The 45741-nt window shown below is 72.0% G+C and carries 44 protein-coding genes and 1 pseudogene (1 of these 45 cut by a window edge); 25 read left to right on the top strand and 20 right to left on the bottom strand.

The window, feature by feature from the left end; genetic code table 11:
- Together RH864_RS14950 and RH864_RS14955 are read right to left on the bottom strand one after the other, a co-directional pair.
- On the bottom strand, window positions 1-670 hold the 5' portion of the coding sequence (locus RH864_RS14950; RefSeq protein ID WP_310518364.1) for an SDR family NAD(P)-dependent oxidoreductase. Its footprint begins 35 nt before the window's first position; the window shows 670 of its 705 coding nt (coding positions 1-670); the start codon lies at window positions 668-670; its stop codon lies beyond the left edge, outside the window.
- A complete protein-coding gene (locus tag RH864_RS14955) occupies window positions 663-2096 on the bottom strand; it encodes a DUF6421 family protein (RefSeq protein ID WP_396129988.1) in 1434 nt (477 codons plus the stop codon). The genes RH864_RS14950 and RH864_RS14955 overlap by 8 nt, the downstream gene beginning before the upstream one ends.
- A 262-nt stretch (window positions 2097-2358) precedes the next feature.
- On the opposite strand from RH864_RS14955, the gene RH864_RS14960 reads away from it, so the two are divergent.
- Window positions 2359-2907, top strand: a complete 549-nt coding sequence (locus tag RH864_RS14960; protein WP_310518366.1) for a hypothetical protein — start codon at window positions 2359-2361, stop codon at window positions 2905-2907.
- A gap of 112 nt (window positions 2908-3019) precedes the next feature.
- On the opposite strand, the gene acs is transcribed toward RH864_RS14960, so the two are convergent.
- From acs to RH864_RS15005, 9 genes are all read right to left on the bottom strand, one after another.
- Window positions 3020-5092: an acetate--CoA ligase gene (gene acs / locus RH864_RS14965; RefSeq protein WP_310518367.1), complete on the bottom strand. Its 2073-nt coding sequence runs from the start codon at window positions 5090-5092 to the stop codon at window positions 3020-3022.
- Between the two features lie 263 nt (window positions 5093-5355).
- Window positions 5356-6378 carry an ABC transporter permease gene (locus RH864_RS14970; protein WP_396129987.1) on the bottom strand — a complete coding sequence of 341 codons (1023 nt, stop codon included), beginning with the start codon at window positions 6376-6378 and terminating at the stop codon, window positions 5356-5358.
- 24 nt (window positions 6379-6402) lie between these two features.
- A complete protein-coding gene (locus tag RH864_RS14975; RefSeq protein WP_310518368.1) occupies window positions 6403-7437 on the bottom strand; it encodes an aliphatic sulfonate ABC transporter substrate-binding protein in 1035 nt (344 codons plus the stop codon).
- Window positions 7438-7535: 98 nt separating this feature from the next.
- Complete coding sequence (locus RH864_RS14980) at window positions 7536-8420, bottom strand: ABC transporter ATP-binding protein (protein WP_310518369.1); 885 nt, start codon at window positions 8418-8420, stop codon at window positions 7536-7538.
- A 157-nt stretch (window positions 8421-8577) separates the two neighbouring features.
- Window positions 8578-9393: an alpha/beta fold hydrolase gene (locus RH864_RS14985; RefSeq protein WP_310518370.1), complete on the bottom strand. Its 816-nt coding sequence runs from the start codon at window positions 9391-9393 to the stop codon at window positions 8578-8580.
- A 41-nt stretch (window positions 9394-9434) separates the two neighbouring features.
- Entirely contained in the window at window positions 9435-10124 is a 690-nt protein-coding gene (locus tag RH864_RS14990; protein WP_310518371.1) for a hypothetical protein, read from the bottom strand.
- Entirely contained in the window at window positions 10121-11530 is a 1410-nt protein-coding gene (locus tag RH864_RS14995; RefSeq protein WP_310518372.1) for a serine/threonine-protein kinase, read from the bottom strand. The genes RH864_RS14990 and RH864_RS14995 overlap by 4 nt, the downstream gene beginning before the upstream one ends.
- A 46-nt stretch (window positions 11531-11576) precedes the next feature.
- Window positions 11577-12422, bottom strand: coding sequence for an exodeoxyribonuclease III (locus RH864_RS15000; protein WP_310518373.1), 846 nt, complete (start codon window positions 12420-12422; stop codon window positions 11577-11579).
- A 36-nt stretch (window positions 12423-12458) separates the two neighbouring features.
- Complete coding sequence (locus RH864_RS15005; protein WP_310518374.1) at window positions 12459-12986, bottom strand: DUF6328 family protein; 528 nt, start codon at window positions 12984-12986, stop codon at window positions 12459-12461.
- A gap of 104 nt (window positions 12987-13090) precedes the next feature.
- Between RH864_RS15005 and cofE the strand changes: the two genes are divergently transcribed.
- The 7 genes from cofE to RH864_RS15040 all read left to right on the top strand — a co-directional run bounded on the left by cofE (window position 13091) and on the right by RH864_RS15040 (window position 20529).
- Window positions 13091-13882: a coenzyme F420-0:L-glutamate ligase gene (gene cofE / locus RH864_RS15010; protein WP_310518375.1), complete on the top strand. Its 792-nt coding sequence runs from the start codon at window positions 13091-13093 to the stop codon at window positions 13880-13882.
- Between the two features lie 126 nt (window positions 13883-14008).
- Entirely contained in the window at window positions 14009-15007 is a 999-nt protein-coding gene (locus RH864_RS15015) for a TIGR03557 family F420-dependent LLM class oxidoreductase (RefSeq protein WP_310518376.1), read from the top strand.
- Window positions 15008-15084: 77 nt separating this feature from the next.
- Entirely contained in the window at window positions 15085-15918 is an 834-nt protein-coding gene (locus tag RH864_RS15020) for a 2-phospho-L-lactate guanylyltransferase (RefSeq protein WP_310518377.1), read from the top strand.
- A gap of 191 nt (window positions 15919-16109) precedes the next feature.
- Window positions 16110-17132, top strand: a complete 1023-nt coding sequence (gene fgd, locus RH864_RS15025) for a glucose-6-phosphate dehydrogenase (coenzyme-F420) (RefSeq protein ID WP_310518378.1) — start codon at window positions 16110-16112, stop codon at window positions 17130-17132.
- 175 nt (window positions 17133-17307) lie between these two features.
- On the top strand, window positions 17308-18552 hold the full coding sequence (locus tag RH864_RS15030; protein ID WP_310518379.1) for a LolA family protein: 1245 nt from the start codon (window positions 17308-17310) through the stop codon (window positions 18550-18552).
- A 26-nt stretch (window positions 18553-18578) separates the two neighbouring features.
- The gene (locus RH864_RS15035; protein WP_396129989.1) at window positions 18579-19580 is read left to right on the top strand and encodes an ABC transporter ATP-binding protein; all 1002 of its coding nucleotides are present in this window, start codon (window positions 18579-18581) and stop codon (window positions 19578-19580) included.
- 139 nt (window positions 19581-19719) lie between these two features.
- Window positions 19720-20529 (top strand): ABC transporter permease, encoded by an 810-nt coding sequence (locus RH864_RS15040; RefSeq protein WP_310518381.1) that lies wholly within the window; start codon window positions 19720-19722, stop codon window positions 20527-20529.
- A gap of 154 nt (window positions 20530-20683) precedes the next feature.
- Here RH864_RS15040 and RH864_RS15045 read toward each other — a convergent pair whose 3' ends face one another.
- From RH864_RS15045 to cofD, 7 genes are all read right to left on the bottom strand, one after another.
- On the bottom strand, window positions 20684-21052 hold the full coding sequence (locus tag RH864_RS15045; RefSeq protein ID WP_310518382.1) for a hypothetical protein: 369 nt from the start codon (window positions 21050-21052) through the stop codon (window positions 20684-20686).
- Between the two features lie 53 nt (window positions 21053-21105).
- Window positions 21106-21585, bottom strand: a complete 480-nt coding sequence (locus RH864_RS15050; protein ID WP_310518383.1) for a nucleoside/nucleotide kinase family protein — start codon at window positions 21583-21585, stop codon at window positions 21106-21108.
- Between the two features lie 54 nt (window positions 21586-21639).
- Window positions 21640-22050: a hypothetical protein gene (locus tag RH864_RS15055; RefSeq protein WP_310518384.1), complete on the bottom strand. Its 411-nt coding sequence runs from the start codon at window positions 22048-22050 to the stop codon at window positions 21640-21642.
- Window positions 22047-22916, bottom strand: coding sequence for an ABC transporter ATP-binding protein (locus RH864_RS15060; protein WP_310518385.1), 870 nt, complete (start codon window positions 22914-22916; stop codon window positions 22047-22049). The genes RH864_RS15055 and RH864_RS15060 overlap by 4 nt, the downstream gene beginning before the upstream one ends.
- Window positions 22913-24007: a putative F420-0 ABC transporter permease subunit gene (locus tag RH864_RS15065; RefSeq protein WP_396129990.1), complete on the bottom strand. Its 1095-nt coding sequence runs from the start codon at window positions 24005-24007 to the stop codon at window positions 22913-22915. Before RH864_RS15065 ends, RH864_RS15060 begins: the two co-directional genes overlap by 4 nt.
- Before the next feature lie 119 nt (window positions 24008-24126).
- Complete coding sequence (locus RH864_RS15070) at window positions 24127-25161, bottom strand: putative F420-0 ABC transporter substrate-binding protein (protein WP_310518386.1); 1035 nt, start codon at window positions 25159-25161, stop codon at window positions 24127-24129.
- Between the two features lie 108 nt (window positions 25162-25269).
- Window positions 25270-26298 carry a 2-phospho-L-lactate transferase gene (gene cofD, locus RH864_RS15075; RefSeq protein WP_310518387.1) on the bottom strand — a complete coding sequence of 343 codons (1029 nt, stop codon included), beginning with the start codon at window positions 26296-26298 and terminating at the stop codon, window positions 25270-25272.
- 114 nt (window positions 26299-26412) lie between these two features.
- On the opposite strand from cofD, the gene RH864_RS15080 reads away from it, so the two are divergent.
- From RH864_RS15080 to RH864_RS15130, 11 genes are all read left to right on the top strand, one after another.
- Window positions 26413-27081, top strand: a complete 669-nt coding sequence (locus tag RH864_RS15080; RefSeq protein ID WP_310518388.1) for a DUF433 domain-containing protein — start codon at window positions 26413-26415, stop codon at window positions 27079-27081.
- Between the two features lie 3 nt (window positions 27082-27084).
- The gene (locus RH864_RS15085) at window positions 27085-27492 is read left to right on the top strand and encodes a PIN-like domain-containing protein (protein WP_310518389.1); all 408 of its coding nucleotides are present in this window, start codon (window positions 27085-27087) and stop codon (window positions 27490-27492) included.
- Window positions 27493-27613: 121 nt separating this feature from the next.
- The gene (locus RH864_RS15090; RefSeq protein WP_310518390.1) at window positions 27614-28462 is read left to right on the top strand and encodes a nitrilase-related carbon-nitrogen hydrolase; all 849 of its coding nucleotides are present in this window, start codon (window positions 27614-27616) and stop codon (window positions 28460-28462) included.
- Between the two features lie 89 nt (window positions 28463-28551).
- Complete coding sequence (gene hydA, locus RH864_RS15095) at window positions 28552-29985, top strand: dihydropyrimidinase (protein WP_310518391.1); 1434 nt, start codon at window positions 28552-28554, stop codon at window positions 29983-29985.
- Between the two features lie 40 nt (window positions 29986-30025).
- Complete coding sequence (locus RH864_RS15100; RefSeq protein ID WP_310518392.1) at window positions 30026-31042, top strand: TIGR03842 family LLM class F420-dependent oxidoreductase; 1017 nt, start codon at window positions 30026-30028, stop codon at window positions 31040-31042.
- A gap of 2 nt (window positions 31043-31044) precedes the next feature.
- On the top strand, window positions 31045-31923 hold the full coding sequence (locus RH864_RS15105) for an ABC transporter permease (protein ID WP_310518393.1): 879 nt from the start codon (window positions 31045-31047) through the stop codon (window positions 31921-31923).
- On the top strand, window positions 31920-32768 hold the full coding sequence (locus RH864_RS15110) for an ABC transporter ATP-binding protein (protein ID WP_310518394.1): 849 nt from the start codon (window positions 31920-31922) through the stop codon (window positions 32766-32768). Before RH864_RS15105 ends, RH864_RS15110 begins: the two co-directional genes overlap by 4 nt.
- Window positions 32768-33640, top strand: coding sequence for an ABC transporter permease (locus RH864_RS15115; RefSeq protein WP_310518395.1), 873 nt, complete (start codon window positions 32768-32770; stop codon window positions 33638-33640). Before RH864_RS15110 ends, RH864_RS15115 begins: the two co-directional genes overlap by 1 nt.
- A gap of 11 nt (window positions 33641-33651) precedes the next feature.
- A complete protein-coding gene (locus RH864_RS15120; RefSeq protein ID WP_310518396.1) occupies window positions 33652-34806 on the top strand; it encodes an ABC transporter substrate-binding protein in 1155 nt (384 codons plus the stop codon).
- 2 nt (window positions 34807-34808) lie between these two features.
- Entirely contained in the window at window positions 34809-36137 is a 1329-nt protein-coding gene (locus RH864_RS15125; RefSeq protein ID WP_310518397.1) for an aspartate aminotransferase family protein, read from the top strand.
- Between the two features lie 3 nt (window positions 36138-36140).
- Window positions 36141-37676: a CoA-acylating methylmalonate-semialdehyde dehydrogenase gene (locus RH864_RS15130; protein WP_310518398.1), complete on the top strand. Its 1536-nt coding sequence runs from the start codon at window positions 36141-36143 to the stop codon at window positions 37674-37676.
- A 78-nt stretch (window positions 37677-37754) separates the two neighbouring features.
- On the opposite strand, the gene RH864_RS15135 is transcribed toward RH864_RS15130, so the two are convergent.
- Both RH864_RS15135 and RH864_RS15140 read right to left on the bottom strand, forming a co-directional pair.
- Complete coding sequence (locus RH864_RS15135) at window positions 37755-38246, bottom strand: CinA family protein (protein ID WP_310518399.1); 492 nt, start codon at window positions 38244-38246, stop codon at window positions 37755-37757.
- A gap of 173 nt (window positions 38247-38419) precedes the next feature.
- On the bottom strand, window positions 38420-39340 hold the full coding sequence (locus RH864_RS15140) for a LysR family transcriptional regulator (protein ID WP_310518400.1): 921 nt from the start codon (window positions 39338-39340) through the stop codon (window positions 38420-38422).
- Window positions 39341-39478: 138 nt separating this feature from the next.
- Here RH864_RS15140 and RH864_RS15145 point away from each other — a divergent pair, with 138 nt between their 5' ends.
- The 6 genes and pseudogenes from RH864_RS15145 to RH864_RS15170 all read left to right on the top strand — a co-directional run.
- Window positions 39479-39613 (top strand): hypothetical protein, encoded by a 135-nt coding sequence (locus RH864_RS15145; RefSeq protein WP_310518401.1) that lies wholly within the window; start codon window positions 39479-39481, stop codon window positions 39611-39613.
- A gap of 186 nt (window positions 39614-39799) precedes the next feature.
- Window positions 39800-40540 (top strand): Type 1 glutamine amidotransferase-like domain-containing protein, encoded by a 741-nt coding sequence (locus RH864_RS15150; protein WP_310518402.1) that lies wholly within the window; start codon window positions 39800-39802, stop codon window positions 40538-40540.
- A complete protein-coding gene (locus RH864_RS15155) occupies window positions 40537-41895 on the top strand; it encodes an anaerobic C4-dicarboxylate transporter family protein (protein ID WP_310518403.1) in 1359 nt (452 codons plus the stop codon). The genes RH864_RS15150 and RH864_RS15155 overlap by 4 nt, the downstream gene beginning before the upstream one ends.
- 28 nt (window positions 41896-41923) lie before the next feature.
- Complete coding sequence (locus RH864_RS15160; RefSeq protein WP_310518404.1) at window positions 41924-43294, top strand: threonine/serine exporter family protein; 1371 nt, start codon at window positions 41924-41926, stop codon at window positions 43292-43294.
- A gap of 55 nt (window positions 43295-43349) precedes the next feature.
- The gene (gene pyrE / locus RH864_RS15165) at window positions 43350-43919 is read left to right on the top strand and encodes an orotate phosphoribosyltransferase (protein WP_310518405.1); all 570 of its coding nucleotides are present in this window, start codon (window positions 43350-43352) and stop codon (window positions 43917-43919) included.
- A pseudogene (locus RH864_RS15170) lies at window positions 43919-45741 on the top strand (hypothetical protein); the annotation flags it as partial. The gene pyrE and the pseudogene RH864_RS15170, both read left to right, overlap by 1 nt.

Consider the following 45741-nt stretch of genomic DNA (forward strand, 5'->3'; position numbering starts at 1 on the left):
TCGCCGCGTTCAGCGCACGTGCGTCGAGGCTCGCGTCCCAGAGCGAGACGACGGATGCTCCGAGTCGATCCTCGAGGCCCGCGAGCGAGCCGACCCGGTAGGTCACGGCCGCGGCCGGGGCATCCGCCTTCGTGAAGCCGTGCGCGAGCGAGCGCATCCAGGACTCGGTCGCGGCCTTGACCGCCGTGTAGTTGGCGCTGCCCGCGCTCGGCCGCGCGACGGTCGTGGACGAGACCGCGGCGATGCGCCCGGCGGGCGAGCCGACGAGGTCGCCCCAGAACGCGCGGCTCACGTGCCGGAGCGCCGTGAACGACCGCTCGAGCATCCGGTAGTCCGCCTCGGACTGGTCGGGGATGCCGCCGCCGCCGCGCCAGCCGCCCACGAGGTGCACGACGCCGTCGAGCCGGCCCGCGCGAGCGTGCACGCGCTCGGCGAGCTCGCGCACCCCGTCGTCGTCGGCGAGGTCGGCGACCTCGCCGACGGCTCCCGGGACCTCGGTCTCGAGCGCACGCACCCGGGTCTCGTCGCGGCCCGCGACGATCACCCGCGCGCCGCCGAGCGCGAGCGCGCGGGCGACCGCGAGGCCGGACGGGCTCGTCGCTCCCGCGACGAGCACCGCCCGGCCGGTGAGGCCCGCGCCGGGCCCGGGCGCGCCGGATGCCTCAGCCATCCGTCTTCGCGGTGATGCCGACCGTGGACTCGATGACCGGTCGCAGCTTCTTGTCGAGCGCCTCGTAGAACATCGACAGCGGGAACTCGTCGTCGAGCACGAGGTCGGTGTACCCCTTGGGTGGCCCCGCGAGCACCTCGCGCGGCAGCCCCTCGGCCCAGACCGACGCGGGATTCGGCGTGAGCACACCGCGCACGAGCTCGTACGCGGCGAGCCAGTGCGCGGTCTTTGGCCGGTCGATCGACTTCCAGTACAGCTCGTCGATCGCGTCGCCGAGGGCGACGACCGCGTCGGGCACGGCGGCCCAGTCGAAGCTCAGCGAGACGTCCGTCCACTCGAGCACGTGCCGCTGGTGCAGCCACGCGAACAGCAGCTGGCCGCCGAGCCCGTCGTAGTTGCGCACGCGTGAGCCCGTGACCGCGAACCGGAAGATCCGGTCGAAGATCACCGCGTACTGGACGAGCCTCGCGTGCTCGGCGAGCTGCGCGTCGATGGGCGACAGTGACTCGCCCGCGTCGACGCGCGTGGCCAGCCCGCGCTCGATCTTGACCGACTCGCGGAACGCCGTGAGGTCGCAGCGCAGCTCCTCGAGCGAGTACAGGAAGAACGGCATGCGCTGCTTGATCATGAACGGATCGAACGGCAGGTCCCCGCGCATGTGCGTGCGGTCGTGGATGAGGTCCCACATGACGAACGTGCGTTCGGCGAGGTCGTGATCGTCGAGCAGTCGCGCGGCGCCGGCGGGAAGCTCGAGCTTCGTGATCTCCGACGCCGCCCGCACGACGCGCCGGTAGCGCGCCGCCTCCCGGTCCTGGAAGATCGCGCCCCATGTGAACGGCGGGATCTCGCGCATCGCGACCGTCTCGGGGAACAGCACGGCCGAGTTCGTGTCGTAGCCGGGCGTGAAGTCCACGAGCCGCAGGCTCACGAAGAGCCGGTTGCCGTAGTCGCCCGCCTCGAGCGCGGCGATGAACTCGGGCCAGATCGTCTCGACGACGAGCGCCTCGACGTGCCGGTCGGGCGAGCCGTTCTGGGTCGTCATCGGGAAGACCACCAGATGGCGGAGCCCGTCGACGCGATGCCGCTGCGGCTGGAACGCCACGAGCGAGTCGAGGAAGTCGGGCACGCCGAAGCCCTCGGCCGCCCAGCGACGGAAGTCGAGCACCGACGCCTCGAGGTACTCCGCGTCGAGCGGGAATCGCGGCGCGAGCGCGGCGATCGCGGTCACGATCGTCTCGACCAGCGCGGATGCCTCGGGGTGAGCGGATGTCTCGGGGACCGAGCCGTCCTTGGCCTGCAACGCCTGCAGTCGCGTCGCCGCCTCCTTGAGCCGCCGCCAGGCGGGGTCGTGCTCGACGTCGTGGGCGAGCGCGAGCACGCCGGTCTCGTCTTCGAGGACCTCGGGTTCGCCAACGATCGCGGCCATGCTGGTCTGTGACATCGGAACCTCCGTCCTCGGGGTCGGGCTGATATACGGCGGAAATCGACCGTTCCTCCCAGGCTAGGAGCGAAACCGTGGCGAATGGTTGTCGCTCGGCGCGGGAATCGTGCGTGCACGCAGGATTTCGCCGCGATTCTCGCCGCCCAGCGCAACCCAGGACTAGAGGGGATGCAGAGCGAAGGCATAGCTTGGTCATAGGCCGCGTCCGTACGGTCGCAGCACACCACCAACGAAACGAGGCCGTTCCATGTCCGCATCACGTCCGTCCGCCGCTGTGAAGCTGCTCCTGCCCGTCGTCGCGCTCGTCATCTCGCTCATCGCCGCCGTGATCGGCGCGCTCTGGACCTCGTCGGCGAACTCGACGCTCTCAGCCGCGCTCACGAGCCAGACCGGGACGGCCGCCGACGTGTACGGCAGCCAGTCGCTCATCGTGGTGTCATCGGCGCTGCTCTCGGCGGGCATCATCGGTGTCGTCGTGTCGCTCGCCGCGCTCGGCATCCTGATCGGGCTCGGCGCGTTCGCACGCCCCGACACCGAGCCCGCGGCGGATGCGTTCGCCGATGACGCCGAGTACGGCGAGTACGAGCGCGCCGAGGAGGCCGTGCCCGCCGGCGCCGTGCCCGCGGCTGCGGCACCCGCCGCGCAGGCGGCCGCACCGGTCGCGGCGACCCCCGCGACGCCCGCCCGCCCGGCCGACGAGCCCCTCATCGAGACCTCGGCCAACGACGCGCCCGACGTGCCCGCGACCCCGACCGAGGCGCCGACGACCTCCGAGGAGGCGGACCGCCGCCCCTGACGCCCCGCCCCGTTGGTCGAGTAGCGACCGACGAAGGAGGGAGCGTATCGAGACCCGGTGGTTGCGCGCAGAGTTCAGCTCGGCAGGGTCTCGATACGCTCGCTGGCGCTCGCTACTCGACCGGCGGGCGGCCCGCGAGCACCTGCGCGATGCGCTCGGGCACGGTCGCGTCCTGCAGTGACGTCGTGTCGCCGAGCGGGCGGCCCTCGGCGAGGTCGACGAGCAGGCGCCGCATGATCTTGCCCGATCTCGTCTTCGGCAGCTCGGCGACGAACACGAGGTCGCGCGGCTTCGCGATCGGCCCGATGGCCGTGGCGACGTGCGCGCGCAGCGCGGCGGCCCGGGCGGATGCCTCGGGCGAGGCATCCGCCCGCTCGCCGGCGCCGTCGCGCCCGACGACGAACGCCGCGATCGCCTCGCCGGTCGTGGCGTCCGAGACGCCGACGACGCCGGCCTCGGCGACGTCGGGGTGCGCGACCAGCGCCGACTCGATCTCGATGGTCGAGAGCCGGTGGCCTGACACGTTGATGACGTCGTCGACGCGACCGAGCAGCCAGATGTCGCCGTCGGCGTCGAGCCGCGCGCCGTCACCCGAGAAGAACGAGCCGCGGTGCGCGAAGCGCGCCCAGTACGAGTCGCGGTAGCGGTCGGGGTCGCCCCACACGGTGCGGGCCATGCCGGGCCAGGTGCCGTCGATCACGAGGTATCCGCCCTGGCCGCGCGCGACCTCGTCGCCGTGTTCGTCGACGACGCGCGTCGTGAGGCCTGGCAGGGCGCCCAGTGAGGATCCGGGCTTCAGCGTCGACACTCCGGGCAACGGGGCCATGACGCCCGCGCCGGTCTCGGACTGCCACCACGTGTCGACGATGGGCGCGCGGCCTCCGCCGATCTGCTCGTGGAACCAGACCCAGGCCGCAGGGTTGATCGCCTCTCCGACCGAGCCGAGCAGGCGGATGCTCGAACGGTCGAGGCCCTCGGGCAGCCCGTCGGGGAACCAGCTCATGAACGACCTGATCAGGGTCGGCGCCGTGTAGTAGGTCGTGACGCGGGACCGCTCGATGATCTCGAAGTGCCGGCCGGCATGGGGCGTGTTCGGGGTGCCCTCGTAGATCACGCTCGTGACGCCGTTGAGCAGCGGCCCGTAGAGCTCGTACGTGTGCGCGGTGACCCACGCGAGGTCGGCGGTGCACCAGTAGACGTCGTCGGGCTTGACGTCGAACACGGCCCACTGCGTGTACGCCGCGTGCGTGAGGTAGCCGCCCGTGGTGTGCACGAGCCCCTTCGGCTTCCCGGTCGTCCCCGAGGTGTAGATGATGAACAGCGGCGTCTCGGCGTCGAAGTACTCGGGCTCGTGGGTGTCGGGCTGCCGGTCGACGAGCTCGTGCCACCAGACGTCGCGGCCTTCGGTCCAGGGCAGGTCGGGCGTCTCGTCGCCCGTGCGCCGGATCACGAGCACATGCTCGATCGACGGCACGCCCTCGACCGCGGCATCCGCCGCCGCCTTGACCGGCACCGCCGCGCCGCGCCGGAACTGCCCGTCGGTCGTCACGAGAAGCTTCGCGCGGGTGTCCTCGACACGGAACCGCAGCGCCTCGGCCGAGAACCCGCCGAACACGAGCGAGTGGATGGCGCCGAGGCGTGCGATCGCGAGCGTCACGATCACCGTCTCGGCGAGGACCGGCAGGTAGACGACCACCCGGTCGCCCTTCGTCACGCCGAGCTCGGTCAGCGCGTTCGCGGCCTTCGCGACCTCGCGCTCCAGCTCGGCGTAGGTGAGCGTGCGCCGGTCGCCGCGCTCGCCCTCGAAGAAGAACGCGACCTTGTCGCCGAGGCCGGCCGCGACGTGCCGGTCGACGCAGTTCACCGCGGCGTTGAGCTTTCCGCCCGCGAACCACGTCGCGCCCACGTCGCCGCCCGCCGGTCCCGCTGGTCGAGTCGCGGGCGACGAAGTCGGATGCGTATCGAGACCCCCCGCCCCCGTCGCCGGATGCACCCACGTGTGCGCCGTGTGCCACCGCTCGGCCCAGTCGAGCCGTTCGGCCTGCTGCTCCCAGAACCCGACCGGGTCGGCCGCGGCCGCCTCGTACAGCTCGGCGGCGAGCTCGGGCGTCACGTTCGCGCGCGCCGCGAACTCCGCGGGCGCGGGGAAGCGCCGCTGCTCGTCGAGCAGGGTGTCGATCGTCATGAGTCGGGTTCCTTCGCCGTCCGGCTCGCGGCGCCGTCGGCGCGAAGCATCCGTCACCCCGACGCTAGGCGACCCGCCGCTCGCGCGCTGGCCCGCACGTCACGCTCGGTAACGCTTCCCTCGCCGCACTCGCTCCCGAGGGGTCGGCTCGCGAGGGGTCGGCTCGCGAGGGGTCGGCTCGCGAGCGGTCGCAGATGGCGGGTGTCTTGCGACAGGACCCGCCATCCGCGACTTCTCGAGGCCGCGTGGGGACGTCGGCCGCGCTACGCCCAGCGCTTGACGGCCCAGCGCTCGAACAGGCCGATGAGCGCGTCGGAGAGCTTGCCGAGCACCGCGAGCGTGATGATCGCGAGGAAGATGCGGTCGATGCGGCCGTTCTGGCCCGAGTCGTTGAGCAGGAAGCCGAGGCCCATGGAGCTCGCGATGAGCTCCGCGGCCACGAGGAACAGCCAGGCCTGCGCGAGCGCGAGTCGCAGCGCCGATACCACCGACGGCACGACCGCGGGCAGCTGCACCGCGCCGAACAGCCGGAACCCGCGCAGCCCGAACGCCCGGCCCGCCTCGAGCAGCTGCCGGTCGACGTGCCGCAGCGACGACGCCACGATCGTGTAGACGGGGAAGAACGCGCCGATCGCGATCAGGATGACCTTCGAGTCCTCGCCGATGCCGAACCACAGGATGAGGAGTGGCACCCACGCGAGCGACGGCACCGCACGGATCCCGCCGAGGGTCGGGGAGAGCAGGATGTCGCCGAGCTTCGAGAGCCCGACGACCGCGCCCACGGCGAGCCCGATCACGGCGCCGAACGCGAAGCCGAGGAACACGCGCTGGGTCGAGATCGCGACGTAGAGGCCGAGCAGCCCGCGTTCGGCGAGGTCGACCGCCGCGAGCCACACCATCTCGGGGCTCGGCAGCATCGACAGCGCCACGAGGCCGCTCGTCGACACGAACTGCCACGTCGCGAGCAGCGCGAGCGGGATCAGCGCGCCGCCCACGATCCGGAACCAGCGCCGGTTCACGAGGCGGGTGCGGTTCGCGGGCACGGATGCCTCGGGCGATCCGGATGCCCCGGGCCGCGGCTCGCTCGGCCGCCGGTCGACACCCGACGAGCCCTGCCAGCCGGCGGCGGCGGCGCCCAGGCCGTCCTGCGTCACGGGCGCGGCGAACTGCCCGTCGACCGACGTCGCTGCCCCGTCAGCCGGTCGAGTAGCGCGCGACGAAGGAGCACGCGTATCGAGACCCGCGTCCGCGTCCGAGACATCCGTCCGCCCCGAGGCATCCGTCATCGCTCTGTCCTTCCCTGGAGCCGCTTACTCGAAGCGGCTCGGGTCCGCCTGCGTGACGAACTCGTCGTTGATGAGCGTGTCGAGCGCCTGGTCGACCTGCTGCTGGGTGGCGACATCGCCGAGCTCGACGAAGATCGGGCCGATCTTCTCGAGCACCGCGACCTGCGCGTCGCCCGGCACCGGGTCGACGTCGAGGTTCGAGCGCTCGTCGATGACCTTGGTCGCGACCGCGAGGTCGAGGCCGGCGACGTCGGCGAGGATCTGCGCGGTCTCCTCGAGGTTCGCCTGCGCCCACGCGCGGGCCTGCTCGTACGCGTCGACGACGGCCTGCGCGACCTCGGGCTTGCCTTCGAGGAAGTCCTCGCGCGCGTTCAGGAAGCCGTAGCTGTTGAAGTCGACGTCGCGGTAGAACAGCGTCGCGCCCGCCTCTTCGGCCCCGGCCATGATCGGGTCGAGGCCCGACCAGGCGTCGACCGAGCCGTTCTGCAGCGCGGCCCAGCCGTCGGCGTGCTGCAGGTTCTGCACGACGATGTCCTCGGGCGAGAGCCCTTCGGCCTCGAGCGACTGCAACAGGAAGAAGTACGGGTCGGTGCCCTTGGTCGCGGCGACCTGCTTGCCCTTCAGGTCTTCGACCGAGCCGATCTCGGAGCCGGGAGCCGCGACGAGCGCGGCCCACTCGGGCTGCGAGTAGATGTCGATGACCTGGATCGGCGAGCCGTTCGAGCGTGCGAGCAGCGCGGCCGAGCCAGCCGTCGAGCCCACCTCGACGGCGCCGGCGCGCAGCGCCTCGTTCGCCTTGTTCGAGCCGGCCGACTGCACCCAGGTGACCTCGAGGCCCGCGTCTTCGAGCCAGCCCTGGTCCTTGATGATGAGGCTCAGCGGGTTGTAGGTCGCGTAGTCGATCGCGAGCGTCTGGCCCTCGAGCGAGACGGCCTCGCCTGCGGCGCTCGGCTCGGGTGCGGCGTTGCTGCCCTCGCCGGCGACGCAGCCGGTGAGGAGCAGGGCGCTTGCGGCGGCCGCGCCGATCAGCGCGGTGCGGAGGGTCGTGGTGCGGGTCATGCGTGGCTCCTCTGGTGCGGGTGTGGGTCGCAGGTCGGTGAGGTGGTGCTGGCTGTGTGGTGCTTGGCTGTGTGGTGCGGGTCTGGCTGTGCGGTCGGTCAGTAGGGGAAGGCCGGGATGGTCGTCGTCGAGGGGATGCCTCGCGCGGACCCGTGCCGGTCGATGCCGAGTCCGTCGAGGAGCCGGCCGCGGAGCTCGGCGAGCTCCGCGGATCCGCGGTCGCGCGGGCGCGTGCCCGGGACGACGACGGTCTGCTGGATGATCGCGCCGGGCTGTGCGGGCGCGGCGTCGTCGCGCGGGCTCGGCTCCTCGGCGCCGAGCAGGATGATGCGGTCGGCGAGCTGCAGCGCCTCGTCGACGTCGTGCGTGACGAGCAGCACGGTCGTGGGTTCCGCGGCGTGCACGTCGAGCAGCAGGTCCTGCATCTTCAGGCGGGTGAGGGCGTCGAGCGCGCCGAACGGCTCGTCGAGGAGCAGCACCGAGGGGTTCCTGGCGAGGGCGCGCGCGAGCGAGGCGCGCTGCGCCATGCCGCCCGAGATCTCGCGCGGCCGGTGCCCGGCGAAGTCGGCGAGACCGACGAGCTCGAGCAGCCGGTCGACGTGCTCGCGGCCGGCCTGCCGTGCGGCGCCGCGCGGCAGGCCGAGCGCGACGTTCTGCGCGACCGAGCGCCACGGCAGGAGGCGGGGCTCCTGGAACCCGACCGCGCAGCGCGTGTCGAAGGGCTTCACGTCGGCGCCGCCGATCGCGACCCGGCCCGAGGTCTGGTGGTCGAGCCCGCCGGCGATGCGCAGCAGGGTCGACTTGCCGCATCCGCTCGGCCCGAGGATCGCGAGGATCTCGCCGGCCTCGACCACGAGGTCGAGGCCGCGGAGCACCGGGCGCGCACCGTCCGCGGTCGGGAACGCGCGGCCGAGGCCCGTGAACTCGACCGGCAGCGCGGCGCCGCCCGGGGCCGGGCGCGGCGTGGTCGAGGTCGTGGTCATGTTCGCTCCGGGGCAAGTCGGCGCAGGTCGGGGGACGTGCCCGACGGTACCGAGGCTCGCGACGCGTGTCAGCCCGGCGCGACCCATGGCGTAACACAGCCGCCGACGCGCGGCGGCACACCCCCGCGTCCCTCGCCCGCGAACCAGCGGGCGGAGCTCAGAGCCCGCGCTCGTTGAGCCAGTCGAGCAGCACGTGCGTGAACTCGCCCGGGTGTTCCACGTTCGGCAGGTGCGCGGCGTCTTGGAAGCAGAAGCCCGTCGCGTCGGGCAAGGCGTCGAGCAGATGTGCGTACTGGGCACGGGCGGGGCTGAGGTCGTACTCGCCGACCATGACGAGCGCGGGCACGCCCAGCTCGGCGAGCCGGTCGTTCGCGGCGGGCTGCAGCGGCTCGGGCGTGCCGACTCCCGCAGGCTGCGAGGCGTTGGGTGCCGCGAGCTCGTGGGCGAACGCGACGAAGTCCGGGTCGAGGTCGGTCTCGAGGCGCAGCGAACCGGCCGCCCACAGCGCGGTCTCGAGGCGTGTGAGCGCGTGCCGGTCGCCCGACTCCGCCGCGGCGTCGAGCGCGTCGAAGCGGCGATGCTCCTCCTCGGTCAGGGAGGAGGCCGCGAACCCGCTGGGCCCGCCGCCGACGAGCACGACGCCGTCGACCCGGTCGGGTGACTCGAATGCGAGGTCGAGCGCGATCGTCGCACCGCGGCCCGCGCCGACGAGCGTCGCCGACGGCACCGCGAGGTGATCCATGACCGCGCGCACGTCCGCCCGATTGGAGTACGGCACGTCCTCATGCGTCGACGCGCCGAAGCCGCGCAGGTCGAGCCGCACGACGCGATGGCCCGCCGCGAGCGCCGCGATCTGCGGCTCCCACATGCGCATTGTCGCGACGCCCGAGTGCAGCAGGACGAGCGCGGGCGCCGACACCGGACCCTGGGCGTCGTAGGCGAGTTCGGCACCGGGCACGGCGAGCATGGGCATGGTTCGAGCGTAGGCGGCCGTGCTGAGAGCTGACCCGCCGCTCACTCGTCGTCCCCGTCGGACCCGCCGCGATTGCCGTTGCCGTTGTTCCCGTTGTTCCCGTTCCCGTTGTTGCCGGGGCCGCTGCGGTCGCGGTCGTTGTCGCGCTCGGCGCGCCGGGCCGCTTCCTCGGCTGCCGCTTCCTCGGCGGCGGCCTGCTCGGCCGCGACCCGCGCGGCCTCCGCGGCGGCGGCCTGCTGCGCGGCCTCGGCCGCTTCGCGTGCGGCCTGTTCAGCAGCCTGCTGCGCCTGAATCTGCGCGTCGAGGTCGGCGCGCACCGTCGCGATCGCACCGGTGATCCGCGCCTCGCGCGCGTCGCCGAGCGTGCCGGCTTCGGATGCCTCGGCCACCGCGGTCTCGAGCAGCGCGAGCTCGGCCGTCGCGCCCGCGAAGTCACCCGCGAGCGAGCGTTCGGCGATCGCGGCGACCTGCTCGCGGAACGCGGCGGCGTCTTCCGCGCCGAGGTCGGGCTGGGCGACGCACCCGGTGAGGGCGAGACCGGAGACGAGCGCGACCGCGACGAGGCCACGGGCCGCTCGTCGCCGCGCCGGTGCGCGTGTGGTCCCGGCGGCGAGCCCGGGAGCGCCTCGGCCGGTGACCGCGGCGCGCGGTGCGGATGTGCTCGCCGTCCGCCCGGTCACCGCGGGCGCAGCGCGTTCCGCGGCGGCTTCCGGCGCACGTCGTCGCATCATGGCGTCACCGCCTCCTCCAGCTCTTCGAGATGCACACCGAGCTCGCCCGGCACGCTCGGGATCGGCGCGGGCGTCGGCTCGGGCTCGCCGCCCCCGGTCGTCGAGAGCAGCATCGGCAGCGTGATCGCCACCATCACCACCAGCGCCGCAACGGCGCCCACCGGGATGAGCCACGCCGGCCGCCGACGGTGGCCACGCGTCCCCGTCCCCGCCTTCGTGCCCGTCGGCTCCCCGAGCCGCATCGTCGGGGCGTCGCCGTGTTCGTCGAGCTCCTCGGCCGCGAGCATCCCGGTCTCGGCGTCACGCCCGTGTGCGCGCTGAGCGCCATTGAACAGTCCGGTCGGCTCGGGCATCAGCCCCGTCGCCTCGGAGCGGACCGTGCGCTGATCGGCTGCCCGCTCGGCGTCGACCTGCGGGTTCGTCCCGCCCGAGGCATCCGCCCGCTCGCGCATCTCGCCCGTCGCTGCGCCACCTACGCCGTCCTGCGCCACCCCGGGTGGCGCAGACCCGCCCGAACTGGCGCGCAGGCCGGCGCCCGGCTCGTCGCCGAGATCGGGCCCGAGCGCAGCCGCGGCCACCGCGACCTCGAGCGCGGACGGCCGGTCGCCGGGCTCCCGCGCGAGCATGGCCGCGATCAGCGCACGCCAGTCGGCGCCGAGGAACCCCGGCAGCTCGGGGTCGCGCGTGAGACGCGCGCTCGCGGCCTCGAGCGCGGGCCCGGGGAACACCGCGCGGCCCGTGCGCGACTCGAGCAGCAGCAGCCCGAGCGCGTAGATGTCGGAACCCGGCCCCGCGCCCAGCCCGCGCACCTGCTCGGGCGCGAGGTAGGCGGGTGTGCCGATGAGGCCGCCCGTCGCGGTCAGGTGTGCGTCGTCGACGAGCCGGGCGATGCCGAAGTCGGCGAGCTTCGCCCGCCAGGCCCGTGTCGGCACGGGCGACGGCGCGAGCAGCACGTTCGCGGGCTTGACGTCGCGGTGCACGATGCCGCGCGTGTGGATCATGTGCAGGGCCTCGGCGAGCTCGACCGTCATCGCGGCCGCCGTGTCGGCGTCGAGCGGTCCATCGGCGTCGAGCCGTTCGCGCAGGTTCGGGCCCTCGACGAGCTCCATGACGAGGAACTCCCGGCCCGTGCCCGGATCGCGCACCGAGTCGTGCAGGGTCACGAGCGCCGGGTGGGTGAGGCTCGCGAGCAGTGCGGTCTCGGATCTGCGCCGTTCGGGGTCATCGAGGCCCTCGGCGCCGCGGAAGACCTTGATCGCGACCTCGCGGCCGAGCGCCAGGTCGGTCGCGCGGTACACGGTCGCCACACCGCCGCGGCCGATGAGCCCGGTCACGCGATAGCGCTCGCCGAGCACCGCGCCGACGAGCCCGTCGTCGACGGCAGAGTCTGGAGGTGCCGCAGTCACGCAAGCGAGAGTAGACCCGGTGCGTGGACCTGTGCCTGGGGTTGCGCTAGCCGAAGATCATGGGCAGGTCGCCCTCGTCGTCGCCGCCGAGATCGAGATCGGCGAGCACCGGCACGTGATCGCTCGGGGCATCGCCCTTCCGCTCGTTGCGGTGGATCGAGGCATCCGTCACCGCGTGCGCGAACGCGGCCGACCCGAGGATGAAGTCGATGCGCATGCCCTCGTTGCGCGGGAACTTGAGCTGCTTGTAGTCCCAGTAGGTGTACAGCCCCTCGGGCACGCGTGCCCGCACGACGTCGCTCACGCCCGCGTTCTCGAGCGTGAAGTATGCGTCGCGTTCGGCGGGGGAGACGTGCGTGGTCACGCCCACGACGACGGCGGGGTCGCCGTTGTCGACGTCGAGCGGCGCGATGTTGAAGTCGCCCATGAGCGCGAACGGCACCTCGGGACGCGCCGTGGTCTCGGCGCGCGTGTACTCGGTGAGCGCCGCGAGCCAGTCGAGCTTGTACGTGTAGTGCGGGTCGCCGAGGGAGCGCCCGTTGGGCACGTACAGGCTCCAAAGCCGCACGCCCTCGACAGTCGCGCCGAGCGCGCGCGCCTCGAGCGGCAGCTCGGGCCCGTCATGCCCCTTCAGGAAGCCCGGCTGGCCCGGGAAGTGCGTCTCGACCTCGGTGAGCGGATGCCTCGACGCGATCGCGACCCCGTTCCACTGGTTCAGGCCGTGCGCGACGACCTCGTACCCGGCCTCCTCGAAGGGTGCGTAGGGGAACTGCTCGGGCTTGCACTTGATCTCCTGCATGGCGAGCACATCGACGTCTTCACGCACCATCCAGTCGACCACGCGGGCGAATCGGGTTCGGATGGAGTTGACGTTCCACGTGGCGATGCGCATCCTCTCAGCGTAGAAGACGCCGCCGACGCCGGCCGCTCAGTCCACAGCGCCGCCCGACCGCGGCGGGGTGCGTCCGATCCGCGGCACGATCGTCCAGAACACGATGAGCACCGCCAGCGCGATGCCGAGCGCGATGAAGCCCGCTGCGCGGTTCAGCACGACGTCGAAGATCAGGCTCGTGACTCCCGCGGCGAGCAACGACACGACCACGAGCAGCGCGATGAGCAACTGGTTCGCCGAGCGCACGAGGCGCTCCTTCTGGCGGAGGCCGAACAGCTGCCGGTGCATGATGACGGGTGCGAGGCCGAGCACGGTCGCGAACCCGGCGAGCACCACGAGCACGAGGTAGAGCCCCTGCTCGTACGGCTCGAGGTCGGCGAACCTCGGCTGGAACGCGACCGCGAGCAGGAAGCCCGTGATGATCGTGGTGCCCGTCTGCACCGCGCGCAGTTCCTGCAGGATGTCGCCCCAGTTGCGGTCGGCCTTTTCGACGGGGGTCTCGTCGCGGCCGTCATCGGGATCGGCGTCGTCGCCGGGCTCGGCACGGTGGGCGGGGGCGGTCATGCATGGATGCTACTGCCGAGGCATGCGCTCGGCAGCAGCCGGTCGCGACGTCGGGGCCCGACTGGGATGATGGTCGGCGGGATCGAGGCAACGGGAGGACGGGCATGCGTTTCAGCGTCGAGGGCGTCGAGGGTATCGGCGAGATCGAACCCGGTGCCCACCTGGCCGCGATCATCGCCGGCGTGACCGAGCTCGAAGACGGCGACATCCTCGTCGTGACCTCGAAGATCGTCTCCAAGGCCGAGGGCCGTATGGTGCCGGGCGCCGACCGTGAGGCCGCGATCACGGCCGAGACCGTGCGGCTCGTCGCGGCCCGCGAGTACGAGGGCGGCGTGACCCGGATCGTCGAGAACCGTCAGGGCATCATCTCGGCCGCGGCGGGCGTCGACGCGTCGAACGCGCCCGACGGCGTGATCCTGCTGCTCCCCGAGGACCCCGACGCCTCGGCGCGCGACCTCGCGACCGGCCTACGCACGCTCACGGGCGCCTCGGTCGGCGTCATCCTCTCCGACACCGTCGGTCGCGCCTGGCGCGAAGGGCAGACCGACATCGCGATCGGTGCGGCCGGCGTGCAGGTCTTCGACGATCTTCGCGGGTCGACGGATGCCTCGGGCAAACCGCTCTCGGTGACCATGCCATGCGTGGCCGACGAGCTGGCCGGTGCGGCCGAGCTGGTCAAGGGCAAGGCCGCGGGCGTCCCGGTCGCCGTGGTGCGCGGTCTCGGCCGGCTCGTGGGCTCGCTGGACCTGCCGGGCGCGCGCAGCATCCAGCGTCCGGCCGAGCGGGACCTCTTCCGGCAGGGCGCCGACGAGGCCTACGACGACGGCTACCGCGCCGGCTTCGACGAGGCGCAGGCCGAGTCCCGCGGCGAGACCCGAGACCCCCTCGCCGAGTAGCGCCCCCCCACGTTGGTCGAGTAGCGAGCCCCAGCGGGCGTATCGAGACCCAGGTCACCCGGTCTCGATACGCATGCTCCTTCGTCGCCCTACTCGACCGACCGGTGGGACCGGCAGGATGGGAGCATGCCCGCGCACATCGGATACGCCGCGATGCTCGAACGATTCCCGCCCGCCGAGGCGGTCGAGCTCGCCGCGCTGGCGGAGCGCCACGGCTTCGCGGGAACCATGGCGAGCGACCACTTCCAGCCGTGGCTGCCCGCGCACGGCGAGTCCTCGTTCGTCTGGAGCGTGCTCGCCGCGATCGGCGCCCGCACGTCGGGCGATCTCGGGCCCGGGGTCACGACGCCCGGGTTCCGCATGCACCCGGCCGTCGTCGCGCAGGCCAGTGCGACGATCGCGGCGATGTACCCGGGGCGGCACTGGCTCGGCCTGGGTTCGGGCGAGGCCCTGAACGAGCACATCGTCGGACGGTACTGGCCTGAGGCGCCCGAGCGCATCGCGCGCATGTTCGAGGCGGTCGAGCTCATCAAGCGTCTCTTCCAGGCGTCCATCGCCGGGCGGGACGTGCGGTTCTCCGGCCAGCATTTCAAGCTCGAGTCCACCCGGCTCTGGACCATGCCGGCCACGCCGCCCGAGGTGCTCGTCGCCGCGAGCGGGCCGGTCACGGCGCGGCGCGCGGGGCGTACGGCCGACGGCCTCATCACCATGAGCGCGCCCGACGACCGGCTCGCCGCGCTGCTGCAGCGGTTCGGCGAGGGCGCGCGCGAGGCGGGTCGGGACCCCGACCGGATGCCTCGCATGCTGCAGCTGCACCTGTCGTGGGCGCCGACCGACGAGCAGGCGATGCGCAATGCACTCGAGGAGTGGCCGATCGCGGGCCTGCGCGCTCCGCGCAGCGACCTGCGTTCGCCGTACGACGTGGAGCACTTCGCGCGCACCGTGCGCCCCGAGGACTTCGCCGGCCGGCTGCTCGTCGGCGCCGACCCCGACCGGCACCGGGCCGCGATCCAGCGCTACCTCGATCTCGGGTTCGACCGTGTCTACTTGCACAACGTCGGCCGCGAGCAGACCGAGTTCCTCGAGGTCTTCGGCCGCGACGTGCTCCCGGGCCTCCGCGCATGACCGCGCCCTCCGACGCCGCCACGCCAGTCGACGCCGCCACGCCAGTCGGAAACGCCGCGAACGGTCGCAGATGGCGGGTGCGCCAGCCCGAAACCCGCCAGGAGCGACCGTTCGATCGGCCGAGCGAGACCGAGGGGGATCGTCTCGATGCCTCCTGGGCGCCTGTGACGTGGACGGTCGTGATCCCGGCGAAGGCGCCCGCACGGGCGAAGACTCGGCTCGCGCCGCACCTCGACGACGCGTCGCGGATGGCGCTCGCACGCGCGTTCGCGGCCGACACGGTCGCGGCCGCGCTCGCCGCGGGCTCGGTCGCGCGCGTGATCGTCGTCGGCGACGACCCGTCCCTCGCGGACGAGGCCGAATTCCTCGACGAGCGTGCCCTCGAGGGGAGCGCCCGCGAGGGGCGTGCACTCGATGAGCGTGGCCTTGAGGGGCGTGGCCTTGAGGGGCGTGCCTCCGACGACCGTGCCCTCGGCGAACGTGCGAAGCCGGCGGGCGCGGGAGCGGGGCTCACGGCGGCGATCGCGCGGGGGATCGCGCACGCGCGGGGAACCGGCGGCGGACACGTCGCGGTGCTGCTCGGCGACCTGCCCTGCCTCACCCCGGACGACCTCGACGATGCGCTCGCGCTCGCCGCGGGACATCCGCTCGCGTTCGTGCCCGATGCCGACGCAACCGGCACGAGCCTCGCGACCGCGCTCGCCGACGTGCGCTTCGCGCCGAGGTTCGGCCCTGACTCCGCCGCGCGGCATCGCGATGCGGGATTCGTGCCGATCGAGGCATCCGCCCGGCTTCGCCGCGATGTCGATACGCTCGCGGCGCTCGAGGACGCGATCGCCCTCGGAACGGGCCCGAACACCGCGCACGTCCTCGCGAACCTCACTGACCGCGGCAACCCGCTGACCGAGTAGACGAGGCGCCGGCGTTCCGCCGGCCCGCCGTCGCCGCCCCGGCACCGCGCCCGCGCCCGCGCCCACGCCGTGGAAAGTGTGTCTGAGGTTGATTGGTGTGTCGGAGGCCGTGCGGGGAGGACCTCCAACACACAAACGGCCTTCCATCATGATGGGGGTCGCGCGCGCAGCGCTGTGCAAGGATTGCAATCATGTCGCTGACCCTCGGATACAAGGCCTCTGCCGAGCAGTTCGGTCCCCGTGAGCTCGTCGAACTCGGCGTCGCCGCCGAGGGTCACGGGTTCGAATCGGTCTGGACGAGCGATCACTTCCAGCCGTGGCGGCACGAGGGCGGGCACGCGCCGTTCTCGCTGACCTGGATGGCCGCGGTCGGGGAGCGGACGTCGACGATCCGCATCGGCACGAGCGTCATGACGCCGACGTTCCGGTACAACCCGGCGGTGCTCGCGCAGGCGTTCGCGTCGCTCGGCGTGCTGTACCCGCGCCGGGTCATCGCGGGCTTCGGCACGGGCGAGGCGCTGAACGAGATCGCGACCGGGTTCCGCGGGGCCGGGGCACAGGACTGGCCGGAGTTCAAGGAGCGCTTCGCCAGGCTCCGTGAAGCGGTGCGCCTCATGCGTGCGCTCTGGACCGAGAACGACCAGGTCAACTTCGAGGGCGAGTACTACTCCACGCACGACGCCTCCATCTACGACCGGCCGGTCGCGCCCGTCCCGATCTACATCGCGGCCGGCGGGCCGACCGTCGCGAAGTACGCGGGCCGTTCCGGCGACGGGTTCATCTGCACGTCGGGCAAGGGCGAATCGCTGTACGTCGACGATCTGATCCCCGCCGTCAAGGCCGGCAGCGAGGCCGCCGGCCGGTCGTACGACGCGCTCGACTGCATGATCGAGATCAAGCTCTCGTACGAGGAGACCGAGGAAGCCGCGCTCGAGAACACGCGCTTCTGGTCGCCGCTGTCGCTCTCGAAAGAGCAGAAGCACGACATCACCGACCCGGTCGAGATGGAGCGCGCCGCCGACGCCCTGCCGATCGAGCAGATCGCGAAGCGCTGGATCGTCGGCACCGACCCCGACCAGGTCGTCGCCGAGATCGGGAAGTACGTGGACTGGGGCTTCACGCACCTCGTCTTCCATGCGCCCGGCCACGACCAGCGGCGGTTCATGGAGCTGTTCGAACGCGACCTTGCGCCGCGGCTCCGCGCGCGCGGCTGAGGTCTCGATACGCTCGCTGGCGCTCGCTACTCGACCAACGGGGGTGCCGCTGGCGCGCGCTGCGCGGCCGGGGGTGCCGTTGGTCGAGTAGCGAAGCGTATCGAGACCCTCCGCGAGCCTGTGGGTTTGCCCCGCAGACGTGTCGCGGGGGCGTGCTCGCGCGTACGCTGAGCGCATGAGCCCACGTGTCTCCGGGCCGTCTCGTGTGCGTGCCCGTGTCCTCGTTCCCGCCATCGGGGTGCCGCTCGTCGTCGCGGCCGCGGTGTTCGTGCCCCTGCAGGCCACCGCCGCGGTCGATCTGCCCGACAAGACCCCCCAGCAGCTGCTCGAGTTCGCCGCATCGAGCGACGTCGACGCGCTCAGCGGCACCGTCGAACAGCGCACCGAGCTCGGCCTCCCCGACCTCTCCGCGGTCACGGGCGGCGCCGGCGACTCGGGCGGCGCCGGCGACGAGGCATCCGCCGGCACCGAAGCGAGCATCGACGACCTGCTCGCGCTCGCGACCGGCGACTGGGACGCGCGGGTCTACCTCGACGGCGACCGCGCCCGGCTGCAGGTGCTCGACCGGCTCGCCGAGCGCAACGTGTACGTGAGCCCCGACGACGCGTGGTTCGTCGACTCGGAGACGGCCACCGCGACGCGGCTCGTCCTGCCCTCCGACGATGAGGTGCAGCGCCTGCACGACGACCTCGAAGCGACCTTCCCAGGGGCCGACGAGCGCAAGGCCGACGCGGCCGAGCAGCTCCCCTCGCCGCAGCAGGCGCTCGACCGGGCGCTCGCGCGTCTCGACGAGACGACCGAGGTCTCGGTCGGCAGCGACGGTCGCGTCGCCGGCCGTGACGCGTACGAGCTCGTGCTCGAGCCGCGCACCGACGAGACGCTCGTCGGCGAGCTGCGATTCGCGATCGACGGGGAGACGGGCGCGCCGCTGTCGGCCTCGATCACGGCGCGCGGTGCCGACGAGCCCGCGTACTCGATCGGCTTCTCCGACGTGAGCTTCGCCGCCCCCGAGGCATCCGCGCTGGTGTTCGAGCCGGCCGCCGACCTGACCGTCGTCGAGAAGCCGCTGCCGCTGCCGACCGCCGACGAGCTCGCGCGCTGGAAGGCCGAGGCCGAGGCGCACGCCGCCGATCCGGCGGCGCAGCCCGACGGCCCCGCGCCGGTCGTGCACGGCGAGGGCTGGTCGGCGGTCGTCGAGCTCACACTTCCGGCCGAAGCGCCCGGCGCCGGCGCGACCGGCGCCGACGCCCCCGGCGCGGGCGACCTGCTCGGCCCGCTCGCGGCGCTCGGTCAACCGGTCGCCGGCGGGCAGGCGCTCTCCACGTCGCTCGTCTCGGTGCTCGTCACCGACGACGGCCGCGTGTTCGCCGGATCGGTGCCCGTCGAGCGGCTCGTCGAGCTCGCCGGCGGCGGAAGCTGACGGGCGGGCCCGGCAGCGTGACCGACCTGGCCATCGAGACGCACGGGCTCACCAAGCGCTTCGGCACGCAGGCCGCGGTCGACGGTATCGACCTCGCCGTGCCGCGGGGCTCGGTGTTCGGATTCCTCGGCCCGAACGGGTCGGGCAAGACGACCACGATCCGCATGCTGCTCGCGCTCGTGCGCGCGACGTCGGGCACCGCGAGTGTGCTCGGGTCCGAGATGCCTCGTGGGCTCGGCGAGGTGCTGCCGCGGGTCGGCGCGCTCGTCGAGGGGCCCGCGTTCGCGCCGTTCCTCTCGGGCGAGGCGAACCTGCGCCGATTCGACTCGGCCGATCGGCACGCGTCGCCCTCGACGCGGGCCGCGCGTGTCGCGAGCGCGCTCGACCGGGTCGGCCTCTCGCACGCCGCGCATAAGAAGGCGGGTGCGTACTCGCTCGGCATGAAGCAGCGGCTCGGGCTCGCGAACGCGCTGCTCATGCCGCGCGACCTGCTCGTGCTCGACGAGCCGACGAACGGCCTCGACCCGCAGGGCACGCGCGAGGTCCGCGCGCTCGTGCGGTCGTTCGCGGCCGATGGCACGACCGTGTTCGTGTCGAGCCACCTGCTCGCCGAGGTCGAACAGCTCTGCACGCACGTCGGTGTGATGAGCGCCGGGCGCCTCGTCGCGCAGGGCACGCTCGACGAGTTCCGGAGGGCCGGTGCGGCACGCGTCGAGGTGCACACGCCCGATGTCGCGCTCGCGCGCGAGGTGCTCGCGCGGTTCGGGTTGCGCGTCGACGGAGCAGCCGGTGCAGCGGATGCCTCGGCGGCAGCGGATGCCCCGGGCGGCACGTCGCTCGTCGTCGCCGTGCTCGACGAGGGCGTGGGGGACGGCGGGGCGCCGGCCGGTTCGGTGCCCCCGGCGGAGGAGATCGTGGCCGCGCTCGTGGCCGCCGGGGTTCGCGTCCGCGGGTTCGATCTGCGAGCCGAGAGCCTCGAGGAGCGCTTCGTCGAACTGACCGGGGAGGGCTTTGATGTCGTCGCCTGACTCCGCCGCCCCGCCCGCATCGAGTGATACCGACACGGCTCGAGTGAGTCCCGATCCCGGCCACAGCCGCAGTGGATCGGTATCACTCGGCGAGCACGGCCGTGTCGGCCCCGGGTCGGGTGGTCGCCGAGCCGGGGGCATGGTGTCGCTGTTCGCGACCGAGCTGAGCACGCTGTTCCGGCGTTGGCGCACCTGGGCCATGCTCGCGGCGCTCGCGCTCATCCCGATCCTGATCGCGATCGCGATCAGGATCGCCGGGAGCAGTTCACCCGGCCGCGGGCCGGGGTTCCTCGATCAGATCGCGGGCAACGGACTGTTCGTCGGGCTCACGGCGCTCGTCGTCGCGACCCCGCTGTTCCTGCCGCTCACGATCGCGGTCGTCGCGGGCGACACGATCGCGGGCGAGGCGAGCCTCGGCACGCTGCGCTACCTGCTCATCGCGCCTGCGGGCCGAATGCGGCTGCTCGTCGTGAAGTACGCGGGCGCGGCCGTGTTCTGCCTCACCGCCGCGCTCACGGTCGTGATCGTGGGCACGCTCATCGGGTGGGCGCTGTTCCCGATCGGGCCGGTGACCCTGCTCTCGGGCGGGCAGATCTCGGTCGGCGAGGGGTTGCTGCGGTTCCTCGCGATCGCGGCGTACGTGTGCGTGTCACTGCTCGGGCTCTCGGCCATCGGGCTGTGCCTGTCGACGCTCACGACCGTGCCCGTGGGGGCCATGGCGGCGACCGCGATCCTGGCCGTGAGCGCGCAGATCGCGGGTGCGATCCCGCAGCTCGAGTGGCTGCACCCGGGGCTCTTCACCGATCGCTGGTTCGATTTCGCGGACCTGCTGCGCTCGCCGCCGTCGTGGACGTCGTTCGGTGAGAACGCGCTGCTGCAGGGCGCCTATGTGGTCGTGTTCGGCGGCTTCGCCGCGTGGCGCATGGCGACGAAGGACGTGCTCTCGTAAGCACCGTGAACCACGCCCGGCCTCTTCACGGACGAACTCCACCATCTCAGCGTCGAACGTGGCCGTGTCGCGCGCCGCTACGGCGGGCAGCGGGCTGAGTAGGGTCGAAGCGCGTGCGACGGAGGCCAGGGCGTGGATCAGAACGGCATCTCGCTCAGCGGGCGTTAATCGCTTCGTGCGGGTCCGACGTGCAGACCAGGTCGAGCGAGACGTACGGGTTGGACGCGTTGAACCAGTTGAAGACCGAGCCCTTGATTGCGGTGGCCTTGTCGCTTGTCCCCAGCGGATTCGTCCCCCTGTAGCTGAAGGTCACGTGCTCGGGCAGTGCGCCTTTGTAGACGTCCTTGTGCACGTAGATGGCGTGGCCAGGGCAATGCTGGTCCACGTTCAAGGTGTAGGACAGTCCAACGTTCTCGCGAACGAGTGGAACATATTCGAGGGTCGAGCCGCCTGCCTCAGCGGTGGGAAGAGGGCTGACAAGGGTCGAGGCGAGCACGGCGGCCGCGAGTGTTGAAGTAAACATGTTGATATACTACAACACAGACCCGAGAGGACGCCGAGTTCGGGGCTGGGGGGTCAGCGCCTCCCGCCGTCGCCGGCGCTCGGCGGGATGCGGCAGTAGTCGTAGAAGAACCGGGTCGGGGCGTCCTCGTCGGTCGCGTCGACGATGACGTCGGCGCCCGCGTGCGGCAGCTCCTCGCCCGTCAGCACCCAGACGCGGAAATGCCAGATGCCGTGGATCGGCTGGTCGAGCATCCCCTGCCCATCGACCACGAGCACCGTGTCGGGTGACTCGGCGCCCGGCAGCGTGCCCGCCCGGAACGGCTCGATCGTCCCGGAGCGCAGCGTCGTCTCATCGGCGACGCCGATCGAGGCGCGTGCCGGGATCTGGTCGTGCGCGGCCAGGCGACCCGCGAGGTCGTCGGCGAAGCGCGTCGCGAGCGCCGGCGACGAGCCGTCGATCGCGAGCAGTCGTCGACCCCTGCCGAAGTTGTGCAGGAACTCCTCGACGATCGAGTCGAGCTGGTCACGGCGTGCGTCGCTGATCTCGGCCATGCCGCCCAGGCTACGCCGCTCGCAGGCTGTCACGCCCTGGAGCGGCACCCGTGCTCACAGTGGAGGGCGCGGTGGAACGATCAAGGCATGGCCGGCATCCGAGGTGCACGCCAGATTCGCCTCCACCCACCGGGTCTCGAGGTTCCAATTGGTCATGAACCCCGCGATCCTCGTGGCCGGCTCGCCCACGGTGTTGCCGTAGCTGACGTCCCAGAACACGATGTTGTCGTGCGGTGTGTTGGTCCAACCCCAGCCGGCCTCGTGCACGTACGGGAAGTCGGGTGGGCAGGTCTGGTTCACCCGGATCGTCCACCATGACGTCGCGTTCTCGCGGACCAGCGGAATCGTCGTGCGGGTGGAGCTGGACTGCGCCGAGGGGGCGGGGTCGGGTGGGATGCTGAGCGCGGCGGACGGGCTGAACGCGGTCGCGGCGATGATGCCCGCGGCGAGAATCTCGGAAATCATTTCAATATACTAGCAGGAAGGTCGGTCGCTGCGCTCGCGACCGCGATGAACGGCCGGCCCGTGATCGGATGCGTCAGCACCTCCGCTCGCACGCCGTAGACCTCCTGGATCAGGGCCGGTGCGAGCACGGTGGCGGGGAGGCCGGCTGCAACGACGCGGCCCCGATCGAGCACGACCACATGGTCGGCATAGGCGGCGGCGTGGTTGAGGTCGTGCAGCGCGGCGACCACCGTGAGACCGCGCCGGGCGAGGCCCGCGAGGGCGTCGAGCGCGACGAGCTGGGCATGCAGGTCGAGATGGTTCGTGGGTTCGTCGGCGAGCAGCAGTGCGGGCTGCTGGGCGAGCGCCCGCGCGAGGACCGCGCGCTGGCGTTCGCCACCCGACAGCGAGCCGACCGCGCGATGCGCGAACCCGGCCGCGCCCGCGTCGTCGATCGCCCGCGCGACGACGGCCCGGTCGGTCTCGCCGGGTGACGCGAAGGCGCCCAGGTGCGGGGTGCGGCCGAGCAGCACGAAGTCCTCGACGCTCAGCCGGGGGTCGGCCTCGCCGTGCTGCTCGGCGAGCGCCACGATGCGGGCCCGCTCACGGCGAGGCATCCGCGGCAGCGACCGGCCCGCGAACGCGAGCTCGCCCGCGTCGGCGCGTTCGATCGCGGCGATCAGGTGCAGCAGTGTCGATTTGCCGGCGCCGTTCGGCCCGATGAGCGCCGTGAGCGCGCCGTCCGGCACGGTCACGTCGACGCCGTCGACGATCATGCGGTCGCCGCGCGCGAACCGGACGCGCGCGAGATCCAGACCGGGCGCGCCCGGCGCCGCGGGTGCCCCCGCCGTCGCGCCGCGGCCCGCGCCCGCCCCGCGCCGGCTCATGCCGCCCTCCTCGCGCGCACGAGCAGCCAGGCGAACACCGGCCCGCCGACGAGCGCCGTGATGATGCCGACCGGCAGCTCGCGCGGATCGAACAGCGTGCGAGCGCCGGTGTCGGCCCAGATCAGGAACAGCGCGCCCGCGAGCGCCGAGAGCGGCAGCAGCGCCCGGTGCCCCGGCCCCACGAGCAGGCGCACCGCGTGCGGCAGCACGAGCCCGATGAACCCGATCGACCCCGAGACCGCGACGAGCGCGCCCGTGAGCAGCGCGGTCGCGCCCAGCAGGAGCGCGCGGGTCCGGCCGACGTGGATGCCGAGCGCGGCCGCGCCGGCCTCGCCCACACCGAATGCGTCGAGGGTCCGGGCGCTCGCGATGAGCGGCACGCCGACCACGACGAGCGCCACGCCCGCGATCGCGACCGCCTGCCAGTCGGCCCCGGCGAGCGAACCGAGCAGCCAGTTCAGGATCTCGCGGTAGCTGTCGCCCGTCGCGCTCCAGAAGATCACGAAGCTCGTGAGCGCGCCGAAGACGCTCGTCACAGCGATGCCCGCGAGCACGGTCGACGTCGGCTGCAGCCGGCCGGAACCCGCGGCGTACGCGAGCCCCAGTGTCGCGACGAGCGCGACGAGCGCGCCGCCGAACGCCGCGAGCGGCAGCAGCACGCCCACGCCGAGCACGAGCACGACGACGGCGCCGACCGATGCGCCCGACGAGAGCCCGAGCAGGTACGGGTCGGCGAGCGGATTGCGGGTGAGCGCCTGCATGACGGCCCCGCATAGCGCGAGGCCCGCGCCCACCGCGGCCGCCGTGAGCACGCGCGGCACGCGCAGCTCCCAGACGATCGCGTCGCGCAGCGGCGAAAGCGTCGGCTCGCCGAGTCCGAGATGCGCGCCGACGCTCGCGAGCACGTCGGCGGGGCTGAGTCCCGCGGGCCCGATCGCGACGGCGACGACGACGGATGCCACGAGGGCGAGCGTGAGCGCGATGGCCCAGCCGATCGTGCGGCCCCCCGTCGGTCGAGGAGCTCCCGGTGAGCCCCCCGCTGGCGGAGGAGCGACCGGCGAGCCCCCCGCTGGTCGAGTAGCGAGCGCCAGCGAGCGTATCGAGACCCGGTGGGCCGATGTCGGGACCGGGTCACCGGGTCTCGATACGCGTGCTCGTTCCTCGCTCGCTGCTCGACCAGCGGGGCTGGGTGCGTCGTCGGGGGCTCTGCTCATCGCGCCCCCAAGGCGGCAAGCTGCTCGACCACGGAGGCGACGGCGTCGACGTTGCGTACGCCGGCCTCGGTCGCCGGGAAGTCGACGATCACGTACCGCCCCTGTTGCACGGCCGGCAGCTGCGCGGTCGCGGCGTTCGACTCGAGGTGGGCGATCTTCGACTCGGCGGTGTTCCAGGGTGCGTCGACGAGCACGATGACGTCGGGTTCGGCGGCGACGATCGTCTCCCAGCTCATCGAGGTCCACGTGTCGCGCACGTCCGCCGCGATGTTCGTGAGCCCGGCGGCGTCCATGATCATCTGCGGTGCCCCGATCCCGGCACCGACGTACGGCGTGTCCTCGCCCGAGCTGTACCAGAGCGCACGGAGCCCCGCGGTGCTCGGCTCGATCGCGTCGAGTGCGGCGCGCTGCGACGACACCAGCTCGGCCGAGGCATCCGGAACGCCGAAGATCGCGCCCGCCTCGTCGAACTCGCGGAAGACCTCGTCGAACGTGAGCGGGTCGGGCATGTAGCCCGCGCCCTTGCACGCGGCGGGGGCGACGTAGGTGTGCACGCCGAGCCGTTCGAGCTCGGCGCGCTCGCCGACGCCCTCGGCCGAGAAGTTCGACTCCCACCCGGCGAACACGAGGTCGGGTTCGAGCGCGAGGGTCGCCTCGCGCGACGGCACCTTGTCGGAGATGGTCTCGAGGCCCGCGGCCGCGTCGGCGTATTCAGCCGGCACCGGGCCGTCGCTGAACGCGGTGCCGACGATGCGATCCTCGAGGCCGAGCGCGAGCAGCAGCTCGAGCGTCGACGATTTCACGGTGACGACGCGCTCGGGTGCGGCGTCGAAGGTCACCTCGGTTCCGCAGTTGTCGACGGTGAGCGGGTATCCGGATGCCTCGGCGGCACCCGTGCCCGAGGCCGCCGTGTCGCCGGCGGCGCCGGGCGCACCGGTCGCGCACCCGCCGAGCAGGGCGGCGAGCGACAGGGCGATGCCGGCGGTGAGGACAGCGCGACGGGGTCGCACGCGCGGTGAGGACGAGTTCATGGATGCTCCGGGGGCAGGCGAGACGTCTGACTCGAGGTGAACGAGGACGTGCGGCCCAATCCCGGATCCGCGGCACCGGCCACAGCCGACCGGCGGTCTGTTCCGAGCCTACTCCTCTGCCGGGCGCAGGTTCCCGATCTCGGCCGCGAGATCGAGCGCGGCGCCCGCGAGGGCGGCCGACGTGTCGGGGTCGCGCATCCAGAGCGGCACCGCCTCGGCCCGGAGCCCGTCGGCGCTGAGCGCGGCCGCGGCCGGGGCATCCGTCTCGTCGACGAGCCAGCCGTCGAGCAGCCCGCCGGCCGCCCGCGCACCGTAGTGGCGCGCGACCGCGCCCGCGTCGGTCTCGACGCCGATGACGGGCAGGCACGCGTCGGCCATGCCGCGCACGACCGCGCCGCCGATGATCGGCGAGACACCGACTACGGGGGCTCGCGTCTCGGCGAGCGCCTCCCGGATGCCCGGGATCGAGAGGATCGTGCCGATCGAGACGACCGGGTTCGACGGTGCGACGAGCACCGCGTCGGCGCCGAGGATCGCCTCGACGACGCCCGGCGCGGGCACGGCCTCGGCGAGCCTCTGCTGGTGGAACGCGATCGCGGGCAGGCTCGCGCGGTAGCGCGTCCACCACTCCTGGAAGTGCATCGTGCGGCTGCCGCCCGGTGCGTCGGCGTCGGCGACCTCGACGTGCAGGTCGACCTCGGTGTCGGTCGCGGGGATGAGCCGCACGCCGAGCTCCCAGCGATGCTGGAGGCGTGCCGCGACCTGCGACGGGGTGAGGCCCTCGCGCAGCCATGCCGTGCGCGCGAGATGCGTGCCGAGGTCGAGGTCGCCGAGCGTGAACCACGGCCAGCCCACGCCCCACTCGCGCAGCTCGTGCGCGACGCGCTCGGTCTCGGCCGCGCGGCCCCAGCCGCGCTCGACGTCATTGACCCCAGCGAGCGCGTACAGCAGCGTGTCGTGGTCGGGCATGAGCCGCACACCCGCGAGCCACAGATCGTCGCCGGTGTTCACGACGACGGTCACGTCGGTCGTTCCGGGTGCGAGGGCGCCGGATGCCTCGCGGCGCCGCAGCTCCTCGCGCAGCCCGAGCACGAACCGCGAGCCGCCCACCCCGCCCGCCAACACCGTGATCCGCATCCGCCCAGCCTACGAGCGACCTCCGGTCCGGACGTGCCGGAGTGCGGAGCGCACGCCCGGGACACTCAGGTGTTCGGACACTGAGATGTCGGTCGGGCTCGGTACGATCGGTTCATGATCGACAGGGCGCTTGGCCGTGAGTACCTCATTCCGACGTACTCGCAGGCCGACGTGGCACAGATCATCCGTGCGTCCTCTTCGACCGTGCAGCGGTGGGCGACGGGGTACGGCACGGCAACGAGATTTCAACGTCCCTTGATCTCCGGCGTCCAGCGCGGGCACGGTCTGACAGTGCCGTTCATCGGGCTCGCTGAGGCTTTCGTGTTGAACGCATTCCGGAAGGCCGGGCTGCCGATGCAACGCATCCGACCGGCCGTCGAGGTCTTGAAGTCCGAGCTCGGCATCGAGTACGCGTTGGCCAGCAACCGGCTGCTCACCGATGGCGCCGAGATTCTGTATCGCACCGAAGACCCGCTCGACCGGCGGCTGATCGTGGTACGCAACCATCATGCGGTGTTCACGGAGGTCGTCGAAGACTACCTTCGGCACATCGACTTCGGTCCGCTCGGATACGCCGATCAGGTTCATCTGCCGCAGTATCCCGGCTTGGATGTCTCCGTGCGGCCGAACATCAACGGCGGGCAGCCGACGCTGACGGGTTCCGGCGTGCCGGTCGACGCCGTGCTCGGCCGAGTACGCGCGGGCGAACCGCCGACCGATGTCGCTGTCGACTACAACCTTTCGCACGAAGACGTGCTCAACCTCAATCGTCTGGCCGCCTGAGTCGTGCGATCAGACCTCAGCTTCTTCCTCGATCGAGGGGTGGGGTCGAGGTCGATCGCGGCGGGGTTGCGCGAGGCAGGCTGGCGCGTCACGACCATGGACGACCGTTACGGCGTCGAACGCTCGCAGCCGGTCAGCGACGTCGACTGGATTCGTGATGCGGCCTCGCGCGGAGAGATCCTGATCTGCAAGGACCGTCGGATGGCGAAGCGACCGCTCGAGGCGGAATCGATCTATTACGCCGAGGCGCGGGTCCTGGTCCTCGCGTCGGCGCAGATCACCGGCCCAGAGATGCGCGAGTGGCTGTTGGCGAATGACACGGCGATCGAGCGGCTCGCCGGCGTGCACCGGCCGTGGGTGTTCGCGGTCTACGCGTCGGGCGTCGAACGGATCCGGCTGAATCATCCCTGAGACGGGCGTGTCATCGGTCTGGGGAAAGCATTGCCCCGGGGGCGCGTGAGCGACAAGATGAGGGGACCACGGCACACCATGAGCACCTCTCCAGCATCACCCCCGCACGGCAGGAGGCACCATGACGATCGTCCGAGCGGCCATCACGCAGACGACCTGGACCGGCGACAAGGAGTCCATGCTCGCCAAGCATGAGCAGTTCGCGCGCCAGGCGAAGGAGCAGGGCGCAGAGGTCATCTGCTTCCAGGAGCTGTTCTACGGCCCGTACTTCGGCATCACCGAGGACGTGAAGTACTACGACTACGCCGAGCCCGCCGACGGCCCGATCGTGCAACGCTTCGCGGCGCTCGCGAAGGAGCTCGGCATGGTCATGATCCTGCCGATCTACGAGGAGGACCAGCCGGGCGTCTACTACAACACGGCCGTCGTGGTCGACGCCGACGGCACGATACTCGGCAAGTACCGCAAGCACCACTTGCCGAACCTCGACAAGTTCTGGGAGAAGTTCTACTTCCGGCCCGGCAACCTCGGCTATCCCGTCTTCGACACGGCCGTCGGGCCCGTGGGCGTCTACATCTGCTACGACCGGCACTTCCCGGAGGGGTGGCGTGAGCTCGGCCTCAACGGCGCGCAGATCGTGTTCAACCCGAACGCGACCAAGCCCGCGCTGTCCAACCGGCTCTGGGAGATCGAGCAGCCCGCCGCTGCCGCGGCCAACGGCTACTTCATCGCCGCACCGAACCGCGTGGGCACCGAGGACAACGAGTACGGCGACCTCGCGGTCACGTTCTACGGCAAGAGCCAGTTCGTCGACCCGCGCGGCAACCTCGTCGGCGACTACGGGTCCGACGAGCACGAGGAGGTCGTCGTGCGCGACCTCGACCTCGACCTCATCCGCGAGGTGCGCAACTCGTGGCAGTTCTACCGCGACCGCCGGCCCGACTCGTACACGTCGATCCCGAAGCCATAGCGGCCGGGTCTCGATACGGCCGCGGGCGGCCTACTCGACCAACGAAGGGATCGGCCGCGGGCGGCCTACTCGACCAACGAAGGAGTGTCATGGCAACCACCCTCATCTCGGGCGGCACCGTCGTGAGCGCGACGGGCCGCGTCGCGGCCGACGTCCTCGTCGACGGCGAGCGCATCGTCGCGGTCCTCGAACCGGGCAGCGAGCTGCTCGGCACGAACCTCTCGGCCTCCGTCGACCGGGTCATCGACGCGACCGGCAAGTACGTGATCCCCGGCGGCATCGACGCGCACACGCACATGCAGCTGCCGTTCGGAGGCACCGAGGCATCCGACACCTTCGAGACCGGAACCCGCGCGGCCGCGTACGGCGGGACGACCACCATCGTGGACTTCGCGGTGCAGACCTACGGTCAGCGCATCGAGGACGGGCTGGCCGCGTGGCACGAGAAGGCGGCCGGCAACTGCGCGATCGACTACGGCTTCCACCAGATCGTCGGCGACGTGACGGATGCCTCGCTCGAGGCCCTGCGGAGGCTGCCGGACGAGGGCGTGTCGAGCTTCAAGCTGTTCATGGCGTACCCGGGCGTCTTCTACTCGGACGACGCGCAGATCCTCCGGGCCATGCAGGTCTCTCGCGACACCGGCATGCTCACGATGATGCACGCCGAGAACGGGCCGGCCATCGACGTGCTCGCGCAGCAGCTCGTCGATCAGGGCAAGACCGATCCGTACTTCCACGGCATCGCCCGCGCGTGGGAGATGGAGGAGGAGGCGACGCATCGCGCCATCATGCTCGCGAAGCTCACGGGCGCCCCGCTGTACGTCGTGCACGTCTCGGCGAAGCAGGCCGTCGAGCAGCTCGCCTGGGCGCGCGATCAGGGCTGGAACGTCTACGGCGAGACCTGTCCGCAGTACCTCTATCTCTCGCTCGAAGAGCAGCTCGGGGCACGCAGCGAGCAGTGGGGTGCGTTCGAGGGCGCGAAGTGGGTGTGCTCGACGCCGCTGCGAAGCCATGAGGAGGGCCACCAGCACGCGATGTGGCAGGCGCTGCGCACGAACGACCTGCAGATGGTCTCGACCGATCACTGCCCGTTCTGCATGAAGGATCAGAAGGAGCTCGGCCTCGGCGACTTCCGGAAGATCCCGAACGGCATCGGCTCGGTCGAACACCGCATGGACCTCATGTACCAGGGCGTCGTGACCGGTGAGATCACGCTCGAACGCTGGGTCGAGCTCACGAGCACGACCCCGGCGCGCATGTTCGGGCTGTACGGGACGAAGGGCGTGATCCAGCCGGGCGCCGACGCCGACGTCGTGGTCTACGACCCGAACGGCCACACCTCGATCGGTCACGCGACCGCGCACATGAACATGGACCACTCCGCGTGGGAGGGGTTCGAGGTCGAGGGGCACGTCGACACGGTCGTCTCGCGCGGCAAGGTCATCGTCGATGGCGGCGAGTACCTCGGTGCGAAGGGCGACGGCCGGTACCTGAAGCGCGGGTTCAGCACGTATGTGAGGTGAATCCGTTGGTGGAGCAGCGGGGACGACAGAGAGGGGCACCATGGAGTTCGGAGCAGTGCTGCAGACCAATCCGCCGGCGGCGCGGACGATCCAGCTCGCGCAGCTCGCCGAGGCGCACGGCTTCAGCCATGTCTGGACGTTCGACTCGCACCTCCTGTGGCAGGAGCCCTACGTCATCCACAGCCAGATCCTCGCGCAGACCCGCCGGATCAAGGTCGGCCCGTTCGTGACCAATCCCGCGACCCGTGACTGGACGGTGACGGCGTCGGTCTTCGCGACGCTCAACGAGATGTACGGCAACCGCACGGTCTGCGGCATCGGCCGCGGCGACTCGGCCGTGCGCGTGACGAACGGCAAGCCCACGACGATCGCCGAGCTGCGCGAGGCGATCCACGTCATCCGCGAGCTCGGCAACTCGCGATCGGTCGAGTATCAGGGCTCGACGCTGCGCTTCCCGTGGAGCGTCGGCTCGGAGCTCGAGGTGTGGGTCGCCGCATACGGGCCGATGGCCCTCAAGCTCACCGGCGAGGTGGGCGACGGCTTCATCCTGCAGCTCGCGGACCTCGACATCGCCGAGTGGATGATCCGCACGGTGCGGGATGCGGCCGCGGCCGCAGGCCGCGACCCCGCCGCGGTCAAGTTCTGCGTCGCCGCACCCATGTACATCGGGGACGACGTGGCGCACATGCGCGACCAGTGCCGCTGGTTCGGCGGCATGGTCGGCAACCACGTCGCCGACATCGTGGCGAAGTACGGCACGCACGGCGCGGTGCCCGACGCGCTCACGGACTACATCACGGGTCGCGAGGGGTACGACTACAACGAGCACGGCCGCGCCGGCAACACGCACACTGAGTTCGTGCCCGACGAGATCGTCGACCGGTTCTGCGTGCTGGGCACCGCCGACGAGCACATCGCGAAGCTCAAGCGGCTCGCCGACCTCGGCGTCGACCAGTTCGCGGGCTACCTGCAGCACGACAATAAAGAGGAGACGTTGCGCGTCTACGGCGAGACCGTGATCCCCGCACTCTCCGAGCACCTGACGGCGAAGGCCTGAGCATGCGCCGCCGCAGCACCGCGACCGCGTGGCTGTGGGGCCTCGCGGGCATCGTGCTGCTCGCGCTCGTCTGGGAGACGTACAAGCTGCTCGGGCCGGCCGACGGCGTCATCATCGCGGGCGCGCGTGTGCTGCCGCGCACGACCGATCTGGCGATGCCGCACATCTGGGACATGGCCGCGCGCCTGGCCGAGCCCGTCACGCGCTCGCCGTCGGCGCAGCCGCTCTGGCTGGTGGTCATGCTGGCCGCGCTCACCACGCTCGGCATCGCCGCGGCGGGCTGGCTGGTGGGCCTCGTCGTCGGCGTCGGCCTCGCGCTCGTCATGCAGCGCTGGCGCATCGCCGAGTGGGGGCTGCTGCCCTGGATCGTGATCAGCCAGACCGTTCCGCTCATCGCGTTCGCGCCGGTCGTGAAGAGCTGGGGCTCGCGCGTCGAGATCGGCGCGTTCGAGTGGCAGGACTGGATGTCGGTCGCGCTCATCGCGAGCTACCTGGCGTTCTTCCCGATCGCGGTCGGCGCGCTGAAGGGACTGCAGTCGCCGGACGTCATCCACGAGGAGCTCATGCGCTCCTACGCGGCCGGGTACTGGCGCACGCTCTGGAAGCTGCGCTTCCCGGCCGCGGTGCCCTACCTGCTGCCCGCGCTGAGGCTCGGCGCCGCGAACGCCGTCATCGGCGCGGTCGTCGCCGAGGTGTCGACGGGGCTGCAGGGCGGCATCGGCCGCATCCTGATCCAGTTCGCCGGGCAGGCGTCGGGCGACCCGGCGAAGGCGTGGGGGCCGATCTTCGGCGCGATCGTGCTCGGCCTCGTCGCCGCGGGATCGGTCGCGGTGCTCGGTCTGGTGCTCAGGAACTACCGACGCGATGAGGAGACGGCATGACGGATGCTCCGGCCGAGGTCCGCCCGACGACGACCGCCGTCGCGGCCGTCGAGGTGCGCGGCGTCGACAAGGTGTTCGAGACCCGGAGCGGCGAGGTGCGCGCGCTCGAGGGCATCGACGTGACCGTCGCGGCTGGCGAGTTCGTGTCGCTGATCGGGCCGAGCGGCTGCGGCAAGTCGACGCTCATGCGGCTCATCGCGGACCTCGACGAGCCCTCGACCGGGGAGATCTCGGTCTTCGGCAAGGCTCCCGCGCGTGCGCGGCTCGACCAGGAGTACGGCATCGCGTTCCAGCAGGCCGGGCTGCTGCCGTGGCGTACCGTGGCGGCCAATGTGGCGCTGCCGCTCGAGGTGCACGGCGAGCCGTCCGGTCGCCGGTCCGCGCGCGTGGCCGAGCTGCTCGAGATGGTGGGCCTCGCGGAGTTCGCCGACCGCTACCCCGATCAGCTCTCGGGCGGCATGCAGCAGCGCGTCGCGATCGCGCGCGCACTCGCCGAGCGCCCCCGGCTGCTGCTCATGGACGAGCCGTTCGGCGCACTCGACGAGATGACGCGCGAGAAGATGCAGGCCGAGCTCGTGCGGATCTCGGCCGAGACCGGCGCCGCCGTCGTGTTCGTCACGCACTCGATCCCCGAGGCGGTCTTCCTCTCGGATCGTGTGGTCGTCATGTCTCCGCGTCCCGGCCGCATCCGCGAGATCGTCTCGATGCGCCTCGGCGCCGACGCGCAGCGCGCCGCGCGGACCGAGGAGCTGCGCGAGGAACGCGCCTTCTTCGATATGGTCACGGCCGTGCGCGAGGCCCTGCACGGCGGCAGTCCGATGCCGCGAGGCGTGGAGACGCGCTGATGACCAACTCACCCAGCCGCGAGTGTGGCCGTTCGGGTCGAGTGTTGCCGCGCTGGCGGTCACATTCGGTCCAAACGGCAACACTCGGCGCGCAGCACCTCAGCCCTCGCGGCGAGACGACGCTGCGCATCGTCGCGCCCATCGCGGTCGGGCTCATCGTGCTCGGCATCTGGCAGTTCCTCGTGAGCGTCGTCGGCGTCTCCGACTACCTGCTGCCGAGCCCGGCGTCGATCGTCGAAGCGTTCATCGCCTCGTGGCCGTCGATCCTGCAGGCGACGATCACCACCGGCACGAACGCGCTCATCGGCCTCCTGCTCGGGTCGATCCTCGGCATCGCGCTCGCGGCCCTCGCCGCGCGGTGGCGCGCGATCGACCGCATGAGCGCCCCGGTCGTGGCCGCGCTCGCCGTGGTGCCGATCGTCGCATTGGCCCCCGTGCTGAACTCGATGTTCGGTGCCGACAGCCAGTTCGGCCGGCAGGCCATCGCGACGCTCGCGTCGTTCGTGCCCGTGTTCCTGAACACGCTGCGCGGCTTCCGGCAGACCACGCCCGTGCATCGCGAGCTCATGCGCGCCTACGCCGCGTCGCCCGGTCAGGTGCTGCGTGCGATCACGCTGCCGACCGCGCGGCCGTTCATCCTCACCGGCATCCGCATCGCGTCTTCGCTCGCGGTCATCTCGGCGCTGGTCGCCGAGTACTTCGGCGGTCCGCGCGGCGGGCTCGGCAGCCTCATCTCGACCTCGGCCGCGTCGAGCGCCTACGCGCGCGCATGGGCCTACGTCGTGGCATCCATCGCCCTCGGTCTCGTCTTCTACCTCGCGACGCTCGCGCTCGAGCGCCTGCTGCAACGCCGCATCCCGCGGCATACGTGAAGGGGAACATCATGAACCACAGCAGACGTCGCCTCGCGACGATCGGCGGGCTCGCCCTCGCGGGCGCGCTCGCGTTCACCGCCTGCTCGGCGGGCGACACCACCACCTCCGACACCGGAACCCCCGAGGCGGGCGAGCTCACGCCCGTCAAGCTGCAGCTGCAATGGCTGCCGCAGGGCCAGTTCGCGGGCTACTTCGCCGCGCAGGAGCTCGGGTATTTCGAGGAGGAGGGCCTCGAGGTCGAGATCATCCCGTCCGGTGGCGACATCGTGCCGCAGGACGCGCTCGCGAACGGCGACGTGGACTATGCGATCGCGTGGGTGCCGAAGGTGCTCGGCTCGATCGAGCAGGGCGCGAATCTCACCGACATCGCGCAGATCTTCCAGCGGTCGGGCACGCTGCAGGTGTCGTGGGCCGACTCGGGGATCGAGTCCATCGCCGACTTCGAGGGCAAGCGGATCGGCTCGTGGGGCTTCGGCAACGAGTGGGAGATCTTCGCGGCCATGGCCGACGAGGGGCTCGACTCCACGACCGTGCAGATCATCACGCAGGACTTCAACATGAACGCGTTCCTGCAGGGCGACATCGACGCGGCGCAGGCCATGACGTACAACGAGTACGCGCAGCTGCTCGAGACGATGAACCCCGACACGGGCGAGCTCTACCAGCCCGAGGACTTCAACGTCATCAGCTACGAGGAGACCGCAGGGGCCATGCTCCAGGATGCGATCTGGGCCGACACCGAACGCCTCGAGAGCGACGAGGCGTACCAGGACACGACCGTCGCCTTCCTCAAGGCCGTGATCAAGGGATGGATCTACGCGGCCGAGAACCCCGAGGAGGCGTCGGAGATCACGATCGCCGCGGGCTCCGGATGGGGACCGAGCCACGAGCTCTGGATGGTCAACGAGACCAACAAGCTCATCTGGCCCTCGCCCGCGGGCATCGGCATCGTCGACGAGGCCGCCTGGCAGAAGACCGTCGACGGTGCGCTCGCCGCGGTCAACGAGGCCGGCGACCACCTCATCACCGAGGAGCCGCCGTCCACCGCATGGTCGAACGAGTGGATCCAGCAGGCGCTCGACGAGCTCGAGGGCGACGGCCTCGACCTCACGGGCGAGAACTTCGAACCCATCGAGGTCACCCTCGAGGAAGGCGGCAACTGACGATGACCGACCCATCCACCGACGATCTCGACCGGGTCGCGGTCGAGCTCGACCGCGCGCACGTGTTCCACTCGTGGTCGGCGCAGGCGCACGTCGGCTCGCTCGTGATCGCGTCGGGGAGTGGTGCCCGTGTGTGGGATCACGCGGGCACCGAGTACCTCGACTTCTCGAGTCAGCTCGTGAACGTCAACATCGGCCACCAGCATCCCGCGGTGGTCGCCGCGATCCGGCAGCAGGCCGAGCTGCTCACGACCGTCGCGCCCGCGACCGTGAACCTCGCGCGCGGCGAGGCCGCGAAACGCATCGTCGACCGTGCGCCCGAGGGATTCCAGCGGGTGTTCTTCACGAACGGCGGTGCCGACGCGAACGAGAACGCCATCCGCCTCGCGCGGCTCGCGACCGGGCGCGACAAGATCCTGTCGACGTACCGGTCGTACCACGGCAACACGGGTGCGGCGATCGTGTCGACGGGCGACTGGCGGCGCGTGCCCAACGAGTTCGCGCGCGGGCATGTGCACTTCTTCGGCCCGTACCTGTACCGGTCGGAGTTCTGGGCCGAGACGCCCGAGCAGGAGTCCGAGCGCGCGCTGCACCACCTGCGCCGCGTGATCGAGGCCGAGGGGCCGTCGTCGATCGCGGCCGTGCTGCTCGAGACCGTGCCGGGCACGGCCGGCGTGCTCGTGCCGCCGCCCGGCTACCTCGCGGGCGTTCGCGAGCTCTGCGACACGCACGGCATCCTGCTCATCCTCGACGAGGTCATGGCGGGATTCGGGCGCACCGGACGCTGGTTCGCGTTCGACGGCTACGACGTGCGACCCGACCTCATCACGTTCGCGAAGGGCGTGAACTCGGGCTACGTGCCGGTCGGCGGCGTGATCATCGACGAGCCGATCGCCGCGCAGTTCGACGAACGCGTGTTCCCGGGCGGGCTCACCTATTCGGGGCATCCGCTCGCGATGGCATCCATCGTCGCGTCGATCGACGCCATGCAGTCGGAGGGCATCGTCGAGCATGCGCGCGAGATCGGCGAGACCGCGATCGGCCCGCAGCTCGCGACGCTCGCCGAGCGGCACCCGGTCATCGGCGAGGTGCGGGGCGAGGGCGTGTTCTGGGCGGTCGAGCTGGTCGCCGACCGGGCGACGCATGCACCGCTCGCGGCTCCGGCCATGGGGCGGATCAAGACGGCGCTGCTCGATCGCGGCCTGCTGCCGTTCATCCAGGACAACCGCATCCACGTGGTGCCGCCCTGCATCGTCACCGAAGAAGAGGTGGCCGAGGCCATGGCGATCTACGATGAAGTCCTGAGCACCGCACTCGAAGGAGAGGGCTGACTCATGAGCGAGACCATGACCGACGCGACCGGCACGCAGACCGGTGAGGCGCCGACGATCGAGCACTGGATCGACGGGGCATCCGTCGCCGGGCGCGGCGAACGCACCGGGCCCGTCTACGACCCGGCCCGCGGCATCGTGCAGAGGCGCGTGCACTTCGCCGACGTGGCCGACGTCGCCACCGCCGTGCAGGTCGCGGCGCGCGCGTTCGAGACCTGGCGGGACGTGTCGATCGCGAAACGGCAGCAGATCATGTTCGCGTTCCGCGAGCTGCTGAACGCCCGCTCGGGCGAGCTCGCCGCGATCCTCACGAGCGAGCACGGCAAGGTGCTCGCCGACGCGCAGGGCGAGATCGCGCGCGGCCTCGAGGTCGTCGAGCTCGCGTGCGCGATGCCCGGCTATACGAAGGGCGAGTACTCCGAGAACGTCTCGACGGGCATCGACGTGTACACGCTGCGCCAGCCGCTCGGCGTCGTCGGCATCATCAGCCCGTTCAACTTCCCGGCGATGGTGCCGCTGTGGTTCTTCCCCATCGCGATCGCGGCGGGCAACACCGTGGTGCTGAAGCCCAGTGAGAAGGACCCGAGCGCGGCCGTGTGGCTGGCCCGCCTCATGCAGGAGGCCGGCCTGCCCGACGGCGTGCTGAACGTCGTGCACGGCGACCGGGTCGCGGTCGACGCACTGCTCGAGCACCCGACGGTGCGCGCGATCTCGTTCGTCGGGTCGACGCCCATCGCCAAGCACATCTACGAGACCGCGTCGGCGAACGGCAAGCGCGTGCAGGCGCTCGGCGGCGCGAAGAACCACATGCTCGTGCTGCCCGACGCCGACCTCGACCTCGCCGCCGACGCGGCCGTGAACGCGGGCTTCGGCTCGGCGGGCGAACGGTGCATGGCGGTGTCGGTCGTGCTCGCGGTCGACACGGTCGCCGACGAGCTGGTCGCCAAGGTGCGTGAGCGGATGTCCCGGCTCACGACCGGCGACGGCACCCGCGGCACCGACATGGGGCCGCTCATCACGCGCGAGCACCGCGATCGGGTCGCGAGCTATGTCGACGTGGCGACCGCCGACGGCGCGAGCGTGGTCGTCGACGGGCGTGAGGTCGAGGTCGACGGCGAACCCGACGGGTTCTGGCTCGGGCCGACGCTCGTCGACCGCGTGCCGGTCTCGTCGGCGGTGTACCGCGATGAGATCTTCGGGCCCGTGCTGTCGATCGTGCGCGTCGACGGATACGAGCAGGGGCTCGACGTCATCAACGCGTCGCGCTGGGGCAACGGCACCGCGATCTTCACCAACGACGGCGGCGCCGCGCGGCGCTTCCAGCGCGAGGTGACCGTCGGCATGGTCGGCGTGAACGTGCCGATCCCCGTGCCCGTGGCGTACCACTCGTTCGGCGGCTGGAAGGAGTCGCTGTTCGGCAGTGCGAAGTCGTACGGGCCGCACGGGTTCGAGTTCTACACGCAGGAGAAGGCGGTCACGAGCCGCTGGCTCGACCCGAGCCACGGCGGCATCGACCTGGGGTTCCCGCGGCACGACTGAGCCGGCCCCGTTGGTCGAGGAGCGAGCGAGGAACGAGCACGCGTATCGAGACCTTGCACCGGGTCTCGATACGCTTCGCTACTCGACCAGCGGGCTCGCCTCGAGCGCGTGGCGGAGCAGCGCGAGCGCGGCGCCGACGGTCTCGTGCACGACCTCGGCGGGCTCGCCCTCGAACACGTGGTGCGCCTCGAACACCTCGCCGCGGACCTGCGCCGCGGCGAACACCGTGCCCTCGGGCTCGCCCTCGGTCGGGCCGGGGCCGCCGACGCCCGTGACCGCCACCGAGGCATCCGCCCCCAGGAGCCGGGCGACGCCCAGCGCGAGCTCACGCGCGCACTCGGCCGACGTGACCTTCTCGGCGGTCACGCCGAGGACGTCGCGCTTGACCTCCTCGGAGTAGGCGGCGACGCCGCCGCGATACCAGTCGGATGCCTCGGGCGCGGCCCCGAGCGCGACCGAGATGGCGCCCGCCGTGAGTGACTCGGCCGTGGCGACCGTCAGCCCCAGCTCTGTGACGCGCTCGGCGATCCCCGCCGCGTCGGCGGCGTACTCCTCGGCCGGATCCTGCATCCTGTCCCTCTCATCTCGGGTCGTGCGTCTCATCTCGGGTCGTGCGTTGATGGTGTGTTGGAAGTCGAGAAGTGGGTTCGAAGTCGTGCCGGGAGGCCCTCCGGCCCACTTTCTGACTTCCAACCCGCTCTCAGTCTGGCGGGCGAGCCGGGCCTTACAGGAGGGGTTGCGGGTCAGGACCGCGTGCTGAACTGGTCGGCGAGCCGGGCGGCGTGCGCGGTCAGCACGTCGAGCACGGTGCGCACCGCGAGACGCTCGGCGACGTCGGGGCGCACGAGCGCCACGATCTGCCGGACCGCGACGAAGCCGCGCACGGGCTTCAGCACGATGCCCTCCGGCACGGTGCCCGACGTGTACCTGGGCACGAAGCCGATGCCGAGGCCGGCCTGGATGAACGCCTCGACGATGCGCATGTCGCTGAATCGCTGGCCGACGTGCACGCGCCGGCCGGCCTGCTGCTCGACGGCGTGCTCGAGCCGTTCGAACGGGTAGCCGGAGGGAACGCCGAGCCACTCCTCGTCGACGACGTCGTCGGCGGTGACGTACGCGCGCTCGGCGAGGCGGTGGCCGGCCGGCAGGCCGATGTCGAGCGGCTCGGTGAAGAGCGGGATGACGGCGAGGCCCCGGCCGCCCCAGGGCAGCTCGCCGGGCATCGTGTACGCGAGGACGATGTCGTGGTCGTTCGTGAGGTCGGCGAACTCGCTGAGCTCGGCGTCGGAGTCGGTCGCGCGGACGACGAGGCCGGGGATCGCGGCGATCTCCTGCAGGACGCCGGGCAGCACGGCGGCGCCCATGGTGGGGAAGGTGAGCAGCGTGACCTCGCCGCTCGGGTGGTTGCGGAACTCGTCCCAGAGCGCCGAGGCGCGCTCGAGGGCGACCGCGACGTCGGTCGCGCTCCGGGCGAGGGCCTGACCCGCGGAGGTGAGCACGACGCCCCGGCCGCTGCGCTGGGTGAGCGGCATGCCGGCCTCGCGCTCGAGGATCTTGAGCTGCTGCGACACCGCCGAGGGTGTGCGCCCGGTCGCCTCGGCGACGGCCGTGACGCTGCCGCGTTCGGAGAGCTCCCTGAGCAGGTCGAGTCGTCGCACGTCCATGTAGGCAGACTACATTCTCGGTGTAGAACTGTTCGATTGTGCTGCACGGTTTTTCACGCTTCAATAGAAGGGTCGAACACGGGCAATGGGGCATCGTCGCTCGATCAGCACCCCCTCATTCTCGTGAAAGGAAACGCCATGGTTGTCACCAGTGCAGCCTTGTCCATCGTCCTCCTCGGCATCGCCGCGTTCGGCGTCGTCAGCTCCGTGGTCGTGACCACGCGCGACGGCTACCGCCGCATCCCGAAGGAGACGTTCGCGCGCACCCTCTAGGTCGCGCGTTCCGGGGCTCGGTCGCCCCGTCAACGCAGGGCCGCCGCGCGGGGGAGGGACACCCCGCGGGGCGGCCCTTCGCTTTCGCCGCCTCGCCGTCATCCAAGCGAACCGGAAAACCCCTCGACTTTTTCTCCTGGTCGGCGCTAGCTTGACCTCACACAGGTCGGCGACCGAGGGGGATCGATGGCACACGTCGTGGCAACCGGGGCAGGCAAGGCGATGATGGAGCGTCGGGCGGACCCGACGCACGACTACATACTCGAGCTGACCCGCAAGCCGCGCCCGCGCGTGCTCTTCGTCGGCACCGCGACCGGCGACGACGCCGCGTACATCCTGAGCTTCTACCGCACCTACGACTCGGACCGGTGCGCACCGCATCACCTCACGCTCTTCCACCGCGACATCGACGACCTCGCGGGATTCGTCCGCGGGTTCGACGTGATCCACGTCGGCGGCGGCAACACCGCCAACATGCTCGACGTCTGGAAGCGGCAGGGGCTCGATGAGATCCTGCGCGGCATGTGGGAGGACCCCGCGTCGAACGTCGTGTTCACGGGGGGCTCGGCGGGCGGCATCTGCTGGTTCGAGGGCGGCACGACCGACAGCTACGGTCCCACGCTGCAGGTGCTTCCCGAGGGCCTCGGATTCCTCGGCGGCAGCTTCTGCCCCCACTACGACGCCGAGGACCAGCGGCGCCCGCTCTACCACCGGGCGCTCATCGACGGCGCGCTGCCGGCCGGCTATGCGGTGGGCAACCTGCAGTCGCTGCACTTCGAGGGCTCCGAGCTCGTCACGGCCATCAGCCCCGTCGAGGACCCGCTCGCGCTGCGCGTCGAGGCGCGCGACGGGCAGATCGTCGAGACGCCGCTGCCGGTGCGGGTGCTCGAGGCCTCGGCCCCGATCGTGGCGGGGCCCAGCGCATGAACGACAACGTCTGGATCCTGTTCGCCGAGCTCCTGGTCGTGATCCTCGCGATCTACATGGGCACGCGCACGAGCGGCATCGGGCTCGGCGTGTGGGGCCTCGTGGGCGTCGCGGTGCTCGTCTTCGGGTTCGGCGAGGCGCCGGGCAACGCGCCCGTCGACGCGGTGTTCATCGTCATCACGGTGATCACCGCGGCATCCGTCATGCAGGCGGCCGGCGGCATCGACTGGATGGTGTCGGTCGCGGCCAAGGTGATCCGCCGGCGGCCGAAGTCCGTCGTGTTCCTCGCCCCGGCCATGTCCTTCCTCTTCACGGTCGGCGCGGGCACGGGCAACATCTTCTACCCGCTGCTGCCCGTCATCTACGACGTGTCGTACCAGCAGAAGATCCGGCCCGAGCGCGCGCTCTCGGTCTCGGCGGTCGCCTCGCAGGTCGGCATCCTGTGCTCGCCGGTGTCCGCAGCGACCGCCTCCATGGTCGTGCTGCTCGCGCCCGAGGGGGTCGACCTCGGCAAGCTGCTGCTCATCATGTGGCCCGCGTCGATCGCGGGCCTGCTCGTGGCCGCGCTGATCATGGTGCGGCACGGCAAAGACCTCGAGGACGACCCCGAGTTCCAGCGTCGGCTCGCCGAGCACCTCGTGAAGCCGCCGGTCGAGGATGCGCACGAGCAGAAGCTCCCGCGCAGCGCGGTGCTCTCGGCATCGCTGTTCCTCGCGGGTGTCGGGGTGATCGTGATCTTCGGCCTCTTCGAGGGCCTGAGGCCGGTCATCGGCACCGACGACGACGGCGACCCGGTGCGCGTGTCGGTCACGGTCATCATCGAGGTCATCATGGGCGTGATCGCGGCGCTCATCTTCCTGACCTGCAAGGTCAAGGCGGCGGATGTCCCGAAGCAGTCGACGTTCCCCGCGGGCATGGTCGGCGCGATCGCGCTGTTCGGCATCGCGTGGCTCGCGAACACGTTCGTCGCCGCGAACACCCAGCTCATCGTGGACGGGCTCGGTGCGCTCGTCTCGGGCTCGTCGGCGTTCCTCGGGGCGCTGTTGTTCGCGCTCGCGCTGTTCCTCGTCGCCGCGCTGACGACGAGCCAGTCGAGCGCGACGAACGCGATCGTGCCGATCGGCATCACGATCGGGCTTCCGGCGTCGCTGCTCGTCGGGCTCTGGCCGAGCGCGATGGGCATCTACACGCTGCCCGCCAACGGCAGCCAGGTCGCGACGGTCGCGTTCGACCAGACGGGCACGACCAGGATGGGCAAGTTCGTGGTCGACCACTCGTTCCAGCTGCCGAACCTGGTGTACATCGTGGTCGCGATGATCATCGGCGTGCTGCTCTCACTCGTCGTCGTGGCGTGACCGCCGGAGCCGTGCCGTGGGCGAGGGGGTGAGCGTCGACGAGTCGGCGATCCTCCGCAGCTTCCTCCTGGGGCTCGCGGAGGCGCTCAACGCCTCGTCCGAGTCGGTCGACCGGATCCGCGACATCATGAACGACGTGTCGCGTGCCTACGGGCAGGACGACACCGACTACGTGGTGCTGCCCACGGCCATCGTGGTCGAGACCGGCAGTGGCGAGTCCGCCCACGTGGCGCTGCGGTCGTCGACGGTCCCGGCGTTCCGCTTCGATCAGATCGCGGCGCTCTACGACCTCGTCGGCGAGGCACGCGCGGCGAAGGTCGAGCCTGCCGAGGGGATCCGCCGGCTCAATGAGATCGGCGCGATGCGCCCGGGTCAGCCGTGGCCGGTCCGGGTGTTCGGTCACGCGCTGCTGACGGCGGGACTGGCGCTGCTGCTCACGCCGACGTGGCAGGGTGCGCTCGTGGCGTTCGGGCTGGGTGCGGTGCTCGGGTTCGCGAAGCTCATCCGCTCGCCCACGCTGCAGCTGGTCTTCCCCGTGGTCGCGGCGTTCGGGTCGGCGCTCGCGGTCTTCCTGATCGCGCCGTACGTGCCGCTGGGCGATCCGCTCCGGCTGCTCATCGCGCCGCTCGCCACCTTCCTCCCGGGTGGCGTGCTCACGACCGCGACGATGGAGCTGGCCGCGGGTCAGATGACCGCGGGGGCGTCCCGGCTGGTGACGGGCCTCGTGCAGCTCGGCCTGCTCGCGTTCGGCATCCTCGCGGCGGGCACGATCCTCGGCGTCGGCGAGGAGAGCTACGTGCCGCTCGATCCTGCCGACCGGTTCCCGTGGTGGGCCGCGCTCGGCGGCGTGCTGCTGTTCGCGGTCGGGAACTTCCTGCACTTCTCCGCCCCCGGCCGGACCTTCGGCTGGGTGCTGCTCGCGCTCGTCGTGGCGTATGCGGCGCAGTCCGTCGGGCAGTTCGTGGCCGGCGCGACGGTGAGCGGGTTCATCGGCGCGCTCGTGGTCACCCCCCTCGTGCTGTGGATCTCGTCGCTGCGGCACGGTGCGCCCTCGCAGCTCACGTTCCTGCCCGCGTTCTGGCTGCTCGTGCCGGGCGCGGCGGGGCTCGTGGGACTCACCGAGGTGGTCGGCACCGACGGCGGCGTGGAGGACTTCGCGGCGGCGCTCACGTCGGTCATGTCGATCGCGCTCGGGGTGCTGCTCGGCACGGCGCTCTACCGCTTCGTGCATCGCGGCGCTGAGGAGATCGCCGGGTTCCACATCGAGATGCCCGCGAGCGTCGCCGAGGCCGTGCGCCCGTCGTTCTGGGCGCGTCTCGTGCATCGGGCGGGCGGCGCACGGCGGGTTCCGGAGCCGTCCGCGGATCGAGCACCGGCGCCCGGCGAGACGCCCGAGTGAGCCGCTCGGCTCCCGCCTGCCGCGCACGCCGCGGTTCGCCCAATACACTCGGGGGGTGACCCCGCACGATTCCCAGGCCGCCGACGTGCGCCGCCGCCTCATCGACCACATCGCCGCCGACGCGGTCTTCCACGGCGACTTCACGCTCACGAGCGGCAAGCAGGCGAGCTACTACGTCGACCTGCGCAAGGTCAGCCTCGACCACCGGGTCGCCCCGCTGATCGGGCAGGTGATGCTCGATCTCATCGCCGAGGTGCCGGGCGTGACCGCCGTCGGCGGCCTCACGATGGGTGCCGACCCGATCGCGACGGCCGTGCTGCACCAGGGCGCGGCACGCGGCCTCGCCTACGACGCGTTCGTCGTGCGCAAGGAGCCGAAGGACCACGGTCGCGGCAAGCAGGTCGAGGGCCCGGATGTCTCGGGCCGGCGCGTCATCGTCCTGGAGGACACGTCGACCACCGGCGGATCCCCGCTCAAGGCGATCGCGGCACTGCGTGCGGCCGGTGCCGAGGTCGCCGCCGTCGCGGTCGTCGTCGACCGGGCGACGGGTGCGCGCGAGGTCATCGAGGCCGAGGGCGTGCCGTACCTCGCCGCGATCGGGCTGGACGACCTGGGACTCGCGTGATGCGCCGGGGACGCGGCGGGCGCGACGAACCCGACGAACAGGAGCAGCCGGAGGAGCGCGACGGCGCCGAGTGGCTGCTCGGTGAGCTCGCGGGCGACGACGAGTCCGACGGGTCAGACGCGTCGGGGACTGCGGAGGCGCCGGCGGCGCCGGGGGCGCCCGCGGCTCCGGCGGACTCCGCGCTCGACGACGTGCCGGTCCCCGAGCCCTCGGCCTGGTCGTCGCGCCGCGAACGCCGCCAGGACCCGGACGACTGGTTCTCGCTCGCCCCGGCCCCGCGGCCGGCGCAGGGCGACGCGCCCGCGCTGGACGGCGCACCTGCCGGCGACGCGGGCGCCGAACGCGCAGCCACGGGCTCGTCCGGGACTCCCGGTGCCGTGCCGGCGGACGACACCGCTGTCCCCGGGCCGGTGACGCCGACCGCGTCGTTCGCGCTGACCTGGGGTGAGCGCGAGCGGGACGCCGACACGCCGCCCACGCACTTCGCGCCGCCACGCGCGGCACGGCGATCGTTCACGCCGCCGTTCGACGACTCCGAGCCGACCGGCGTGCGGCCCGTGGCGCCGGCACCGGCGGCACAGCCCGGGGACCCGACGACGGCCTGGTCGGGTGCGCCGGCGGCCCCGCACGGTGCCGCTCGGGTAGATGCCCCGGATGCCTCGCCCGCGGTCCCACCGGCGGGCACACCTGCCACACCCGCGGTCGCAGCCGAGGCCGAGGACGCCGCGCCCGCGGAGCACATCGCGGCGCCGAAGCCCGCGAGGGCCGACGAGCCGGGCACCACGGCGCGTGCCTCGGCGGCCGGCTCGCAGCCGGCCGGGCCCGTCGACGACTATGGCGCCGCGCTGTGGTCGGCGCTGACCGAGCCCGACGAGCCGCACGAGCCGGCCCAGGGCGGGGCGCCTGGTGCCGCCGCCGTCTCCGGGTCCGCCGGCGCAGCGGCGGCCGTGGCCGGAGCTGACGATCCCGGGGTCTCCGGCCAGCGTGCCGGGGCGGATGAGGGCGCCGAGGCATCCGAAGCGCCTGGAGCCGCCGCGATGCAGCGGCCCCGAGCGCCGTTCCCGGCGTTCGCGACCGCGCGCTGGGGTGAGCATGCGGCACCGCCCGCGGCCGCGCCGGTCCACGACCTGCTCGCCGAGGAGGCGACGGTCGACCGCGAGGACGCGAAGCCCGATGGCGCGTCAGAGGGTTCAGCGGAGCCTGAGACCGGGATCGCGGACTCGCGTCCGGCAGGGCCGAACGAGTCGCGCGACCAGACGGACGGCACGGAGGACACCGGAGCGCCGCCGGTCTTCCAGTGGAATCTCACGCCCGACCCCAACGCGCCCGACCCGAGTGTGGCCGAGGCTCGCGCTCGCCGAGGTGCAGCCGCCGCCTCGCCGAGTCGACCCGAGGAGACCGAGCCGGGAGAGCCCGACTCGGCCGAGACTGAGCTCGACCGACCGGACGAGCTTGCGAAGGACGACCTCGCGCAGCCGACCGCCGAGCCCGATCGGCCCGGGCCGCCCGAGCCCGTGCAGACCGAGGAGGCGGACGCGCCGTCCGACGCCACGACGGTGATCCCGACACCGATCGCCGCCGCGAGCGCCTCGGCCGTCGTTGCGGGGGCCGCCGCGTCCGCCACGTCTCCCCAGGCGCCCGCGGCAGCTCCGCCCGCGGCCCCGGCGCCCGCGGCCCCTGCGCCTGCCGCACCAGCTCCCGCGGCAGCAGCGCCCGTCGCACGGGCGCCGCACGAGGCATCCGTCTCGCCCACCGAGCAGCCCACCCGCAGGATGCCGGCCGCGGCCGCTCGGGACCGGGGAGCGCGGGTCGCACCGCCACG

The organism is Agromyces aerolatus (assembly GCF_031432255.1).
GTDB lineage: Bacteria > Actinomycetota > Actinomycetes > Actinomycetales > Microbacteriaceae > Agromyces.

What these genes read in the sequence shown, in the direction of transcription:
- RH864_RS14955 (WP_396129988.1), bottom strand. Translation starts at nt 2,096, where the DNA reads ATGGCCGCGATCGTTGGCGAACCCGAGGTCCTCGAAGACGAGACCGGC.
- RH864_RS14960 (WP_310518366.1), top strand. Translation starts at nt 2,359, where the DNA reads ATGTCCGCATCACGTCCGTCCGCCGCTGTGAAGCTGCTCCTGCCCGTC.
- acs (WP_310518367.1), bottom strand. Translation starts at nt 5,092, where the DNA reads ATGACGATCGACACCCTGCTCGACGAGCAGCGGCGCTTCCCCGCGCCC.
- RH864_RS14970 (WP_396129987.1), bottom strand. Translation starts at nt 6,378, where the DNA reads ATGACGGATGCCTCGGGGCGGACGGATGTCTCGGACGCGGACGCGGGT.
- RH864_RS14975 (WP_310518368.1), bottom strand. Translation starts at nt 7,437, where the DNA reads ATGACCCGCACCACGACCCTCCGCACCGCGCTGATCGGCGCGGCCGCC.
- RH864_RS14980 (WP_310518369.1), bottom strand. Translation starts at nt 8,420, where the DNA reads ATGACCACGACCTCGACCACGCCGCGCCCGGCCCCGGGCGGCGCCGCG.
- RH864_RS14985 (WP_310518370.1), bottom strand. Translation starts at nt 9,393, where the DNA reads ATGCCCATGCTCGCCGTGCCCGGTGCCGAACTCGCCTACGACGCCCAG.
- RH864_RS14990 (WP_310518371.1), bottom strand. Translation starts at nt 10,124, where the DNA reads ATGATGCGACGACGTGCGCCGGAAGCCGCCGCGGAACGCGCTGCGCCC.
- RH864_RS15000 (WP_310518373.1), bottom strand. Translation starts at nt 12,422, where the DNA reads ATGCGCATCGCCACGTGGAACGTCAACTCCATCCGAACCCGATTCGCC.
- RH864_RS15005 (WP_310518374.1), bottom strand. Translation starts at nt 12,986, where the DNA reads ATGACCGCCCCCGCCCACCGTGCCGAGCCCGGCGACGACGCCGATCCC.
- cofE (WP_310518375.1), top strand. Translation starts at nt 13,091, where the DNA reads ATGCGTTTCAGCGTCGAGGGCGTCGAGGGTATCGGCGAGATCGAACCC.
- RH864_RS15015 (WP_310518376.1), top strand. Translation starts at nt 14,009, where the DNA reads ATGCCCGCGCACATCGGATACGCCGCGATGCTCGAACGATTCCCGCCC.
- fgd (WP_310518378.1), top strand. Translation starts at nt 16,110, where the DNA reads ATGTCGCTGACCCTCGGATACAAGGCCTCTGCCGAGCAGTTCGGTCCC.
- RH864_RS15030 (WP_310518379.1), top strand. Translation starts at nt 17,308, where the DNA reads ATGAGCCCACGTGTCTCCGGGCCGTCTCGTGTGCGTGCCCGTGTCCTC.
- RH864_RS15040 (WP_310518381.1), top strand. Translation starts at nt 19,720, where the DNA reads ATGGTGTCGCTGTTCGCGACCGAGCTGAGCACGCTGTTCCGGCGTTGG.
- RH864_RS15045 (WP_310518382.1), bottom strand. Translation starts at nt 21,052, where the DNA reads ATGTTTACTTCAACACTCGCGGCCGCCGTGCTCGCCTCGACCCTTGTC.
- RH864_RS15050 (WP_310518383.1), bottom strand. Translation starts at nt 21,585, where the DNA reads ATGGCCGAGATCAGCGACGCACGCCGTGACCAGCTCGACTCGATCGTC.
- RH864_RS15055 (WP_310518384.1), bottom strand. Translation starts at nt 22,050, where the DNA reads ATGATTTCCGAGATTCTCGCCGCGGGCATCATCGCCGCGACCGCGTTC.
- RH864_RS15060 (WP_310518385.1), bottom strand. Translation starts at nt 22,916, where the DNA reads ATGAGCCGGCGCGGGGCGGGCGCGGGCCGCGGCGCGACGGCGGGGGCA.
- RH864_RS15070 (WP_310518386.1), bottom strand. Translation starts at nt 25,161, where the DNA reads ATGAACTCGTCCTCACCGCGCGTGCGACCCCGTCGCGCTGTCCTCACC.
- cofD (WP_310518387.1), bottom strand. Translation starts at nt 26,298, where the DNA reads ATGCGGATCACGGTGTTGGCGGGCGGGGTGGGCGGCTCGCGGTTCGTG.
- RH864_RS15080 (WP_310518388.1), top strand. Translation starts at nt 26,413, where the DNA reads ATGATCGACAGGGCGCTTGGCCGTGAGTACCTCATTCCGACGTACTCG.
- RH864_RS15090 (WP_310518390.1), top strand. Translation starts at nt 27,614, where the DNA reads ATGACGATCGTCCGAGCGGCCATCACGCAGACGACCTGGACCGGCGAC.
- hydA (WP_310518391.1), top strand. Translation starts at nt 28,552, where the DNA reads ATGGCAACCACCCTCATCTCGGGCGGCACCGTCGTGAGCGCGACGGGC.
- RH864_RS15100 (WP_310518392.1), top strand. Translation starts at nt 30,026, where the DNA reads ATGGAGTTCGGAGCAGTGCTGCAGACCAATCCGCCGGCGGCGCGGACG.
- RH864_RS15105 (WP_310518393.1), top strand. Translation starts at nt 31,045, where the DNA reads ATGCGCCGCCGCAGCACCGCGACCGCGTGGCTGTGGGGCCTCGCGGGC.
- RH864_RS15110 (WP_310518394.1), top strand. Translation starts at nt 31,920, where the DNA reads ATGACGGATGCTCCGGCCGAGGTCCGCCCGACGACGACCGCCGTCGCG.
- RH864_RS15115 (WP_310518395.1), top strand. Translation starts at nt 32,768, where the DNA reads ATGACCAACTCACCCAGCCGCGAGTGTGGCCGTTCGGGTCGAGTGTTG.
- RH864_RS15120 (WP_310518396.1), top strand. Translation starts at nt 33,652, where the DNA reads ATGAACCACAGCAGACGTCGCCTCGCGACGATCGGCGGGCTCGCCCTC.
- RH864_RS15125 (WP_310518397.1), top strand. Translation starts at nt 34,809, where the DNA reads ATGACCGACCCATCCACCGACGATCTCGACCGGGTCGCGGTCGAGCTC.
- RH864_RS15130 (WP_310518398.1), top strand. Translation starts at nt 36,141, where the DNA reads ATGAGCGAGACCATGACCGACGCGACCGGCACGCAGACCGGTGAGGCG.
- RH864_RS15135 (WP_310518399.1), bottom strand. Translation starts at nt 38,246, where the DNA reads ATGCAGGATCCGGCCGAGGAGTACGCCGCCGACGCGGCGGGGATCGCC.
- RH864_RS15140 (WP_310518400.1), bottom strand. Translation starts at nt 39,340, where the DNA reads ATGGACGTGCGACGACTCGACCTGCTCAGGGAGCTCTCCGAACGCGGC.
- RH864_RS15145 (WP_310518401.1), top strand. Translation starts at nt 39,479, where the DNA reads ATGGTTGTCACCAGTGCAGCCTTGTCCATCGTCCTCCTCGGCATCGCC.
- RH864_RS15150 (WP_310518402.1), top strand. Translation starts at nt 39,800, where the DNA reads ATGGCACACGTCGTGGCAACCGGGGCAGGCAAGGCGATGATGGAGCGT.
- RH864_RS15155 (WP_310518403.1), top strand. Translation starts at nt 40,537, where the DNA reads ATGAACGACAACGTCTGGATCCTGTTCGCCGAGCTCCTGGTCGTGATC.